The organism is Candidatus Nitrosotenuis chungbukensis (assembly GCF_000685395.1).
Taxonomy (GTDB): Archaea; Thermoproteota; Nitrososphaeria; order Nitrososphaerales; family Nitrosopumilaceae; genus Nitrosotenuis; species Nitrosotenuis chungbukensis.
In genome coordinates this window covers 57,672-109,641 of record NZ_AVSQ01000021.1, presented here as the reverse complement: position 1 = coordinate 109,641, position 51,970 = coordinate 57,672, and the positions used below count along the sequence as shown (strand labels likewise).

Here is a 51,970-nt window from a genome sequence, read left to right as displayed (position 1 = left end):
CCGGGTACCTGTTGTTCAAAAAATACTTTCCATTTGAGACTGTAAACGAGTTGGATAATGATGTTATAGTAGTGACGCTTGGGACTGCAAGGCCTGACAGGGATGAGGGCGAGGTCGGGTATAGGCAAAACCTGTGGCTGGAAAGAACCATGAAAAAGTACGAGAACAAGATCAAGATTTTGGCAATGCACCACCACCTGGTTGGAATTCCCGACACCGGCTCTGCACGTGTCGAGGTAATTGATGCAGGAGACGTGCTAAGAACCATACTTGCAACCAAGGTGAACCTTGTGTTGTGCGGCCACAAGCACAGGCCGTGGATTTGGAACTTTAAGGACTTGTCAGTTGTGAATGCCGGGACCACGGCGTCAGAGCGAGTCAGAGGTCTCTTTGAGAACACTTACAATATCATCACGATAAAAAACAAGAAAATCCAAGTGGACCTCAAAATTGTCGGCGGAAAAAGAATGCCGCTTGAGAACATTGTGAAAAACTACGCTCGATCCGAATAAGAGTGAATTTATTTACAGACCAGAACTTAGCACCCTTGAGCGGGGGTCGCCTAGCCTGGTAGGGCGTGGGATTGCTAATCCCATGTCCGCAAGGACCCGTGGGTTCAAATCCCATCCCCCGCGCCATTTTGTTTTGTATAATAGTTGAATGGTGAGATTTTGCACTTTTAGGCTTTAATTATGGTCACGTCCAAAAAAATACTCGAAATAATAGTGATTTTTTTATTATTTACATTTGATTAATTTTCGAGCAGAAAAGAAAATCAACAGACCTGCAACTATTACAATTACTCCTAATCCTATCCAGTCGTCTCCTAATTTATCAAACAGAAGGGTTTTTTCTAGCACGATATGTCTAAAAAAAGATATTTTGATATTTTACACTAGTGCCTGTCTTTTCCTTTCTAATTATGGTGGTTAGGCAGAATCTTTCATTTAATTAGAAAGATAATGGAAATGGTAAGGAAATAGAAATGTGCATTTTATTATAATTAAATGTAAACCTGATTTTGTGCTCATTTAATTAAATGAATTACAAATATTTTTTATGTTATAATTAAAGGCACAACACAATTACGGACATTTTACCAGAGTGTTGTTTTCTCCTAGATTGATGTACAAGCATGCATTTTTGATCCACGCTTTATTCGGATCTTCACATTGTACCTTTTCATATGCATTATTGTGAGCATATGTAACACAGCCATGATTTTCGTCTAATTCTATTCCGTCAGGTCTGCTACATTGAGGATTATGCAGATAATTTAGTAAAGAATTGTTTGCAAATGAACAATCTATTCCTACATAAGACATTGGAGTTGAATCTTGAAAATAAATAAAGACAGAAACAGACGTAATTGCAATAAAACCAATTATTGATGCAATCACAATAACGATCTGATTCATAGAATTAGACTTATTTTGATATCTAAAAGTCGTTCTTATGATTAATTCTGGTTATTTTTTCGGCGTAAATTTGGTTTTTGGATATGATGGAAAAATCCAGTTTGGCCTTTTTAGAATGGGTTTCTGGATAATAATGAAATAGTATGGATGTCTAATTTGAGCGACATGGCAGTTATGAAAGAGACTCCTCTGGCCCAAGTCTACCGTGTGATCGAGCCCGGCCCTGTTGTACTGCTGACGACTGCATACAAGGGTCGGCCCAACGTTATGACGATGAGCTGGCACATGGCAATGGAGTTTGAGCCACCGCTGATCGGGTGTGTAGTCCACTCTTTGGATTACAGCTTCAATGCATTGCGGGTAACAAAGGAGTGCGTGATCTCCATACCGACAGTAGACCTTGCATCCAAGGTAGTCGAAATCGGTAACTGCTCAGGTAGGGATGTTGACAAATTCGGCACCTTTGGCCTGACGCCAATACCTGCCAAAAAAGTAAAAGCGCCGCTCATCGCCGAATGTCTAACTAATCTCGAATGTCAGGTAGTGAACACCAGTCTGGTAAAAAAATACAATCTCTTTATTCTAAAAGTCATCAAAGCGTGGACAGATCCGAAACGCAAGGAACGCCGCACGATCCATCACAACGGGGACGGCACATTCGTAGTTGACGGCAGGACTATCGACCTCAAGAAAAAAATGACAAAATGGCAATAATCCTTAATTTTAGAAGTGATAATCTGCACTGCTGTTTATTATGCTGGTTGAGATAGCAAATACGATAATGCAAACCCGATCCAAGACAAATAGACAATTAACAGATGATGAGAAAAGAGTCGAAAACAGGCTCGAAAAAAGATCTTATCAGGAACATCCTCCGGCAAAAGGAATCCAAAAGAAAGGCAAACCAATCAAGAAAACAAAAGTGAATAAATCGCACAAAGCCATTCACTGATATCAAATCAAAATCGTTTCTACCACAAGCCAGAGTAAAGTTGCAAATTCCAAGCCGCGCAAGTATCGATAGGTAGTGGCTACAAGTCAGATAAGTTGCGACTTGTTAAATAGTAAAATTGGCTAAAGTATTTGGATGTCAGAGAGTATGGAAAAGACCCAAGTAATTGTGAGAAACATGACCCCTGCAGACATTCCGGAAATAGTCGAATTGCAAAAAGTAGCATTTCCTTACATGGCAGCAGAAGGTGTAATTTGGAAGCCAGAACACCTGGAGGCGCACATCAAGATATTCCCAGAAGGCCAGTTTTGTGCCGAATACAAAGGCGTCATAATCGGATCATGCAGCAGCTTGATCATCACCCTTACCCCAGAATACAAGGAGCACACGTGGAAGGAGGCTTGTGGGGATAGTTTTTTTAAAAATCATGATCCAAATGGCGATACCCTTTATGCTGCAGACGTTTCTGTGCACCCAGACTACAGGCGGCTTGGCGTAGCGTCAAGGCTGTATGATGCAAGAAAATCCCTGGCCATTGCAAAGAACCTCAGGAGAATAATTGGCGGCGGAAGACTGTTCAATTATTGGGATTATGCAAAAACAATCACCCCGTACGATTACGTGATGAAGGTAAAAAAGGGTGAGATCCAAGATCCTGTCTTGATGTTCCAGCTCAATAACGGATTTAATTTTATCAAAATACTTCCGAACTATCTAAAAGACGCCAGATCCTTAAACAATGCAACTTTTATTGAATTGAAAAACCCGCAATACAGGAGAAACAGTTGATCATAGACTGCCATGTGCACATCAATCAGTACGAGTTGATGCAAAATGTGCCCACCCTTGAGGGGCGACTTGAAGCGCTTCAGACTGAAATGACAAAGAATGATGTAGACTATGCCCTAATACTTTCATCATACAAGACAGACGAGTACAGGCCTTCTGCGCGCCAGATAATCGAGGCGACAAAAAAATACGACAATTTAGGAATAGTTGCAGGGTTTTCAATTGACAGCCACACCAAAGAGGATCTAAACGACTATCGGGGGTGGATCAAGGATGGACGCGTAAAAGGACTCAAGATCTATTCTGGATACGAGCACTACTATCCATACGACGAGAGGTACCAAAAAGTCTACGACACGTGCATTGAGTTTGGCGTTCCAGTCATGATTCACACTGGAGATACGCTTAGCAAAAAAAGCAAGCTTCGTTACGCACAGCCGCTCAATCTTGACGACGTGGCAGTAGACAATCCCGAGTTAAAAATAATCATGTGTCATGTAGGAAACCCGTGGATTGAGGACGCGCAAGAAGTAATTTATAAAAACAAAAACGTCTACGGGGACATCTCAGGATTTGTAGTTGGAGATTTTGATCATTATTTTGAGAAAATGATGAGTGAAAAAGTATCGGAGTTGATAAACTATGCAGGAGAGCCAAGATATCTCCTGTATGGGACTGATTGGCCAATTAGCACCATGGACTCGTATCTTGATTTTGTCACAAAATTGAAAATAAAAAAAGAATTCCGGGATCTGCTGATGTACAAAAACGCAAAAGATCTATTCAAGATCTAAATCAAGTCCCTTTCTGAATCAATGCAAATGAAGATATCTTTGCAAGGAACCAAAATCTATTTCTAATTTGAAAACACCCAAATCGCATGGCAAGGTTCGTTTTTCTGCTTATTTTCCTGACTGCCTTTTTATTTTATGGTTATGACGATGCGTTTTCTGAAAAAACGGTGACCATTCCTTTTGGGGCGTACAATCCTGAACTCAATACCCCTGCAAAGACGTGGTACGAGCCAGCTCTGATTTCAGTTAAGACGGGTGAGAAAATAACGTGGGTCAATGCAGACATAGAGTCCCACACTGTAACAAGCGGGAAGGGATCCGGGAGGTTTGGGTGGATGAGCAACGAGTTTGGAGAACCAGACGGCTATTTTGACAGCGGATTGTTTGCACCAAACGAGTTGTGGTCGTTTACATTTGACAGAAAGGGAATGTTTGCGTATTACTGCACGATTCACCCGTGGATGGAGGGTGCCATTCTGGTGCAGCAAGAAATCCCAGAGTATTCAACTAACGGGCTTGGGAACAAAATAGAAAAGTTTCCAGTCATACAGGTTACTGCCGACGGGGTAATCGAAGCGGATCTCACGTGGGAACCAAATGTGATCAAGACCCATGAGAAAACGAAATTCATCTACCAGTTCTATGACGTTGCCACCGAGAGGAACCTGGCAAAGATGAGCTACGATTTTGTTCTAATCCAAAATGGAAACGAGATATACCGGGATTCTGGGAAGACTGAGATTGGCGGCGACTTTCGGGATTATGCCTTTGACTCAAGCGGTCCTGTTCTGATAAGGTTTGAGAAAATACAGGGAGATGCCCGTGAGAGCGCGGAGGGAAGAACGCTTGGCGGCGACATTCAAAGGCCTGAGCAGAGAACAGTTGAATTCTCAACAATCATTCACGACAATCCAGACATGGCATCCCATGAAAAAATCCAGACAAAGCCGGCGCAGAGACTTGAGCTGTACTATGACCTAATGATTGCAATAATTTCGATTCCGGCAGTACTTTTTGTTTCCCTTATTTTCTGGATGAAGAAAAAGTCAAAATCCACCAGCACGAGATCGTCCTCGCCGATATAATTGGAACATGTTTTAGATGGAAAAGTCGCCAATTAGTGCAAAATCTCATTTTGATATAAAAAAGGCTAAAAATAAAAAATTAGGAGGACAGACGCGGGGGCACAGATAGAGTGGTCCCATTTGGCCTTTTTAGAATAGGATTTCGAAATTACCCTGATGTGCATCTTGAATCAAATCACATCGTCAAGATGTGTCTGTCACAGTCAAAGCAGCAATAATCCTTAATTTTAGAAGTGATAATCTGCACTGCTGTTTATTATGCTGGTTGAGATAACAATCATACGATAATGCAAACCCGATCCAAGACAAATAAACAACTAACAGATGATGAGAAAAGAGTCGAAAACAGGCTCGAAAAAAGATCTTATCAGGAACATCCTCCTGCAAAAGGAATCCAAAAGAAAAGCAAACCAATCAAGAAAACAAAAGTGAATAAATCGCACAAAGCCATCAATTGATGTAAAATTCATCGCGTATTGTACTGGGTTTAACCATAGTTGGTTTGCCTTTTTTATTTGGTGCTTTTGGACATTTTTCATTCCTAGTTTTAAAGAACAGAACTGCCCACTCATTTGATTTTAGCATTTACCGGTATGTTGTGGGACATGCTGTACATTGCAGGGCACCGCTCAAGTGCCATGTTTAACATCTGTTCAAGTTTTTTCCTGTCCGCATTGTCCGCTTGCGCATCTATGTCAAATTCTATTCCGTTCATGATTGGCTCGTCTGCAACATCCAAAGTCTTTGCAAAGTTTACGTTGCACTGCGCGTTTACGCTCAGTTTTGTAAGTTTTATCCCCTGGGACGCGGCAACGGCTGCAAACGTGCCGATGAAACAAGATGTAATTCCGGCTATGCAGTAAGCCATGGGACCAAGCCTGTTTCCATTACCACCAAGAAACGATGGCGAATCAACTTCAATTACCTGTTTTCCTTTTTCATATGACAGCTCGGTCCTGAACTGATAGTCTTTTGCCGCGTCTAAAACCCACTCTCCTTGGAGTTTCACTGGTTTTAGAAGCGATTGCTTGTCCTTTTTCCCAGCCTCGACTGTTTTGGATATTTTATCCAAATCGACATTATTTAGTATCATGACAATATGTGTTCGAAGTCATTTAAAAGATGCCGTGAAAAATACCAACTTTGATTCCAACTGGCGCAAAATCTTTACCGCTAAACTATCGTGGTATCTTTTGATTATAAATCAGAAATATGATTTTCAGAAATGATAATGTTTTTTGAGATCATTTAGAGGTCGCAAAAGTCGAATGTCGAGTATAGATCTAAAGTATGGATCATGATTCTAAATGTTATCTGGACTGCATATAACAAATCATGCGTCAACATTAAATCCTAGTTTCTTGCGCCAGATCATATTGGACCATAAGATTAGTGTCAGTTTTACCGTGTTTGTTTTGCTTTTGGGCCTGAGCGGTTATTCTATCTCAAATGCATCTAGTATCAATAATGTCGACCCACTTTACGGATCTCATACTATGAAACTCGCTTTTGCTGAATCTCATAATTCAGACGGGGAATCTGAGGATGAAGACCATGATGAACAGGAAAGCGAATCAGAAGGGGAAGACACGGAGGATGAAGAATCGGAAGAAATAGACGAAGAAACAGAATCTGAAGACTCTGATGAGCGTGACTCTGAGGAAGATGCAAACAAAGCAATCTCTGACGCTGAAGATGAGATCAAGAAATCTCAAGAAAAAATAGCAGAGGCAAAAGAGAAAGGTAAAATCACATCTGCCTCCGAAGCTGTGTTAGAAGAAGCTCAAGGTAAACTGGAAGAAGCAAAGCAAAATCTCGAATCCGGGTTTTTCCAAATGGCTGAAGAACTTGCTGACGAGGCAGAAGACTTGGCATCAGATGCACGAATGAATGTTCTTGGAAAGAATATCGAAGATGAAATAGAAGGAGCAGACGAGGAAGAAATCGAGGAACAAGAAACAGAAATTGAAGTAGAAATCAAAAATGGAAAGACCAAAGTCACCATAGAGTTTGAAGATGAAAAATCAAAATTCTTACTTGATACAACCGATGAAAGCGTCATAATCTCTGCAATTATTGATAAGACCGGACTTGACGAATCTGAAATTAGAGACATCTGGGACTTTGAAATTGAAGATGAAGACTCTGATACTGACGATTCCACCCAAACGGCACGAGTGGAAAATGCAAAACAGGATGCGCAGGATCGAGTATCTGAATTGGAGCAAAAAATCGACCAGTTAGAACAAAGAATACAATCATTGCTTCAAAGACTCGAAACAGGAGCGTATTTTGGGCGTATGGGTGACCCTGAGTCTATTACAGAGTCATTTAACATCTCTTTTGATGGCTCGGCAACCTCGATAGGTGATACTACGGCAGCTGACTTTTCTGGCGAGATCTTTGTTGAAAGCCTCTCCACCAGCAATAATGTTTCGACATTTCGCGTAACTGGAGGGGAACTGTTTGTGGGCGATGAACTATATGATGTTGTGTTTGGAAAGATGAGGATAATTTCACATGGCGATCCAAATACAAACGATACGATTCTTTTGATTAGTGAGGTAATTGACGAGCAAGATCATATTACAACCCTTAGGCTTTCTTTGACATCTGAGGTATCCCTTGATGGTGATCTCGTAGAGCCAGTTAATTTGAAGATGTTGTCGCCGCAAAGTAAAATTGCCGGCCAGTGGTTTTTGGACGCATCTGCGCAGATGACGCCCCTTAACTCTTGATGGTGCAAGCCAAACCCTGTGTCAAAAACGAGCTTCGATGTTTCATTTTTCTGTAATAAGTTGAAACCTTGAATTGTTTCTGAGCCAAGCGGTCTAAAAAAATAGATAATATCTCACAGCATCACCATGTATCATGAATGCAAGTCTAAAGATGGTGCCTTCTTCGCTTTTGTTCTTTCTTCTTGCAGGCCTCTGTGAGATTGGAGGCGGATATCTGGTGTGGCTGTGGCTTAGACACGACATGAGCTGGCTTTTAGGTGCAGCCGGTGGCCTTGTCTTATTTTTGTACGGTATAGTTCCAACATTTCAGAAGACGCACTTTCATCGGGTCTATGCCGCATATGGCGGCGTCTTTATTGTGATGTCAATTCTGTGGGGCTGGTGGATTGACGGGACCACACCTGACACGTATGATGTTGTAGGAACAGTAATTGCGGTGATCGGAGTTTTGATAATTTTTTATGTTCCAAGAACAGGTGAGTCGTCTTGGAAGTAATACTTGCGACACTTGGCATTTTCGTTTTAGCTGCATTATTGGAAATAGGGGGAGGATACCTTGTGTGGAAGTGGCTGCGGGATCACAGGGGAAAGATATTTGGGCTGATTGGCGGCCTTGCTCTGTTCCTGTATGGAATAGTGCCGACGTTTCAGCCAGCCGAATTCGGACGGGTCTATGCGACGTACGGCGGAATATTTGTCGTCATGTCAATAGTCTGGGGATACTGGATAGACAAGAAAAAGCCAGACCGATTTGAGATTCTCGGATCACTAGTCGTGGTAGTTGGAGTGGCCGTGATGTTTTACTTTCCCCGATAATTTTTATCATTGTGCAAGCCGGATGTTTTTTTATTATAGTCTATAACTTTGGAACATCCTACCGGACTTAAATAACGACGCAAAAAAAACTTGCCATGAACAAACTCTACGCCATAATTCCAATAATTTTAGCAGCTGGAATAGGTATAGGGTATGGAATATTTGTAACAACAGATAGCACAAACGCAGCGCAAGAGACTCCGGTCGTGACACTTGCAATTCAGCCAACAGCCCAGGCAAGCGACATCGAGTCCCAGGCAAACGAGCTTGAGCAATACCTAGAACAAAAAACAGGTTATGACATACAGATTTACGTCCCGACCTCATATGCGGGGGTCGTGGAGGCCTTGCGGTTTGGCAAGGCAGACATGGCGTTTATGAGCGCATGGCCGTCATACCTTGCAGTCCAAAAGGCGGGGGCAACACTTGAGCTTGCAGAGGTGCGAGAGGTCGTCATAGGCGATACACTGACAGCTGAGACATACTACTACTCTTACTGGGTGGTACCAAAAGACTCGCCGTACAACACACTTGAAGATCTGAGGGGCAAACGCGCAGCATTCCCCAACCCACTGTCAACATCAGGATACGTGACACCGATGAAGACGCTAGTCGAGACAGGACTGATAACTGTAGAGGAAGGCAAGGAGGTTGATCCAAAATCGTACTTTTCAGACGTGGTATTTGCAGGCGGCTACGGTCAATCGTGGGAAGCGCTGAGAAACGGTCGAGTAGATGTCAGCATAATTGCAGGTGACGTAAGCGAGAAACTCTACCGCGAAGTAAGAGAGGGTACCAAGTCAGTCCACGAGCAGGGACCAATCCCATCACACGGAGTGGTGTTTAGCAAAGAGATGGACCCTGAGGCAAAGGCCAGGGTGAAGGCAGCACTACTTGAAATGGGACATGATGACAGCACAAAACAGATAATGCGAAAACTAGTCTCCGCAATATTTGTGGGCTTTGAGGAAACCACTGCAGACGAACACCTTGGTAACCTAAAGAGCGCACTTGAAATGACTGGTTTGAAATATACAGAGAAGGTCTAGCCAGAAACCCATGGATGCACTCAGCATGAACGCAGTTCATCTGACCATCAATAATAGAAAAATACTCAGCAACCTTTCCATGAATGTCCCTCAGGGCGATGCGGTCACCATAATGGGGCCAAACGGGGCAGGGAAGACCACTCTCTTGAAAGTAGCACTCGGCCTTGTCAAGCCGACATCCGGCGAATTGTATTTTTTCGGAAAAAAAGGCCTAAGCAAAGAAAGCCAAAAACTTCTCGGATACATCCCACAGAACCTGGGACTGGTAAACGAGCTCAGCGTTTATTCAAACGTGATGATGGGTGCACTGAGGAGGATGCCACGCTGGCGCTCAATTACCGGCATGTATCCAAAGGATCTCGTAGACGACACGTATTCCCTGATGTATGATCTAAAGATTTCCCACCTAAAGGACATCAAGATAAAAAAGCTGAGCGGCGGTGAAAAGCAAAGGGTGGCAATAGCAAGGACGCTAATCCAAAAGCCGTTGATAATTCTGGCAGACGAGATGACTGCAAGTCTTGACTTCAAGGCAGCCGTGACAGTAATGGAAATTTTTTCAGAAATAAAAAAGAAAATGAAGATCACGTTGTTGATGACGCACCACAATCCTGACATTGCAAGACTGTACAGTGACAACGTGCTGATAATGATGAATGGAAGAATTGAGAAGAACATTCCTGCAAACGAAATAACCGCTGATACCATTGGAGGCCTCTATGAACCCTAGCCGCTTTCAGTATACCTGGATTGCCATACTGCTGATAATAATTGGAAGCTCAGTGCACCTTGGCTTTAACCCTCTTTCAATAATTGATGATGCTGACAATTCCGCAGTGATCCTAGGCGAGCTGCTGGAGTTTGACTTTAGCGTGTGGGACAAGGTGCTGTTTTCCCTCATCGAGACGCTTGAGATGGCACTGATTGGCTCAAGCATCGGCTTTGTACTGTCTATTCCGGCAGCACTGCTTGCTGCAAGAAACATCTCCCCGTCGTATGTCAGCGTGATTTTCAGAAGCCTGCTTGGTTTACTGTGGTCGATGCCGCCATTACTGTGGGCAATTTTGCTTGTGGTAGTAGTTGGGCTAGGCCCGACTGCTGGAATATTTGCAATATCGCTATACATCATGGGACTGAGCGGGAAATACCTGTACGAGATCTACGAGTCGCAAAACGTATCTGCGTATGATGCAATGCATGTTCTTGGCGCAACAAGGATGCAGATTGCCAAGTTTGTGACAATCCCGGAGGCGCTGCCGCACATGGGAAACCAGTATCTGTTCCTGCTGTCGTACAGTGTGCGAGAGTCATCAATTCTCGGATTGGTCGGCGCAGGAGGAATAGGATTTTACATAATACACCACCTTGAGAGCCTCAATTATGGGAAGGCAGCCCCGTTCATACTGGCAATACTTGCTGTGACACTTGGCATGGATTATGCAAGCACAAGGCTGCGAAAAAGACTGGTTCATAACTAAATTCTGGATTGGAGTCTAAAACATGCGAATTGATTTTATCTGATGATGACGTAGCAGTATCATGGTTATTGTGTGGATTGGAATAGGCATAGGAGTTTTGCTTGCAATTATTTTGATTAAAAAGATATCCCGTACATCCAAGAACGCCTCGTTCAAGTTTGGCGTCTACTGCAAAAAATGCGGCTACAAGACAAACGGCCTCAAATGCCCAAGGTGTGAAAGCGCCTCTAACCGCCAGAGCTGGAAGTAAGCAACTTGTTATGATTCGAATCTGATTTCTATGCAATAAAAATGATTGAAATAATGTGCGCTGATTGTGGGTGTATACCTTCTGAGTGCAGAGAATCAAAATCACCAAAAGAATGTCCCAACTGCACTCGTGATGAATGCTGCTGTTGGAATACAATTAATCGATAAACCCATTGACTATATCTGAGCATTGATCTTGCTCGTGTGTCATACTTGGACATCTGGGCAGCGTTCTTCTGCCATTTTTACACCGTGTTCCGTTAATTGATCAAATTACTTTACAAAAAATAACCAAATGATCTGCCATCTCACCTGATAATATTACAACATTCTGATGGAAAGCAACCACATCTATGCCTGAAATTTTCACAGGATTAGAATGAGATCAAATAAATGAATTTTCTCAATGTCTATTTCGTTATTTGATTTATCTAACTATTAAAACAGGGCAGGCAGCTAACTCTGAAACCTTTCTGCTAATGCTCCCAAGTGCCTTTATCTTATGAATTCCTGAAAGTCCTTGGCTGCCCATGACTATCAGATCTATTTTCTTCTTTTTGGCAAATTCCAATATGGTGTCTCCTGGAGATCCTGTCATTATTTCATAATCCGCACGAGTGCCTTGTTCTTTGCATCTGGACACCTCATTGCGGAGCATGAGATCGGTTTTTGAAGTAGCGGCCAGGTAATATTTCTCAAATTTTTTTATATCAAATATTGCCCCCGGTATCGCGTAAAAGGTTGGAGGTGCCACTGTTAAAGCGTCCATTACCGTAAGTAGATACAAGTCGGAATCAAATTTTTTTGCCATCTCGATTGCTTCATCAAGCGCTTTCTTTGAAAATTTTGAGCCGTCATGAGGAACAAGTATTCGCCGATATTTTTCGTTCATAAAACAAAGACCGCATTTTAGTATAAATCATGCTGGGAAATTATCATATTTGATTTCAGCACTTGACGCAAAAACAACACTAGGCGACTCATTTCTCACACGTCTCCTACACAGAAAAGTAAACTATGATAAATTTTGAAACCCAGTCAAATATCCTTTCCACAGTGCGGGCATTTCTTTTGATGTCCGACTCTGAGTGGCTCCCTCAAATTTTCGGACAACAAAGTAAGGCATACATCCCACGGGCTGACTAAAATGTCCTTATACATTACATAAGGATGCCCCATTTTCTCCATTATTGAGCAAAGACTGTCAAGTGTGAGATCTTCGGTGACTGTCTTTACATATTCAAATTTAAGTTGACTGGCTGGAATGTCTAGAAAATACTCTACACTCGTTTGAAATTTTAGTATTCTTGAAATTTCGCCAAGTATCAATCTGTCACTTATGAATTGGTTTGAATTTTTTAGTACGAGTTTTCGAGTTTTATGCTCAAACATCAAATCAATTATCTTGCCAAGTGTGTCATCTGGCTGAAAAGTGACAATTTTCTTTTTTGCCATTGAGGAAACAGAGATGTCTGTTTTGCATTTTGCTCCGATCTCAAGCATTTTTCTTGCCGAAATAGGGGAATAGCCGTCAAGTTCGTTAGGGATGATGGCAAATGCTCTTCGAGTATCTTTCCACTTTTCTATCAAATCCTCAAGTTTTGTCTTCTTTTCAACTTCTGGGACCACTTTGAACATGATCTCTTCTACTTTGGTCTCGTACTGAAAGTCACGCGTGGGATTTTTTCGTAAATTATCCAGTAGATCATAACCACCAACTATTCCCAGTGGTACATGATTGTCATCTACAACTACGATCGAGTCAACTACGGACTCTAAGTATTGGGCGCACATTTCAGTAGCAACCCATACCTCCCTCCCTTTATCGATATAAACACACGAGGTATCAGTTAGCGTGTTTGGAAATAATTCTTCTAATGTTAATCTGGAAACGCTTCTTTTGTCAAATGCTTTCATAACTATGTCCTAAACGTTAGTGCGTTTTGTTGCTTTTAAAATACCTCAAAGATTATCAAACATGAAATTCAGCGCATATCTGTGTCGCAATCCCCGACTGTTTCCAGTAGATCAATAATGAATGTAATACAAAGCACTGACAGAAAACTACTGGAATTTCCAACAGGCCGTGTTGGACTATGTTAGTACAAAGACACACGAACAATTATGACCGGAGGTTGGAAATGGCTTGCTAAACGTTCTTAGATTATTTTTTGCATCATTAACCCTTTAGATTGGTCAAATGATATTTATCAGAAAAAGGTCAGATGGAAAGCCCTTTGATAAAGTGCAAGTGCCGAAATCCAATTGTTATTTGACTATCAGGACCGGCTGTCGTGCTTGTTGAACGACACCGTTGCTGACACTTCCAAGCAACATTTTCTTAAAGCCTGTTCTACCATGAGATCCCATGACTATGAGATCAACCTTTTTTGAATCTGCAAAATCTGTTATTCCTTTAACTAATGATTTTGCTTCGATTACGTTGCTTGTGACATTTACACCTTTTTTCCTGATGCTTTCTTCAATCTTTGACATAGATTGTTTTGCAAATTCCTTTGCCTTTATCATAACGTCTTTGTTAATTTTTGGGTCGGAATAGTACCATGCCCCAACATCTTCTTTTCTCATACAAGTCAATATCATGATTTCTGATTCATTCTTTTGCGCCATTTCAGTGGCGACTCTAAGGGCTTTAGCGGAGTAAGTCGAACCATCGATTGGAGCCAAAATTCGTTTTACTTTCATCAGCAACCAGTACAGTATTTGACTATTTTAATAGAAATCATTATTCTCAGTGATGAAATCCATCTAAAATATGTGTAATAATCCGTCGTTTTCAATTCTGAAATTTAACTACTTTTCAATTTTTTCAACAACTGAACCAGCGTGAACACCTTTCCTTCTTCTGATGATTTGCTTTCCTCTGTCTGTCTTTTTTCTACGTATTGCCGTGTATGCTGTTCGTTGCAGAAATGCTTTCCAAACCTTTTGATTGCTGTTTCTTTCTTTATCTCCACCCTACAAATCAGTCAGTATTTTTCGAACATGAATACGACTGTAATTCATCATAATGATTTTCAGAGGCAGTTCTCAGATGACTTGACAAGTGTATCCTCTCTGAAAATCAGTCTTGGTAATGCATATCTAACTTATAATAAATAAAAACCCAAAATGAAGCATGGCAAAAGATCCTGTCTGTGGAATGATAGTGGATGAAAAAAAGTCACTGCATTCTGAGGTGGGCTCTAGAGACTTTTACTTTTGCAGTCCCATATGTCAAAAAACCTTTGTAAATCCCGAAAAGGAGCTTGCCAAAATGAAAAAGAGGATGTATGTTGCAGCATCTGGCGCACTCGCACTTGCAATAATCCGAGCTGCACTGTACATCAGTGTTGCAGCTGGCGCCATGGTAGTGTCATGGGTGCCGTTTCCAGAGATACCGTTTCTTTCTTACGGAATGTTGCTCTTCATCATAGTAACCCCGGTACAGTTTATCGGCGGCTGGACATTTTATGTTGGTGGATACCATGCAATCCAAAGCAGAACTGCCAACATGGATCTTTTGATTTCAATTGGAACTCTTACTGCTTACTTGTATAGTGTCGTGGTTCTGTTCTTTCCCCAAGCAATACCTGGTGAAGAAAAATTCGTCTACTTTGAGGTATCTGCAGTCATAATTGCATTTGTTCTTTTAGGAAAATACATGGAAGAGGCAATCAAGAAAAAGAGCTCGGCTGCGGTAAGAAAGCTGTTAGATCTTAGTCCTGCAATGGCAAGGGTGATCCGCGATGGTTCAGAAACTGAGATTCCATTAAACCAGATAATCCAAGACGACATCCTGATTGTAAAACCTGGTGAAAAGATTCCCACTGATGGCATAATCATAGATGGGGAGTCGTCCGTAGATGAGAAAATGATTACTGGCGAGAGTCTACCTGTTGGCAAAAAACTAGGAGATCAGGTGATTGGTGCAACTCTAAACAAGCAAGGATTGCTCAAAATCCAGGCAACCAAAGTAGGGCAAGATACTGCACTTTCACAAATAATCCATGTTGTAGAGCAAGCGCAGTCATCTACTGCCAAAGTCCAAAGAATGGCGGACTCCATAGCTGCAAAGTTTGTCCCGTCTGTGGTATCTGCATCCATTGTAACATTTTTGGTCTGGTATTTTGTGATGGGGGATTTTGTTTCCGGTCTGCTTGCATTTGTAGCTGTTATGATTATAGCCTGTCCTTGTGCTCTTGGTGTAGCTACTCCAGCTGCATTGATGGTGGGAGTTGGTAAAGGTGCAGAGTCTGGCATATTGATAAGAGGCGCAGAATACTTGGAGCGTTCCCAAAAGATCACCACTATAATATTTGACAAAACTGGAACCTTGACAAAAGGCGAACCCGAGGTCACAGATATCATACCGTTGGGGACTTTGTCAGGCAAACAACTAATTGAATTTGGAGGCACTGCTGAATTTGGATCCGAGCATCCGATAGCTCAGGCCATTGTAAACAAGGCAAAACAGATGGAAATTCCATTTGTGAACTTGAAAGATTTTGAATCACTAAATGGTCTGGGTGTCAAGGCGCTGGTCAATGGAAGACTAGTTTATGGAGGAAATCGAAAGCTAATGAAAAAATTTGAAATCTCGACAGAAAACGCAGAGCAAGAAATGACTCTACTGGAATCTGAAGGAAAGACCGCAATAATGGTATCAGTCGATAACAAAATTGAAGGAATTATTGCAGTAGCCGACTCACTTAAGGAATCTTCTCCAATGGCAATTGCCGCATTAAAAGATCTTGGAATTGAATGCATCATGATAACGGGTGATAATGAAAAGGCTGCCAAAGAAATTGCAAGACAGGTTGGAATCCAAAAAGTAATCGCGAATGTTTTACCGTCAGAGAAGGCAGCTGAAATAAAGAAACTCCAATCAGAAGGAAAAGTGGTCGCAATGGTGGGCGATGGCATCAATGATGCGCCTGCCTTGGCACAAGCAGACATTGGAATAGCGATAGGCAGCGGATCTGACATTGCAAAGGAGACTGGAGGTATTATTTTGATTAAAGACGACATAATGGATGTTCCGCGGGCAATACGGCTCAGCAGGGCAACCATGAAAAAAATAAAACAAAATCTGTTCTGGGCATTTGCTTACAACACTGGGGCAATCCCAATTGCGGCAGTTGGATTGTTGAATCCGATTCTGGCGGCAGCTGCCATGGCACTTAGCTCGATTTCAGTAATCGCGAACTCTTCTATGCTGAGACGATACAATATTACAAGCGGAGAAGAAAAACTTGGGATGAAAAACTGGGCAAATCAACGGCTGAAATAACCGAAATCATATTGTCTATCTTTGAGATAAAAAACATCACTCAAAATCTCGGCGCAATTCAATTTGAGATTTCAAGGGATGATTTCAAGCCAAAATTCGTAAGACTCGTTCAGATACGAGTCAAAAAATCTTGTTGCAGTACAAGTCTATTGATGAAGTTCTGTCTGCTCTGGAGGTATATGTGACGTAAGAATGCATACATGTTTTGTCATGATCATGGAATGAATATCAAATTTTCATCTTCGAGAATTGTCGTATCTTCTAATATATCTAAAAAAATCAGCCAAGACTGGCTTGAAGACATTCCCAGTACATATCAAAAACATCCTCGTTCCTCATGCTGGAACTCTTTTGGGCGACAAGGCGCTAAGCTATGCCATAAAAATTGCCAAACTTAGCGGCGCCACTGTCAACATCTTGCATTCAGTCGAACCAATTCCGGGCCCGCCGCCGCTGATACTTGCAAAAAAGCAAGACTCCAAGATGCGAAAAGTGGTGGAGCAGGCGGCAGTCCGAGGGATCAGAGAAGAGCTGCAAAAACGCGCAGACTATTGCAGGTCAAAGGGGATCAATGCAAATTGCATCGTGGTGGATGGCAGGCCTGAAGACGAGATTTTAAAATATTCCAAAATCCATCACATCGACCTAATAATTATGGCAAAGAGGCGAAAAATCCCTGGAATCCGAGGAATGCTAAAGCTTGGAAGCGTTTCAAGAAAAATCCTGGAAGTCTCTGACAAGCCTGTTTTGATTTTGGAATGACTGTTGCAAAAATTATCTGAACTAAACATGCCTTGTCTTATCCGCTGGGTGTCAGGTCCACCTGTGGGACAGTCGTCTGCGCCTGCGGGGTTGCCTCGTATGTCGGATACTGATTTGCGCCCCAAGGACTCATTCCAAGAAAGCCGCCCTCGTTAAACATGTTATTTGGGAAGGTCCTGATGTTGGTGTTAAAGTCTCTGACCCCGTCATTATAGTAAGTTCTTGCAACCGCTATCCTGTTTTCAGTTCCGGCGATTTCGTCCATCAGTCTGGTGACTGTCTGATCAGCTTTCAACTCTGGATATGCCTCGTATGTGAGAATGATCTTGCTTAGCGCCTCCTCGATTTGATTGCTCAGCTCAACCCTGCCTTCGGTGCTAGTTGAGGTCTGCCACTGGGAGCGAAGTCTTGTTACGTCTTCAAGTGTCTGCTTTTCAAACTGCATGTATCCCCTCACCGATTCCACCAGGTTTGGAATTAGGTCGTATCGTCGCTGCAGCTGCGCATCGACGTCTGCTGCCAGTCGTTTTACGTTTTCGTCTTTTACTTGGACTGCGTTAAATCCTGAAAAGTACATTCCGTATAGCGCTGCAATTATTATTGCAATTATGGCCGCTGCGGCAATTGCTGCGATAACTGCTTTACTTACCATATTGTTCTCTGCCTGCTTCAGTCAAATAACCGTATTGACTACCGTCCGGCTCCCCCTCCGCCGGATCTGCCGCCACCGCCTCCAAAGCCACCGCCTCCGCCCCTGCCGTATCCTCCGTATCCTCCGGCAAAAAACCCGCCAGATCTCCTGCGACGGCGATTCAAAATGGAAAATGCCAGTGGAAATGCTATGAACATTAGAATCAGCGCAATCTGCTCGTAATCAATCTCGTCCTGCGGAGGCCTTGACTGTTGGTACTGGGGATCATCGCTGGTGTAGCCGATTCTATTTCCCAAGGCAATCACCGTATCCAGGAATGCCTGATCAAATACATTTGCGTTTCCCGAGGTCTCATAGGAGTCCCTTGCGGGAACCAAATACGAGTCCAAAATTGCGCCAGCCGTCCCGTCAGTAATGTCGCCTTCCAGCCCCTTGCCGACTTCGATCCTCATGGAGCCGCTTGCCGCATCACGCTCAAGTGAAAATAAAATCAGCACCCCGTTGTCTTTTCCTTTCTTGCCGATTCCAGTTGTGCCGTCAAGGGGGACCTCGTTGAAAAGATAGTTTGCAAGCGTGTCCCTGTCGTTGAGCTCCTGTCCGTCCTTTTTTATTCCGTGCCCCAAAAAGCTTGGAATGGTGTAAATGATTATTTCTGCAGATGTAGAGTCGTCGATTTTTCTCAAGTAGTTGTCTATTGACGATTCATATTCTGGGCTGATTATGCCTGCCCTATCGTATACGTATGTGGAGCGCGACCCCTTGGCCTGTGAAAATGCCGGTGCCGTGACCGATGTAACAAGTATCAAAATAGCAAGCGAAATTGCAAGTGTGCGCACGATGTACAGTTACGATTTAATCACATAAACTTTGGTCTGAGCTTCAAGTTATGTGTGTGAAATAAGCGCCTGCCAATCCAAGTGAGCTGTCTTTATCTTGCAAATTGTCCAAAACAAACCTAGTTTGGATTGGTTGTCAGTTTTTCATCAAGTAGCGCCTGAAACACAGAATACGGCTGCGCTCCTGTCAACTGAGTGCCCTCCCCCTTACCAATCACGATAAATGTCGGAGTGGAGCTTGCGCCGTTTCTCATGGCAATGTTTTTGTTTTCCCTGACCCTGTCTTCGTATTTTCCAGAGTCCAGGCATTTGCCAAACTCGCCCGCATCAAGCCCTTCTAGTTTTGATGCCAGAGACTTGATGTTTTCTGCACTTGCCCAGCCGTCGTTTTCATGCCCCTGGTTTGCATATATGAAATCGTGATACTTCCAGTACATTCCCTGCTCGTCTGCGCAGTAGCTTCCGGCATGCGCCTTAATCGAGTCAGGCCCGAGGAACGCAAAGTCCATGTAGATGAGCTTTACCTTGCCTGCATCGATGTAGTTTTTCTCAATTAGCGGCTTTGTGTCCAGGTTCCATCTCTGGCAGAACGGGCACTGGTAATCGCCAAACTCTATGATTGTTACAGGTGCAGACTTGGAGCCAAGCACCGGGGATCCCTTTGTCGTGTCAATAGAGCCATCTCTTGCCTTAAAATCAGCACCGCTTGTCACTGCCGCTGCAACGCCTATGATTACTATTGCAATAATTCCTAAAATGATAAACTTGGCCTTGCCTGACTTTTTCCTGGGGCTGTTTTTTGCATTACCCGCCTTGTTTTTTCCCACGAATTTGGTTTTTTTGCTAGTCTAAAAAACATTGTCACGTTCTGTCTTTCTTTTTTCAGTTCAAACCAAATTTAATCAAAAGTTATAATCAAAACTATTCCAGTAATGCTGTTAACAATGGAACAGTCAAAAAAATTCATCATGATGGTAATAGGTGTGGCCGCAGTGGCACTGATTGTGTATTTTGCACCAGTGCAAAAAGACGTAACGATAATTCCAACAACGCCTCAAGACCATGAAATGTATGACGCACTTGGCGTGGCTCAGAGATTTGTCCCATCAAGCCCGACATTTGCATTTGATGGGGACATCAACACGCTAAAGACCGAATATGTTGGTGCGACCAAGTCGATACCGCCGCAGCACATGATCCGGGCAACGTTTGAGTCATCACATGGGGGGTTTGGCAACAGGGAAGGCCAGATGATAACGCAGGTAGTCACCCCGCACGAAATGAACATTCTGGTATCCGAGGGAAGCGTAATCTCTGCAGTGACTGACGATACATGGGATGAGCTCAACCACCAGTTTGTCCTAAAGGGGCCCACTGAGGAAATCCCAAACGCAAATCCAAAGCAGATGGCAAACCCTGCATCGACACACTGCTTTGAAAACGGCGGCACCATAGAAATCCGTGGGAACGGCGAGTCCGCACAAAGCATCTGCATGTTTTCAGATGGCTCTGAATGTGAAGAGTGGCAGTACTTTAGGGGGGAGTGCAGTCCAAAGGAAACACACCCCGACTGAGAAATTTTTTATTTATTTTTTAAACTGTCTTTTGGCCCTTTTGATCCGCGGCTTGTCTGCCAATTCTTGATTTTGTATCTGCAGTATTGCGTGTTTTCCAGATGATGAATGTCTACTATTTGTCACTTTTTTAGACTTGGAAAATGAGGAGCGATGAATCTTCCAACTTCCTCTAGTACTTCGTCTGCAGGTCTTTTGCCGTATTTTAGATTCAGAAAGACGTGGTTTACCCCTATGTCCTGCAGGGTTTTCAAGTGTTTCAACAGGTAGTTTCTTCCAAGCCTGTATCCTAGATGGATGCCCTGGGGGAGATGGTCTGGGTCGCCTGTGAGGTCAATGTATAGTGACTGCGAAAAAGGCTTGAATCTGTTGCCCGTTAGTTCTAGCGCGCTTTTCCATCCGTCGACAACGCGTTTTTGAAAACTCGGATCTCTTGGATACATTAGCCATCCGTCTGCGTTTTTTGCAATCCATTCTATGACTGCCCACTGTGACCTGTCACAAACAAAGGAATTTTTCCAGAAAATGGTTTTGGGATTAGGTCTCCGCCATCCATGATGCCAAAGACTGACTCGTATCTTGGAAAGTCTGCGTATAATCTCCGAAAATCACTTACTGACGCTTGGAACAACGTTTCCCTGTCCTCGTAGCTGCGGCCGTATGCCGGATATTCAATTGGCCTGTCGCCTGCCGCAATCCCTAGGACTAGACGCCCCCCGCTTAGCTGATCAATTGATGCTGCTGCCTTTGCCACATCAATTGGATGCCTTAGCGGAAAAATAATTGCGCCAGTAGCCAATGAAATGGTTCTGGTGTGGGCCGTAATGTATCCAAGATATGCCCACGGATCGTAAACTTGGCCGACGTCCCCAAAATTAGGATCACGTAGCGGCACGTCTCGAAACCACAGTGCGGAAAATCCAAGTTCCTCGGCACGTTTGGCAAGCTCGACTTGGTTTTTCATGGTCGGAACATCTCCGTCATATGCCTCAATTGCAAAAACTGTGCCGATAGTAAGGTGGCCTGGATGAAACATTTGCTTATATCCAATGCCAAAGTCGGACACGAAATCAATGTGGTGACTGGCTATATAACTAATGAACGGTGTAGTTTTAAAAAACTCACGCGTGTTTATCATTAAATGTTTTTAGTTTTCGGTTGCTGATCATAATGGTTGGAAAAAACTTGGGCTGATCTGGGTCACGTCGACTCGCTAAAGGATCCTCCGCTGAGAGAAGTAACTCTTGGTACTGCCGTAATTGCAGTGTCATACAGTGAAGGCAAGTTTGGGGCAGTCTCTAATTTTTGCAATCATGCCGGCGGACCGCTTGGGAGTGGCAAACTGGATGATGACTATATCATATGCCCATGGCACAATTGGAAATTTCACAGGATTACTGGATTTGGTGAACCTGGGTTTGATGAAGACAGGGTGCCGCAATTTGAATTAAAAATTGAAAACGATCACCTCTATGTCAACATCAATCCCGTAACTCCGCGGCAAAAGGCCCCTCATCCTCCCCATCCGTTGGCGCGTCCAGTAAAGCGTGAGGACGGACCACTGCGAGTGGTGGGTATCTCTACTACCGTAATGGATGCAAAAAACCCGCGATATTCAACATCTGAGAAACTGCTCCAGGTCGCAGTTGATCACGCAAAGGATCTTGGCGCACAAACAATGTTTATCCGACTAAACGATCTGAAGTTTAGGGCCTGCGAGGGGTATTATTCAAAGAGCGCATTTGCGTGCACTTGGCCGTGCTCAATTACACAAATGGACGAGACAGACCAGCTTGCCCAGGTGTATGAGGCGCTAATTCACTGGGCTGACGTGGTGATAGTTTCAACGCCGATTCGCTGGGGCGCTGCAAGCTCGCTGTACCACAAGATGATTGAAAGGATGAACTGCGTTCAGAACCAAATCACCATAAACAACAAGGCATTGATCCAAAACAAGGTTGCAAGCTTTATCATAACTGGAGGTCAGGACAACGTCCAAGACGTGGCAGGACACCTGCTTGGGTTTTTTGCAGAGCTGGGATTTGTGTTTCCACCATTCCCGTTTATAGCTCACACCATGGGATGGGATGCGGAGGACATGGAACGCAATATCTCATATGTTGAAAAAAGCGACGGCCTAAAGTCAGGCGCAAGGGATCTTGTCAAAAGGAGCATGGATACTGCAAAAATAATTCTTCAACACATTCCAGAAGAGAAAATAGTGCGTCCTGGACGCAAGGCGCAACATCTGACAGTTGACAAAGAAGAATAGTTTTGGAACAAAAATCAACCCTGTCTCTGTTCATGTAAAAAGAAAAAAAAAGAGTATTCCGTTATTGGAACGGATCAATGAATGGACAGTTCACTATGTGGTCTTTGTCCATTGGCCTTGCCAGACTCACATCGATTTTTCCTTCACTTCTCAGCGCATTGATGTCGTCTAGATTCTCAAGAATCATTGCCGATGGCTGGTCTTTCCACCCAATCATGAATATTCTCCACATCGGTGAATAATTTGCGTCGCCTGGCGCTGCCGCTGCAATTCCTGCTTGGAATCCCATCGGGCCTGAGCCTTTTACACCATTCATGAACTGGTATAGGTCAACTGCTGCAGAATTTGCAATTAGTCTGGCTGATGTTGGTGAGGTTACAACCCCCATCATCTCAGCTGGCATCTCTGGCGTGGCATCAGTTACAATATAGTAAATGGTTCTACCATCTGGACCCCAGCCCCTGTGGGCAACAAATGTCACCGTCATCTTCTCTGTATTGATGTCGGTGATCTGTCCTCCGACATATGGTGTCTCATCGGAGATGTTCTTGTTTTCTCTTACCTGTAGATGTCCTTCCGGCCACATTATCTGAGGCATGTTGATCACTACTGGCAGATCTGTTAGTGTTATCTTGTCTGCTTTTTCTGCTGCCATGATCTTCTCTTCAGAATCTAGGGTCTCTGCTTTTACTCCGTCATTCCATGTTACATGAGTGTGCGATGTCAGCGCGCTGTAGGTTTCTGGCTGTGCGGGAGTGCTTGTAAAGATCTCGTCTTGGAATCCGTGAATTCCATCACCTTTGACTCCGTTAGTAAAGATGTATGTCTTTGATAGTGCATCTGTCGGTGTGGTTGCCAGCAGTGGCGCAAGTTCTACCCTCCATCCCTGTTTCTCAGTTATGATGTCGGCGTGCTTTTGCTCACTTGAATCAGTTATGATGTAGTACACTGATTGTCCGTTGTACCAACCCTTGTGAAGAGGTATGGTAGCTGGAACATTTGTTCTTGAAAGTTTTAGTGCATGCTCTGACGATTTTACCATCTCATCTGACATCATTTTGTCAGACATTTTCTTGTCCGATATCATTTTGTCAGACATTTTCTTGTCCGATATCATTTTGTCAGACATTTTCTTGTTCGATATCATTTTATCAGACATGATAGATGACTTTGCCTTTGCAGAACATAGCTCATCACCGCAGATTTTAACTGCGTTTTTTGAGCCAAAACTCTTCGGGCCCACATAGCCTACTGAACCCTGAGCCCTTTCGGCATCAGCTTCCTGATAGGCATGTGTAGTCAATGCAGCCGTGAACAATGGTAGCATCAATAGCAATGAAGCTAGCCGTAGTTTTTGATTCATTGAGTTTGTTTCGCCGTGTAATTGCATAAAAAGAGTTTTCCAGATTACATCCGAATTCAAAAAACAATTTGGAAAAATATTTTTTAATAGATGCTTTCACTTGTATGGTAAATTACCGATGTCTTATTTTTTCTCGTTTATTTTGGACAGCGCCTGAGAAAAGACCTTGCCGTAATAATCTAGGGCCTGGTGAATGTACTGGTCGCACATGTCTATCATTTTTTCACGCGTATCGATGTTGGACTTTTGGGCGTTTGTGATCATGTCGATTTGCGTACAGTACAAGTCTGTTACTGTATTCCAGTAATCGTTGATGGCGTTGAGCGCTTTACTGTCAAGTCCTAGTCTGTCAAAATACTGCTTTTGCCACAGATAACACGTCCCAAAATAGTCGTCTAGCAGGTGAAGGTAGTGGGTGTACAGGTCAGAGTACGCCTGAATGTTTTGTGGAATCTGGGATTCGAGCTTTCTGATTACCTTAGTCGTATTGTCTTTTAAAATATCGCAAACGGAAATTCCATTTTCAGCTGATTTTTTTGCCAATTACATCCTGCCTCTTACATACGTCGTCTTTACTAGTAAGTATTGCTGTACTTTGTTCCTCCATGATGACACATGCGTTCATTGGATGGTCATTTGGGCGCAAACGTCAATAAACTAGCTTACCTGTCATCAAACCAGCTGACTAAGCTCTATCTGCATGGATATTGAACTATGATCATGAATCAAAAACAAGCTCACTGGAACTATCAGGTTCGAGCACCATTTAGAAAAGTCATGGCCTGGGACGCATTGTTCTTTGTCCTAGGAATTGGCGTGGGTGCTGGAATAGGTGCATTCCTAGCAACACTCTAGGAATCGCTTTATTTTTTTAGATTTAATAGTCATAAACCATGTAAATTCATAGGACATGGCAGAATTTTTAAGAATCGAGTCATCGTATTCGTCAAAGGATGCCTGCCGCCTTGTCTGGAAGGGAACAGACGAAGATGAGGAGCATGTGGTGTTTATGAGCAAGGACGAAATCGATCGCCTCTACGACATACTTTCAAAAAACACCACCGGCCAAGTAGAACTAGAAGACGAATTTAGCGCCATACTGGTAAATTCTGACATCACACAGTTTCGATTACAGGACAGTAAGATATTTGAGGTGCCGACCCAAGTCATAAAAAAACATCTGGAGGAGATTAGGAAATGAAAACCAGCAAGACCTACCCAAAGGAATACGTGCCGTCTGATGCCTCAACCAAGGACGTGGAGGTGCGACAAAATCTCCTAAATGCAATTCTCACATCACAGCCAAAAAAAACAGTCCAGGACAAGGATCTGTTCAAGGTCATGGCCTCAAGGCGATCTACTAGAAAGTTTGACAACACGAGAATGGTGGAGGAGTGGAAAATCGACAAGATACTTGCAGCAGCAGACACTGCGCCTACTGCCGGAAACTTTCAGGGCTTTGAAATTTTTTATATCAGGGATCCAAAAACAAAAGAAAAACTAGTCGAGGCGGCAAACAACCAGCCGCACGTCAACACGCCAGTCGTGCTTGTCTTTTGCAAAAACCCGTCGCGAGTAAAGCTCAACTTTCCGCCTGAAATCCTGGCAAAGTTTGCAATCCAGGACGCGACACTTGCCGCAGCATACTCACAGCTGGCAGCACACGCTCTGGGCCTGAGCTCAATTTGGATAGGGATGTTTGACGAGGAAAAAGTAATGGATGCAATCGGGACTGATCTCAAGCCGTCGTCGCTTCTCTGCATCGGGTATCCTGCGCAAAAGCGCGGCCCGCGCTCAAGACGAAAGCTAAAAGACCTGATTCATATCGTATGATGATACCGAATCCTTAAATTTAATAGACCATGCATGATTTGCTTCACTATGGGACGCCGAAAGACTCAGAAAATAATCAGGACAGCCCCGAAAAATGTCACAACTGGCATGTGTCCGAAATGTCAAACGGTTGGTCGAATCTTCCTAATAGGTCAGGTCGGCGCCGAGCACGCAAAGTGTGCCTCTTGCAACCAAGAGTTTGATTTGTAACAAAAAACTGACCAAGATACACAAAAATTCACCCATAAATTTTTAAGCTCTTTTTCTGACTGTCATATCATGAGTTCAGAAGGAGAAACAATCTATGAACGCGTCGCCAAGCTAGAGGACGAAATTGCCGCCCTGAGAAACGAAGTGGACGTCCTAAAAAAGGCACTGCGTAACAAGCTTGCAAGACACGAAATTTCCCAAGTCAAAAGTGGCAAAGACATCACATCGATTATTGATTAATCTTATCTCTCACATTTCTTATCATTTCTAAAATATAGTCCACGTCTGGCGCCTCTGGCGCAATCTCAAGATACCTGTTTAGGTATACGAGCGCCTTTTCGTAGTTTAGCAGCCTCTCTTCTAGTATTCCCTTGTCGCGGATCTCATCTGGGGAGTCTGGCTCTACTGCTAGGATCATGTTTGTGCACCTCATCGCCTTGTCATACGCGTATGACTGGGCGTACGAGCTCTTCAGGTTTCGCAGTATTCTGATTAGCGCCTTGTCGTCTGGCAACTCGTCTAGCATTTCAGGCGAGAACTCGATCTCTTCCTCAAAGTTTTGATATAAAATTTCATTTAGGTCCTCAACGTCTAGCAGCCTGCCGCCACCAAACGGGTCTAGCACCATCTCCTCGTTATACTTTACAACAACGTGGCTTGGAAATCCCGCAATGGTAAGGTTCAAGCCGATTCTTTTTGCGACCTCGACGTAAATTATTGAAAGCGTAATCGGTATGCCGCTTTTTTTGTCCAGCACCTCGTTTAGGAAATTGTTTTTTGGATCATAATAGTCGTCTATGTCCCCTTTGAATCCAAGTGTCTCAAAGAGGTACTCGTTTAGCATTGATATCAAATACGTGGGGTTCTTCACATCTGATAGCAAAACCTTTAGCGACTTTGCAATCTGGTTGATCTTTTCTATCTGCTCCTGTATGTTCAGGTTTGGGTATTCCAGTATCTGCGCAAGCTTGAGGCATTTTTCCACCAGGTTGTACCTTGGGTCTGAGGAAAACGAAATCCACTCTGCAACAAACGGATCGAACTTGTCGCTCATCTGAAATGACTATGGCGCTCTTTTCAGGTACAGCTGCGGGTCTTTGAGCTCCCTTGTGGTGGGAGGGTTTCTTATCAAAATCTGAAAAGTTTCCTTGCCGTGTTTGGCAAATACTGCCTCGGTAAAGTCCTTTCCCATGTTCTTTCTGACCTGGTATGACGAGATGTCAGTTCCCATAAACGTCATCAGATACTGGTGAAAGTCCTCGTCGTCTTTGAGGATGTTCTGGACTGAGAACTCTGCCATTCCCTCCATTGTGGAAAACGCCGCATGATGCCTTTGGATGGGGAGGAGCCACCTCTGATATATTTCCAAAATCTGCGGGACCATCTGCTGGATTGTCGGGTCTATCTCGACTTTGGTAAACGTCATCACGTCTGGCCCCAGGACGTTTACGATAAAGTTATCCGGGTTTAGCATGAAAAACAGGTTTGCCCTCTTTGCGATTGGAAACTCGTCTGGGACTGCGGGCAGCTGCAGGTAGTCTGAAAGCCTTGTAACTGTTGTATCGTCTAGGGCGAGAATTATTTTTGCCAGGTCCTCGTTTATCCTGTTTACCTCGATTACCGCCTTTTTGTTTTCCTCGTACAGGTTGTTCTGGATGGAGTGGACCAACTCCTCCAGTATGGTCATCTTTAGGGCGCCCACATACCCTGACTTTATCATCTCGTACCTTGACTCATACGGGGGGCCCTGCTTGTGCAGGACTATCTGAGGATAGCTTGACAGGACAAAATTGTTTATGTATATTTTTGAATCCAAATAGTCGCCATATGTAGTGGAAATTTTTGAAATGTATGATTTTGCATATGTCGAGTATGCCAGAAATTTTGCAGTGTCCTGCTTTACCAAGTCTGCAATCCCCTGCCTGTTTTGCTTTGCAACTGCCAAAAACAGCCTGTCTACAAACTCCCTTGCGTCTGGCGTCGCAAAGACCTTCTTCCCCTTTATCTCCTTTAGCTCGTCTAGGCCTGGAAACTCTATTGTCACATCTGGCGATACGCCGATCCCTGTAAACTCGGCGACTTTCTGCTTTAGCCCCGGCGCTATCTGGTCTGAAATCTGCTTGGGCGAGTCAAATCTTACCTTAAAGTCGGGATCCTCCCTTATTCTTGAGGATAATGTGGCAATGTCGTGCTCCTCGTTTGTCTCGACTGAAATCTGGTCAAGCAGCGCGTCTGCAAACTCTTCTTGCTCAGTCATCGATAGTGACTTTGGGTAGTTCCCATTTAACATTAACTGGATTTTCAAAATAAGTATTAATCCAAAATCCGTTTTGAGTAAAACTGGTTTGCATGAATCGAGTCTAAAGCACATCCGCTGCATGAGGTGCGGAAAAAAACTCTCACTCGAAGTCCTAAAAAAAGACGGCGAAATCAGAGAAGGGTTTTTGCTCTGTACTGGATGTGATCTGCGTTTTCCAATCATTGACAAAATCCCGATCCTATGGGATGATTTTGCTACTTATCTCTCAAACAGGCCTAGGTTGGGCGGAACGTTGTACGCGAAGGCTTCCACCCAAAGGCTAAAGATCTACATCAAGGAAAAGCTTGGTTCCATACCAAAGAACCGCACAGACGTGTCCTTGGTGGAAAAAAGATGGTCTTCAATATACGAGAAAAACAAAAAATCCAAGTTTTATGACGTGGTAAAAAAATCCCTAGATAAAATCCCGTCTTCCGGAATTGTTCTGGAGCATGGGTGCTCCATAGGAATAATGGTCCGACATATGGCAAAATTGCACAATGTTTTTGGAATTGACAAGTCGTATCATGCAATTGAGATTGCAAAAAAGTCCGACTCTGAAAACGTGGATTATTTTGTGGCAGACTCACTATCCCACCCGTTTGGAAAGGCAAAGTTTGACTCCGTGATTGGGCTGAATTTATTTGAAATAATAGAGCCGAAACTTTTCCTAAGGTCTCTCTCAAAACAGGTGAAGAAAGACGGATTTTTGGTTCTTTCCGACCCGTATGATTTTGAGCGTGGGGAAAAGTCAGTCAGAGAGCCGCTGTACGAAGAGTCGGTGCGAATCGAACTTGGGCGGCTTGGGTTCTCAATATCAAAGGAAACAAAAAATCCTGCGTATCTCCCGTGGAATCTCAAATTGCACCAGAGGGCGGCACTCCGATACAAGGTGGATTTGATTATAGGAAAAAAGCGGTAAATAAGAAAAGGGGATTTTTGGGATTTATTTTTTCCACATTTTTTGCCATGTCTCGGCAAAGGTGTTCATCAGGTCCCCGTATACTTTCATCTGGTCGATTCCCGGCTGGTTTGTTATTTTTTGCCAGTTCTGCCCAAACTGCTTGGTGGCATTCAGGCTTGCCTCGTTCATTGTCTTTTGCCAGTTTTCATAGAACTCTTTGAGTGTCTTTTCGCTGGACTCGTTTAGTGCCTTGGCGGACACTTCGTTGTACTTTGCTTGCACCTCTGCACTGATTTTCTGTAATGTCTGAAATGACTGCGTCCATTTTTTTAGCAGTTCCATGTATTCGCCCCACAAGTTATCCCAATCTTTTGCTTTGGTATCTTTTGACATGATCTTACTTGGCGTAGTCGGATAAAAGATCATCCTTTTTGGCACAAATGTAGTGCAAAACCAAACTTATCGTAAGTACTGGTATGAAAGAGATTAATTGGAAAAAACATCATGATATCTGATTGTCAGACGAATCTACGGATCGTGCCACCTCAGAGCAACTGGCGCAGCTTTACAAGATAGGATATGTCGGCGCCAGGCCTGCAACAAAGCAGGAGGCATCTGATCTCATAACAAAGCTGTTAAAGTCAAAACGGGTCAAGCCATACCTGTTTTCAACTGAGAATGGTTCAGAGCCATACTTGGTTCCAATGGACAAGTGGCCAGATCCGTACAAGAACGAAAGTGAGTTTAGGGCAGAAATGCTAAAGGACTGGGAAAACAGCGAAAAGAGAAAGGAACGACTAAGCAAGCTGCGGGACCTCTGAAGCCACAAGCCTCACAACTCTTAACTGGAATCGATAAATCAAACACCATGAGCCCATTTTACACCAGAAAGAAAAACCCCGGAGTAAAAGAGGAAGAGCATGTGGACAGGCTGATTGCCAAGGGAAGGGAGTCGCTCAACCTTGGGAACTTCAAGGTGGCGCTAAAGTTTTTCAACAAGGCACTCGAATTGGAGCCAGACAACGCCGATGCGCTACTTCACAAGGCAGATGCAATATCCCAGCTAAAGAAAGACAGCTAGCTTCTGCATAGCTATACTTCAATGAGTTCGATTTTATCGAAAGTATTCCATATGATTTCCGTGTCTTTCTCATGTGTTGCGTGCAAACTCGAGTTTTCTGCTGGTCTGAGCGCTCACATGGAAATCTCATGATAAGGGGCAGCTGAGTGTTCGTTTAGTAGCCATGTGCACGATGACGTCTGTCCAAAAAAAGTTATTCTTGGCTTGTCTGTTTGGAGTCTTTGGGAATCTCTTCTTCCATGCACCTTGTGCAGAGTCGCTTTCCCTGCAGCGGAAACCATGTAAAAACATGAATGTATCCTGACTTGCAACTCATACGCAAATAATTTCAATAATGCATTAGAGTAATCTTGTCAGATAATACCTGTTTTCAGCTAAAACAAATTCTCGATCAGAATAAAACATTCTTGATCTAATTTTCTAGATAAATTGCCGTCACTCACACGTGATATGTAACAAACGATCACACATATCCATTTTACAATATTTGGCCTTGGAATCACATGGGCGTCACAAAAATCAACGCTACTGACAAAATATCTGCCTTGAGAATTCTGCGACGGATGTCAAACTATTTCGTATACGCTATATGCTGAGTTTTGGAATCTATTTTGTTTCAAGCCTGTTTGTAGATGTCTTGGCTAACAACAGGTGTGTGTCCACTGTTTGCATGCCCGGCTAGCTGTCCAAAAGTTCGTCAATTGATTTTTCCTCATCAGAAGGCTCATTGCGAGAATGTTTTTTCATTCGTTTTTTGAGCAAAATTATGGCTCCTGCGCCTGCTCCCGCACCACCAATTAGGAACAACAGCATAAAATCGTCTTGGTAGATTGGCCTTGTCTCTACATCAAAATCTGCTTCAAATGTCACGGTTGCCTCCGCATATGGGAGATTCTCCCATCCGACCAATTTCTTCTTGATTATGACCATGTCGTTTATTATTGGCGCTGCGCTTATGGTGACGTTGCTTCCCTCCGCATACGTGCCTGAGCCTTCCCCGTTTTCAACTATTATCTCGTATGTAAAGACAGTCGGCTTTTGCTCAACAGCCTGTTGAATTTGTTCTTGTGTTTGTTGTGGGGTGGAACCTGACACCGTAATGGTGGATTCTACCGGGACTGTGTTTTTCTCATAGAATATTATTCCATGTGTGCCTGACTGGTTGAGAAAAACCAGATCCCCTATGACATTCATGGTCGCTCCAGACGATATCCTTAGCTCTGCCTTTCTCAAGGGGTTGTCATCAAGATCTGTTATGTAATTGATAATTGGAAATGGTTCTTCTGCAAACACTGTACTTGGGTGCATTGACTCTATTTTGTTACGAAACGGATTGTACACAGATAGCGTTTCTGTAGCGGTAAACGCATTTGATGCGATGTGGACCACTGGATCGTCTTCTAGAAGATCGTTTATTGTTCCTCGCACAGTTATGACTGATTTGCCATCCTGGATTATCTCATAATCAAATGATGGTGTGGATGTTATGCTGATTAGGTTTCCATTCTTTGTGGAATTGGGATTTGTTACTATCCTGTCCTGTGATGAGCTAATCAGGAAAAGATCCTGTTTTACTCCAAAAATTATCGGTAACGGAATCACGGTGATGTCTGGATTCTTTACGAACTTTGTTTTAATTTCGACAGTCTCCTCGCTTCCCTTTACCTCATTTCTTTGAGCAAAAATTTCCGTAGTTCCCAAGCCTGTGACCTTTGCCGTTATGATTCCGTAATTCTCATTTGTCTTGATCTTCCCCGTAGCTGGAATTACCTCAATTTTGTTGTCTGGGAATACGACAAAATCCTCTTCCATCCCCTCAAGTACTGGTCCGCTGTCTGACTCGCTTGATACTATGATTTCCACTTTATCAAGTGCGGGATCTGGGAATGCGAAAACCTTGGTGCTAGTTGCCCTCTCGTTGGTAGATTTTTCGGTAGCAACTGTAACTGTATTTACTGACTTGACTGTCTCCTCGTTTTTTGGCGGATTGGCACTTTCTGCTATGCCGCTGATACTAATTTCACCTGCTCCGTCAAAACTTGCATAAACTGTGGCCCTTCCATAATAATTCCCTTTTTCAAGCACAAATTCCTTGGTTGAATCCCTGTCTAGTTGCGCGTTTGAACGCGTTATTACCTTCTTTGCATCTGGATCGACTGTCTGTCTATCTACCGTAGATTCTGATAGAACTATTGCCCCCTTGATTACTGCGTCAAAAGAAAGATTTGCACTCTTGTCTATTTTTAGAGTTATTTTGATATTGTGTGATGGAACGTATGGTTTGTCATCTCTTTCAAGCCAAAAATAAACCTCGGCACTTGAGCTTGTCGGAATTGGATTTGGAGCTGGCTCTATGTGCAGCTCAATCTGACTTGGATCAGAAATACTGACGCTTGCCTCATCGGGCTCTATGTTTTGTGCGGTAGCGGTAACTGACCCTTCTCCTTTAGCTTCAAAACTAAATCTGGCGTAATGACTCCCGGGATTTATTGTCACTGTATTTTTCTGCAGTGTAATGTCTCCATTGCTTGTCAAAGTTATCGCAATTGGTTCTTCCGCAATTACTGGGTTTCCAAAATCATTTAACAAAAATACGTATCCGACATGTCTGTTATTGTCAACTAGTACGTCAACTAGGGTGGAAGGAAAAATCAAATCCAATTCAGTTGGTGTGTTTCCAGACTCTACTACCTGAACATTTTGTTCAAGCAGTGTGTCTTTGTATACTGCATAAATTTTTGCGTTACCCGTTCCCTTTGTCTCAAATTTGATTAATCCGTGATGTTTTCCTTTTTGCACCTGGACAGTCTCTGTAATGATTTTGATCACTTCCTCGTTGTCAGTTATCACATTAAACACAACATCGTCTTCTGGATTGCTGCTGATAACTATCAGTCCGTGGTATTCCTGTTTTGAGATGACCTTTGATGGCATCCACATTGATGCGTCAAGTGGAATGGTTTGAGCGTAAATTGGAAGAATACTTGCAAAGATCAATGCACTGATTGCTGGTATCATGACCTTTCTCAACATATTCTAAAATCAACTCCTATCGGGACTAGGCATTTTTTGCCAAGATCTGTAACGAAAATTACGTGTTTATCTGCACCGTTTGGTACTAGGTTAATGTCAAATTGAAATGATCTTCCGGCCGTAACGTTTTTTCCATCAAGATATTTTGCCTGACGTATATCTGTGGAGTTTATCAAAAGATAGGCATCGAAAAATATTGTCTGACTCGAGGTATTGTTTACTCCAACTGTATATGATGAGCCGCTGTCTGTTATTGTAAAATTTAACCTCTGGTTGTTTTTATCCAAAATTACCTTGTTTACATTAATGGATGAAGCAACAAAGCTCTGTTGAGTGGCGTTTATCTGAAGAAACGCTGCAGATGCAATTCCAAATACGATAACTAGTCCAATCATTGAAATTAACCCGCCGACTCCACGATGTTTCATATCTGATTTCTCCATTTTTTACTTAAAAGACAAATTTCCAAGGAAAGAATCAAAGTTGACGCTGGCAATTCCGTCAAGATACATTATTGATACTAGTGATATGATTCCAATTGCAACGACACGCCATGTGTTGTAGAATGTAAAGTCGATCGCCTTTGTAATTACAAACGCACCAAGAATGCTGCTAGTCACAATCAATGTCTTTATCATGGATATGAATTCGGGAGTGATCGTTACCAGATTGACAAAATTAGTGTTTTGACCAAGTGACGATTCTGCCGCGTCTTTAATTGTGGAACCTATGTTGGTGTCGATGGAGCCGGTGATGTTTTGAATCATGCTGGCAGTAAACACCATGATAACTGGTGCGGCAAACACTATGATTGCAAGCGCAGATATGGCAGACGTCCCCTCCTTTACAGTATTTTTTGCATTTGTTATGAACGCGTTAACCGTTTCAAGGTTCTTTGGGTTCCCACCACCAAATTCCGCAATATATGCAAGCAAGTAAAATGACATCTTTGTAAAGTGGGACCTAAAGTCTGTCGCCTTTACGCTTTCAGTGGGTGAAATCCCATTATCTAAAAGCAAGCCTACCTCGCTTAGTTTTTTTGCAAATACTGAGTTGTACGTGTTGTCTTTTGACAAGTTGATGATTGCCAGCAATACGTCGTAGCCGATTTTCTTGTACTCTGTTATGTCACGAAGAAAGTTTGGAAGATCACGCTCTAGCTTTACTATCTCGTTTATGTGACGACCTGTCAATACTGCGCTAATTGAGCAGGGGATCAGAAACCCCGCCAGTATTGACAGCCAGACCTCGTGATAAACCATGTATGCTCCAAGGCCAGAAACCATCCCTATCCCAAATAAAATGGACAGCATTTTCTGATCAAGTCCTACCGAGTTAAAGCTGGCTGGCTGAATTGATGATATGATTACTCCCATTATTATGGCAAATAACGGCAGACCAACACTTGCTAGCAATCCAACTTGCTCAATTGAGCCGCCTGGCAACACAAATGATACTACCATTATGAGAATTGGTAGAATTATCAGTAGCGTTACAAGGGCCTCGATTACCGTAGATACGTTATTTGTGTAAACCTGGTATCTTTGTTTTAGCTGCGTGAAGAACTCCTCGGCTCTTGTTTCCAGATACAGAGAAAGGTCGCCCCCACTTCTCCAGATACTAGTGTATCCTAAGATGAGATTTTTTAAAAGACTGCTTCTGTGGGTCCTTCCTAGCTCCTCTAGTGCCTCCATTTGCGAGAGGCCAAAAAATTCCACGTTTCTTTTCAATAACTGGGCCTCGTTTTTTACCGCAGTAAAGATCATGGTTTCCTTGAATAACTGAAAGCTGTCATACAGGCTGACGCCTACGCTTTGCATGACTGATCCAAATATGACAAAGTATGGGAGTTCTTCCTCGACTTTCTTTTTCCGTGCCTGGCTTAGCTGTGATTGCTGAATTTTTGGATACGCGATTATGAAAATCCAAATCAGATTAGTTACAATGAAGATTGGAGACACATAGACAAACATGAAAATGCTAAGCGGGAAGATCACAAATGCCGATATGATCATATATTTCCGAATCTGATTCAAGAGTTTGATTGTGTCAAGCGGCTTTCCTGAGAAAAGCACGTCATTGTTGATGTCTTCTATTATGGTATTCCACGTGCTGCGGAATGTGATCTGTGAAACAATCTTTTGCAAGGTGTTGGAATTCTTTTTCATCCAATATGTAGAGTCTTAAATCGCGTTATAAGCCAAAATTTAGAATTATTATGCAAGGACAAAAATGACTCCACAAAACAAAAAAATGTTTGGAAATCGACGAGCAGTCAGTCCAATCCTTGCAACTGTGCTTCTATTGGGAATCACAGTCGTAGGCGGCGGATTGGCATACTCTCTTATGGCACAGGGATCAAATACTGCGTCCTCACAAAACATCATCACCTTGGAAAACGCACAGGCAATCAAGGGAACATCCCATTCTGATTTGACTGCCACCATCAAAAACGGTGGAAGCGTACCATGGAAAAAAGTAGAAATGACTGTTGCAAAAAGCGACCTAAGTGAGCCCATTTTGTACGAGGCACTTCATGAAAACGCAATGGGCTGTGTAGCCGGAACTTGTAATGGTGGCACACCGTCTTCTACTGCGGCACCAGCTAAGGCACTAGATAATCCACTGCGTTCACAGTGGCTTGCACATCTGGATACAACCGGTGGCAAAGCTGGCGTTCCTGACAAAGGTGAAGGAATATCCGCAGGCAGAAAGTTTGTCATCTCAACTAGCGAGTCTTCGTACCGAGATACATTGGTCTTGAACGGAACTGCACTAGCTAAGATACTAACTGCTACTGACTCAACCAACAACATAGACAATGCGCTGGAAGGCCTAGTTACTGGCACTACTTATGTAAACGTTGGTCCGTTATTCACCGCACTGGATTCGGCAAATGCTGGTGATGTGTGGTGTAAAAGGACTGCGGACACACAGTTTGATATAACATGTAAAGTGTACACACACCAAAAGTTAGCTAGCCCAATACAATCTGGTCAATCAGTACAGATCTATGCAGATGCCTTTACAAAGTCAGTCACAGGCCTGAACAATCAATTCGTTCAGAACGGTGATGGACTCGTTGTAAATGTTGTGACAGAGGGAGAAAACGGTTCTACAGCACGATACCAAACAGTAATCAAAGTAGTAGGAATTTAATCCTCCCTTTTTTATTTTTATTACGTCTTATTCCAAAACCATATCTCAAAACTGGCTTTAAAGGAAACACAACACCATAAATTATGAAATTCAAATTATTTGGGATTCTAATCGTTTTAGTATTGATTCCACAGTATGCGTTTGGCTCTGGTGATGTCACATATGGTCTTGGTACAATAAATGATCTTGCATCCGACGGAGCAAACGTGTATTACTTTGAATCTGACAAAGATGCAAAATCTGCTACGTGGATGCCAGATACCGCCCTCAAAGCAAATGATGGAATGAATGCAAAAAATCTGTCAGAAAAACGGTTCATCTATCCGACAGGCATCGAGCAGGACAGAAAGCATCTATATTTTGTCGCCCTTTCTGAGAACTGTATCGGGCAGATGCTGTGTGATTATCAGGACCTGTTTAAAATGTCCAAAAAAGATGGAAACATAACCGTTTTGGCAAAAGATCTGAGAGCGTTATCTCACCTATCGCTTGACAACGATATGCTATATGTTTCCGAATCAAACGGGAAAATCTGGAGGATCAGTCCAGATGGGACAAAAAGTCTTGTTTTTCAAACAAACAACATCATAATGGATACTGTCTCAAAAGACGGCGTCACGTACTGGATTGAAGAGGTTTCTGACCAAAACAGCACCGTTTTACGCATAGATGACAACATATCACCAAAAATTATAGCCAAAGACCTCAAGATTCCGTACGATCTTGCCATTCATGAAAAAACCGTATACTGGAATGAAATATACGTAAAACTAGTAGGTGGCACATTTTCTGAATTTACCATGATAAAATCTGGCAAAAACGACAAAGAAGCCCAAACTCTAATGGAATTTCAAAACACATCTCCGATATCAAAAGGACTCGGAACCCCACATTACGGTCCGTATCTGATAGCACAGGATTACCTCATTCTGGTTAACAATACAAATTCCCCTTCCGTCCTACAAATGGTAAATCTTCACAACAAGACTGCCTATGATGTTTCTGCATCTTTGAACTATGATGTCAAGTACCTGCGAAGCGATGATAATTTCGTATATGTCATTGGTACAAACCCTGACGGCTTTGTAATTGGAAAATACGCGCTTCCAGTAACTGTTCCAGAATTCCCATCGGGGATTATAATTATGTCAGTAGCACTATCCTCGATTGTTATTTTGCAGAGATTTTGGCGTAGTTAAACTCGACAAGCGATGTTGTATTCAAAATGGACATGGAGCGCTGAAGCGGATCATAGTAGAATCTTGCCAATCCCTTTGTAACTGTCTCAAAGTCAGTCTCGTTTCTTGCAATCATTGTAGACAGAAAGCACATTCTTGTTACCAGCTGATTGACTACCTCGTCTTCACTCCAGCCGTTTATTGTCGCAATTTCTTTTAGTCTTACCGAATTATCTATCAGTTCTTTGACATCCGGCGGATTAAACCTGTCATCTGATATGTCCCACCCCATGACTGTCTTTAGTTTGATCTTGTTTTGCTCTGGTATGACTTCGGTTATCTCAGTCACCCTTCTTACAACATTGCCGCTGGGATCTACAAGCCTGTTCTGACGCAGTATCACTGAAATGAGCATCTGTCCGCTCAAGTGCACATTCATCGGAGGGCTTTCCATTCTGACCAGGGTAGAATTTGAATCAGAAGCATGAAAGCTAGTCAGGCCCCCGTGCCCCGTGGATACTGCCTGAATCAAAGAGGATATCTCTTTGCCCCTTACCTCGCCTACCACTATAAAGTCAGGCCTTGAACGCAAGGACAATCTTATCAAGTCATCCATTGTCACCTCGTACTTGTCCTCAAACATGCTGGTACTCTTTCGTGTGATTAATCTCTGCCAGTGGGTGTGGCCAAACCTAAGCTCAGGCGTGTCCTCTATTGTGATTATTTTCATCTGTGGATTGATCAGTGAACTGATTGCCCCGATGGTGGTGGTTTTTCCAGCAGCAGTCGAGCCAATCACCAATATGAACGCCTTTGAGTCAAGCAAAATCCAAAGGTATGCTGCCATCATAGGACTTAGTGTCCCCATCTGGATTAGCTTTGTAATGGTATATGGCTCATCGCTGAACTTTCGAATCGTAAAGTTTGCACCAGGCAATGATACCTCGCTGCCAAAGGTAGCTGCTATTCGGTGTCCGTCCTTTGTCATGCTGTCGATATATGGAACTGCTGCAGTGAGACTCTTGCCAGTTCTTTGGACAAGCTTTTGGACAAAAGAGTTTGCAGCTTCAGTAGAGTTGAACTTTATGTTGGTATCTAAAATCCCATACTCACCAAATTTTTTATGCACCACGCCGACTGGCTTGGTAAAGTTTTCTTCCAAAATGTCTTCCAAGTTCGGATCAGCCATTGGAACGTTGATTATCCCATATCCAAACGAGTCCCGCATCACATAATACAAAAGGCTGTCAATTATCTTTGTGGCGTGTCGGTAAATTCCGATCTCCTTGCTCAGCTCAAAAATCTTTTTCTTGATGATTTCCTTGGCATCTGATTTTTCCTTTAAATCCGAAGAAAGTGAAATGTACAGATAGCGCATCAGTTTTGCATATACTGCTTTACCGACATTGTCAATTGGCGGCTCCGAAATGAGGTAAAAGACCTTTCCCTCCGCATTCTTTGTGATAAATACCCTGGAATCACCGACATTGTACTGGGACAAAATTTCATAAGATTCTAGGTCGTCGACTGTAAGGTTTTTTAGATCAAAGAGCAGTCTTGATTTTTTGTTTTGCGGCTTTGTCGCAAAAATCTTTTTGAGTTTGTGGGCAAACGTGAACTCTGATCTGTTTTTTGGTATCTTGGGCTTGTCGATAACTTTGGTATTTGGCATCTTTGGTTTGTCGATGACTTTGTCTGGTACCTTGGATTTTGGCGCAATTTTGTTTTTTATCGACCTTATCACACCTATCTCTGTCTGTTTTTGCTTATATTCAGAATTTTGAGCTTAAATTGTGAATGAAACATCGAAGGGGAGTAAGTCCGATTCTTGCCGTGATCATCCTAATTGGGATTGCCATTGTTGGGGGGGTGTTTCTGAGCAGCACTCAAAATCAGATTCTTTCTGCCACGCTGAGTGAAATTGAGTACAAGGTAACGGATCTACGAATGGAAAAGGACTCTAGTGGGACGTGTTATTTTTCTGCAACCCTTCACAATACTGGGACGGAGCAAATTCTATCTACCAAAATAAACACCACATCTGATGGCGGCTTTGACTGGTTCCCAAAATCTCCGCCAACTGAAGTTTCCCCCAGCCAGACCATCTCGATGTTTGAGTTTTTTTCGGGTAATCCATGCGGGAACTTTACTGCATCCAAAACATACAGCGTGGGGTTTGAAGCAAGCTCCCAGTCTTCCTCTTCTAAGATTATCTATCCAATGACAGTCACAGGCGTGATAAATAGATGAGAAGAAGAAGGGGCGTAAGCGAGATAGTAAGCGCTCTAGTAGTTGTCGCAGTGACTGTATCTGGACTGGGATTATACGTGGCGCTCTCTGAGCAGAGAATTCTTGGCGATGTGAGAAGCGTACATGACGCGATACGCACGTCCGAAGATCAGATAAACGAACTAGTCGAGTTCATTGACATGTTCAGAGAAGATGATAAAATCAGAGTATTTGTTCATAATTACGGCTTCAAAAACGTCACGATATCGAATGTCTTTGTTAATGGCACCAAAGATGCAACCAGCGACCTGACTCTCAAGGATCTAAACGGACTGACGATTAGTTCCATTCCTGTGGGAAAGACTGCTGAGATATTTCTTAATTTCACAGGAGATGTCGACATTCCAAAAACCGTAAAAACCATAGTGGTCAGAACCGATTCAAACAAGCTCATCGAAATAAGAAACGACACCAATTGACTGAAGTTCAGGGAATTTGTTCCTCTAGTCTTTGCTTGGAAGTGCATGCAATTGGGTTTCGTTTGCTCAAAACATGATATCATGTATTTAGATGAACTTGAAAAGTGGCACCAAATCGACAGTGTTTTCTAAAGCCCACAACGAAAGAGCGGAAAAAATGGTGCCAAGCTTTGACGCATTGGTGCTAAACGCCTTGTGCATGGTCTCGATTTCATTCTGGGTTTTTTCTAGTATTTTCTTTATTTGCTGCTGGTCTACTTTGTCGTCGGTTTTGATTCTTGCCGTTATTTTTCCTAGATCCGTTATGACGTAGTATCTGGGATTGAACCGCCTTCCGCGTGAATTCAGATGGTATATCTTGGAGTTGTAACTGTAGATGAGGCTTTTCTCCTCCAACCTCTGCATGACTGCATAGATGTTCCGTGGAGACTCGTTTAGGGTGTCGGCAAGAAACTGGAGCGATGATTTTTTGATTTTTGACAATATGAAGAGAACTGATTTTGCAGTCTTGCCAAGTTTTATGAATTCTTCAAGATTTTGTAAATTATCAAGTATTTCTTCTTCGATTTGAATGTCGACTAGAATGCCTTGGGTCTCTTTGGCAACCACTTGATTTTCATCATCAATTAGACCTTTGATCCTAACTGACTGCAAAATCTTTGATGTGTCGCGCTTTTTGTTTGTAAAAAATAGATAAAGCAATTGGAGGTTTTTCTCAGTTAACGTCGGGTATTTTTTTAGCAGTGAGAGAACTATTCTCTCATCGTTGCCAATTCTCATAGTACTCTCTTTGCGATACTAGTATCTTCAGCTCGGTGTTATCGTAGAATCTGTCGATGATCTCGTGCATTTTCTTTTTGCTGTATGATTTAGATGAGAATGACGGAAGGGGGTTTTCTATACTGACCTCCTTTCTTAATATGACGTTGTCCTGCTCGAGAAACTCGTACACCGTATGTGATTTTGCATCTACATCGTATTTTGCCCCGCACTTGCATGTGAATGGGATCTCTTTGTTGTGATTTTTTTCTGATTTCTTGTATCGCTTTTTTTCTTTTTCGTTTTGAACCTTGGTGATTTCGTTGATTATCTCGTAAATACTAGGTATCGATACGAGCGATTCATCTGCAGGTCCATACATTATGTCATGGAATATCCAGTCTACAACCTCGACTTGTTTTTGTGGCGAAATCTCTGCAAGGCTTGAGAGATGGGCAGGACTAATCTGCTCTAGCAGGAATTGGTACTTTTTCCTTGCAACGTTCATTATTTTTTGGATTACTGCCTTTGTATCGTCGTGTAGATTTTTGATCTGAACTAGGGATGAAATGTATTCTTCATTTACTCCATAAATGTCAGCAACATTTCTCATGTTGTGAAGAATTTGCATGTCTTCGTTTATCATGTCTGATAGCACCAGAGGATTAGAGTATCCCTGCCTGTTTAGGCGAAATGACCATACTCGTAGGTCCTGATAATTGATTACCCCATCTGCAAGTCCGCATTTGATTTCTCTAACTTGGGCGTTTGTTGCAGCGCTAATTCTGGCATGGCCATCCACAATGTAGTATTTTTTGTTGATCTTTGCAATAATTGGCTGCGGAATGGTCTCAAACCCGTTAGCACGTATGCTGTTTTGTAGGCTTTCAAAGTCCTTTTCTGGCATCATCCTAAACTGCCATGGATTTGCTTCGAGATCTTTGATTTGGATTAGGATCGTCTTCATGATATCACGCAAGAACCTGCTTTACCTTTGACTGGAGTATGCTGCTCGTGCATGCCAAAATTGCTTTTCTTGCAGCCGTACTTGGGTCTGCTTTTGTCATACTGAGATTGCGGACAGAGCGGGTTCTGATTAACTCAAAGTATCTGGAATTGGTCTCTTTTACTATGATGTCCTGAATTTTTGCAAGATATGCTTGCAGATAATACTCCTTGTCTGGGGGCTGAATCGAGATGTATGTATCGGTTTTCTTTGCAATTCTGTTGAGCATCTTAAAGAGTGACTGTTCTGACTTTTGCGTAGTTTTTCCAGTCGATTTCTCCAACTCGTAAAAAATTTCAGATAACAGTCTTGGTATTTTATGAATCCTGCATGCATGCGTTGTTGCAAAAAATATTGCCTTTTTCTTTGTTATTCCATGTTTTACAAGTTTTAGGGAAATTCGCATAATGGTCTGCGTCGCATATTGCGGTAAGTTGAGATTGTCTGCCAGCTTTAGTATGATCCAACTCATTCCATTTTTGTTAAAATTGCCAACATCATGCGTCTGCCAGGCATTGACGCTCTGTACCTCTGAGTAGCCGAGCACTTCCCCGCAGTCGATGCAAACATGTTCTCCGTCAACATCTGTTGGTGAATGAATACATGTTATTGTTACTGTGCTCACAATTAGGCTTGACTAAGTGTTGATCTATTAAACCATCAAATCGTTTTGCTTTCTTGTTATCTGTTCTGATTCTAAAGTCTCATTTCATCAATATGTGATATGGAGTATTGTTTGTAGACTGACCTCGCTGTTTTCATTTCTTTTTTAACTCATACAGTATGACTGCAACCGTAATCACGATATATGCAATTTGTGCCGACTCGACTAGTATTGCGTTCTGGCTAATGGAGCCGCCCCTCCCTGTTATTGGGTTGCCGGGAATTCTTGTGATTGCCCAAATTGCAAAAAAGACCGCGTTTCCTCCAATCCCTACTCCGTACCACGGAATGCCCCATCTGCGCACCATTGGAACGACCCAAAACACCTGGGCAATGCCGCCGACCAAGAACAGTATCCTGACATTGACGTTGTTTCCTAGCGAGTTTGGGCCATGGTTAGGTGTATTATTCCGCCAATTGCCGTTGCCGCAGCAGCTGCTATGTATAGCGCAAAAACTTTTCTCATTTCAGGCTTGCCTCAAAAAAGCCAAGTGTCTTCTCCCAGGCGTCCTTTGATTCCTCAGGTGCATACCTGTCACCTGATGGGTTTGCAAACGCGTGCTTTACTCCAGGATAAATGATGATTTCGTTTTCAATGCCAAGGTCATTTAGGACCGATTCAAATTCCCTGACTGTTTCTTCCGGAATTCCAGTGTCCAGTCCTGCAAATATTCCCAAAACCGGCCATGTTATCTTTGATAGTGCGGAAGGATCAGTCACAAGCCGGCCGTAATAGATTACAGTTGCATCCATGCCTGAATTGTTCAGGGCAAGGTTGAGTGACTGGCCTCCTCCAAAGCACCACCCGATTGACCCTATGGACTCGACGTCAAATCTTTCCTCAAGGTATCTGACTGCAGAATTCATGTTGTCAGTCCACTGCTGCTGCTCAAAGGTGCCAAGTATGACTCGCGCCTCGTCTGTGGTTGTTGCAACCTTGCCGTCATACAGGTCAACTGCCAATACAATGTATCCGTGCGATGCAAGCTTTTTGGCCATCTCTTTGATGTTGTCGGTTATGCCGAGATTCTCATGGATCATCACGACTGCCGGAAATTCTCCGTCTGCGGTGGGCCTAGCCAGGTATCCTTGAGCGTTTTGAAAATAGTTTACTGATTCTGTTTGAACCGTGTATTCTCCTACCGAAAATGCGACAGAGTTGTTGTTTTCATCTTTTACATAATCTGGCAAGACGTGGATTGCCCAGCCTCGCTCGATTAATTTTGCGACACTTGACGGCTTGACGCAAGCTGGCTGGCCGTTTGATTGTTTTAAGACAAGCTCCTGTCCCTCAGTGCATGTCACATCTGTTGCTTTTACCCCGTTTCTGATTTGCTGGAGCGGGGGAGGAAAATACGCAATGCTGTGCCCGTGCGTCTCCGTAGTCTCTTTTCCCTCAATGTCAAAGCTTTCTTCTAGCTCTGCCACTGGGTTTTGTGACTCTGCATCGACTAGCGTGATCATGCTGGTATGGTCATGGTGTCCGTTTTCATAGACTATTTCACGTGGCGAGGTATTTTGTTGGGTGACCGACTCTAAATATTCTGATTGAACTTGAATCGATGTTGATATTAGCAAAAATCCGGCAATCAGGCTGATTGTAAGAATGTGATTTTTTTGAATCATACTGTCTCTCGTTAAATGTTTGAACAAGAGTTTGCCTGCAACGTGACTCATGGATGCAGCTTTGAGCATTCGTGAACAATTGTAACTAAAAGAAAGAACCAGTCCATATGGAAAGTATGCCTAAATCACTATTAAATATGATGTATCTTTTGCTTTGCATTTAGGACAATTTTCATTTTAATGGTTGTGAGATATCGTGTCACGATGATCAGTCATATTTTTTGTATTTTCAAACTACGGAATCAATTTTGGTACAAACATGTAGAGCAACAATATGATCTCAATTCTACCCAAAATCATCAAAAATGAAAACATCGTAATTGTGAAAGAGTCCAAGCTTGCAGTCACCGTGCCAGTCCCCAGTCCTGTGGTAGTAAGGGCGGAAACCGCATCAAAATACGAGTCTTCAAAATCATATCCCAAAGATTGCATGTGGTTTGCAACAAACAATGGGATTGTGGGAAACGAAATGGCAAGTATCAACGCGGTAATTATCTCGTTTTTGTCTGACCGCGTTAGATTCTTTCTAAATAGATTTCTTATGCCTGCAAGGTTGATCAGCCTGAAAACTTTCAGGCCTCCGGCAGTTGAGAATCCGCACCCGCCAATCAACATCGCAACAGTAATTATGATTCCAGCTACGGGATTGAGGTTTTGTAGATTGATTGTCTGAAAACCAGTAGTCGTGCTGGCTGAAATAATATTGAATATGCTATCCATTGAACCGACATTCATCGAAAGCAAAAAGATAGTCGTTGCAGCCACCATGATTGCAAAGTATAGTGCAACCTCTTTGCTTATGTTAATCGACATGAATTTAGTTCTGACAAACGCATAGTGAAATCCAAACGGAAGTGCGCCAAGAATCATTCCTGCTATGATTACGGTGTGTTCTGGAATGGTCAGTCCTGCCAAAATTTGCGAATTGGGAATCCAGCCTCCTGTGGATACTGCGCTCATCGCCAAGGCAAAATTATCGATCAAGTTTCTCTCTCCCAGATAAAACAGCGCAACGGCTATGATTGTGATGTAAATTGAGAACAGAATCGTGATTGTGATTAATAGCTCGCGCAACTGGGGAACTCTGCCCGAAATAAAACTGCGCATCGTGCGTATCTTGTGCTCTGGAAAAAACGTCGTAACTATCAGGTAAACGAAGCTTAGCCCTCCCACGAACTGAGTGTAGCTTCGATAGAAAGTAAAGCTCTGCGGAAGATCTTCTGGTGTAGTGATCAGCGACAGTCCTCCTGTGGTAAAGCCAGCTGCGCTCTCAAAGAAGCTGTTCGCAAAGTGTTCTAGCGGCTTTGCAGCGTCATGTGGGACTACTAGCAAGTGGGGTATGGTGCCAAACAGTACAAGCAGCATAAAGCTCACAAAAACCAAAATTGCCACGTCTCTTAGTTTTAGGGGCCGCCTCTCTCCGTACGTGTTCATGAAAAACCCTGTCATGAATAGCAATGTGGACATTAGGTAGATTCCAGTAGCCGGAACGGTCTCCCACAGTATGGTGGCAATCACTGCTGGAATAAACATCAGGACTCCTGCAAACTGCAGCACTATCCCTAGATTCCAAATTATGGTCCAAAACGAGGAGTGTTTTTCGTGCTTTGCCGCCAGATGATTCTTCATAAGACTGATGATGGTATTTTTGTACAACATGCCGACAATCATGTTTTCGCCTGACACCACAACAAGCTTTCTTACCTTGTATTGATGCATCTGCTCCAAGGCATCTGAAAGAGTCTTGTTTTGATTTATGGTGATTACTGGAAACGTCATAATGTCTCCCAAGGTGGTTTTTGCAGGGTTGATAAATGCCTCTGATGTCTTTTTTAGGACATCCTCATCTGTTACTAGACCAATCGGATTTTCGTTTTTGTCAATTACTATGATTTCGTCTATGTTTGCCTTGACCATTTGCTTGCATGCAACTGGGATGATGGCTGACTCTGCAAGCTTTACCACATCTGGATTTGCATAGGATTTGACTACCTGATTGAGATGGGTGGAGAGATCTGGAGATTTTGGCAACTAGATCAACTCAACGCCAATATTGGTCACTGATTAATGTTATGTGCAGCTTTATCTTCAGTGGAAATTATGGTTTTAAATAATGCGTGGGCACGCGCTTCGCATTTGGAATAATTCCATTTGTATGAAAAACTATCCTGATGAAAAATATTCGTACTGTGAAAAGGGTCCGTTCAATTCATAGAAGATAATGCTCTTATGACATCGGTTTTGCTGATCATGCCTGTAACACCACCATTTCCATCAATAACTGCAAGACCGCTCACGTTGTTGTTTAGCATTATTTTACAAGCATTCTCGAGATCATCGCTGAATTTTACAGTAAGGATTTCTTTAGACATTACGTCTTTTGCCAATGATATACTTCCAAAGCCCTTTTCTGACAAAAATCCTCTCCTTATCTGATCTGACAACGTGAATCCTTCATCGTCTTCTTCATTGCCCAGTTCCAGGGATATTCTGAATAGATCTTTAAACGAGAGTATGCCTGCAGGTTGCTCATTTTGGCTTTTAGTAATTATTCTTGAGATTCTGTGCTCAAGCATTTTTCTTACCACCTTGAAAAGTGGAGTTGCGTTATGAGTCGATATGTAGTCATGGGTCATAAAATCGACTACTTTGTGTTTTTTCGAATAGTTTTTTGAGTAATACGTTGCAAGATCAGTCTTTGTAAAAATGCCCAGTTGGCTGTTTTCCTTGACGCATAATGAGCTGATTTTTTTATCAATGAGTGTTTTTGCGCATTTTTCAACTGTTGTGCTTCCATCAACGTATTCTATGTCGTTCATGATGCTAGAAAGTGGTATCTTGTCAAGGCCGTATTTTGTAGAGTCGTTGAACAAGAAAAATCCGACATCTTTTTGAGAAATTATTCCAACAGGATTTCCAGAGTCAAGAACAACTAGCCTGCTTATGTGATTTTCGAGTAATTTTTTGATGACATCTGACATTGTAGAATGTTTTAGGATCCCAATCGGTTTTTTCGCTAATTCCTTTACCTGCATACGAATCAGTGTGATTTTGTGTTAATAAGAAACTTGATGATTTTCTTGTTTGATTTTCGTAAATCGAGCAAAATTTTCCTGTGTTGGTTTTTTCAAATTGAAATTATGCAGTTTTTAACTTGAAAAATAACCAATTATTTTCTCGAGGCTTAAAATGCAATAAGCAGTATTTTCCTTGGAGTTTTTCGCCCTTTATGTTCAGGACCAACTTTTTTGGTTCATTTTCTACTGTCTCAAACGTCCCCCTATCCCAAATTTTCACTGATCCTGCGCCATAATTCCCCTCTGGAATTTGCCCTTCAAACAAGGCGTATTGTACTGGGTGATCAGGGACAGACACTGCCAGTCTTTTTTCTCCCTCTTTTGTTGGGGGTGTTTTTGGTAAAGCCCAACTTTTCAATACTCCGTCAAACTCGAATCTCAAATCCCAGTGCAATCTTGATGCATGATGTTCTTGTATTACGTAGACCGGTCTTACCATCTTTCTAGAATCATATTGTTTTACTATGTCATTGCAAAAGCTTTCAGTAATTTCCGACATTAACTGGTCCCTGCGCTCACCTCATTTGGTACTCGTAGTTACGGATATCATTTCCCCTGAGACGAGTTTTTGGCTCAACACTCCTCTACTGCGTCTGTGTGGACTAAAAAAGAATGTCTACCGGGGTGAGTTATGTGCGAAAAGCGCGAAACCCTACATTTTGTCATCCCAAGCAAAGCATTTTGACAAAAGTTCAAATCTTTCAAAAGTATACAACATTACTTACTTTCAAGTGAGTCTAGAAGAATTTGGATCCAAAATAAGACCCAAATCGTATCGGGTCTAGGTGGGACCGATACTAATCTGTAGTGTGCTAAGAAAGCCCAAATTAGGATTTTAATATCTGCAATCAAAAATGAACCTATACTTCAAAATTTCACTAAACGCCAGTCATGCGCTCTTATACTTTTTGACTATTTCTTCAAGTATTTCTGGGGCAAACGGCTTGAAAACCACTTCTGTTGGCTTCAGTGCCGACAGTTTCATCTCGATATCGCTTCTCAAGTCTGCTGTCACGACTATCACCTTTGCATCGGGATTGATTTTTCTGATTCGTTCCAGTGCGTAAAACCCATCATAATCTGCCATCATAAGATCCAAAAATACCATGTCTGGTCTATGTCTCTCATACAGTTCGACTGCGTCTTTTCCGCAGTAACCTCTTGTCAAGACATTTACGTTTAATATTTTCAAATAGTCGACAAAAACCTCGACGGTATCTCGGTCATCATCAATCACGATTGCACTAGTCATCCATCAAATGTAAAAAAATTAGTTAATAACATACCAACTTCGATGAATTGAAGTTGAAATAGATAAGAGCTAACGACTCTAATGATTCCAATTTGATACCAGAAAAGTTTTCATGGTTTTAAAATTTTCATTGTCTGTGATCACTGTAAACATACTAGACATTATTATCAAACGATAAAATACCCTGTCATGAACCTGACACAAATGCATGTAAAATTAGGATTCTTTCAAATCATTTACGATTCACCTACAATAAAAAAATTGTCGAGAGGATAGCTGATGAGTGTAGTTTCACAAGAAAAGAAATCCTAGTAGTCGATGATGCCTCCTTTATGAGAACCGTCTTAAAGGATATTGTCAAAGGAAATGGCCTTGCTACCGAGGTAATCGAGGCAGCAGATGGCATTGAAGGAGTAAAGGCATATCAGGCACACAAACCAGATCTTGTAACTATGGATGTGAACATGCCAAGAGCTGACGGCATTCAAGCGTTACGCGCTATTATGAAAATTGATCTCGTTGCAAAGGTGATAATGGTCACATCTATTGAGCAAAAGCAAATTGTTCAGGATGCAATGAAGATTGGGGCACGAGATTATATCGTAAAGCCATTTGACAGAAGCAATGTCGGATTGGTAATCAACAAGGTTTTGCGACAACGATAAGATCTGTAATTAATGCCAGACGGGTTTGTTTGCAGGTTTTTAGTCTAGATTCTATCTAGGCAGAATAAAACTAATCTTTTACCCATACAATGAAAGATTCCGTGGTGCGTTTTAAGCATCCCAAATCAAGATTTCCAGTCTCAATAACCAAAAACAAGTTTTCTATCATGCGTTAATTTTTGCAATTCTGATATTTTTTGCCAGTAACCCATCTAATATCTGCAAGATTCTTTTAATGTCAAAAGGCTTGTACACGATAGCGGAAGCGCATAGCTGCCTCAATCTGTCTTCTGTCTGCTCTGTAAGATCCGCCGTGATCATGATTACTATGGCATCTGGGTTTGTTTTTCTAATGTTTTCGAGCGCATAAAACCCGTCGTATGGTTTGGGCATCATTACATCCAGAAAAACCACGCTTGGCCGCAGTTTCTCGTACATCTTTACGGCGTCTCTTCCTGTGGACCCAGTCCCTACCACCCTTATTCCATTAAACTGGAGAAAATCAGTAAAAGTTACGACCGTGTTATAGTCATCATCCACAATAATTGCAGTCAAATTTGCGTTTTTTATCATTTCATGCACACCGTTTTGTCCATTGCCACCCCATCATACAGCTGAGAAACTGCGTCTGTATCGCATTCAGAAATGTATGGAATCTGCATGTTTATTGTAGGTGCCATTAAGTCCTCAGGGGCTGTCGAATGACCAAGACCAATCGCATGACCGAACTCATGCCTTACTATTGCCGCTAGTCCCTCATCAGAAATACCATCTGCATCATAGATGATAATCTGCGACTTGAGGATTTCATTCCCATCGACTGTTGACTTTGTAAATCCCGAATAGCCGTCCTGGTCTTTTAGCGTAGATAGTTTTATGATTATGTTTCCTATTTCAGACTCAGATTCAATTATTTTGAACTTGATCGGTATCGCGTATTCTGTTTTTATCATCGAAGATTCCTCCAGTGCTCCCCTCCACCCGGCAAAGTAAGTTGAGCTGGTGCCTAGTCCCTTGTGAGTGATAGAATCGTCTATGATTATTTTGTCCGTTGAAAGAATGGCGTCTTTTATCGACTTTATTTTGCGCTCGTCAACAATGCCCGAGTTTACAATATTTACAACCAGCGTGGACTCTGCATCGATTTTCCAAAATTTCCACGTGTCTACGGTATCCCCATTAAGATTTTCTACCATGTATCTTGTCTTGAATGGTGTTACAACTTCATCTGACTTTAACTGAGTAATTGCGATAACGGATCCAGACGCCATAATTGTACATATGGCTATACAGCAAATGGTTCTGAGATTGATTCGTTTTTTTAATGTCTTTGTGCCTGACTCGGATGCGATTTTTGCAGCTAGTGCGTATGATGCGATGTTTCTCTGGTTTTCAAGTACTTCGATTCTGTTTTTCATTATTTTGGTTATGTGTGCAAATATGATCTTTTGCTGCTCAAGATCTATCATTCTCTCTTGTTCCAAGTTTAATATCTCACCAATTCTTCAGATCCTAAAAATACTGCATCTGTAAATTTGTGTGAATTCTTAATTGTCATATAGGTAATTGACGGTGTGTTTATTGCAATGCTTTCTTTTTTGCAGTTTACATTTTTTTTAACAACAAAAAACTTGATCATGCATATTATGTTCGTTCAACACATAACAGCAGTTATCTGTCTAAACTGGATAGGCAAAACTTTATAGCCTTCCGCAATTTTCTTCGCAAAAATGTACTAAACTACGCCTATCATTATTTCGTGGTTTCATACAGTATTACCTTCTTATCATTTTTAGAAAGATCATGAAACAAGTAGGGTGACTTACCGTTTAATCACTTTCTAAAAATACCAAAATAGCGACATTCTGTAGCACACCTTGAGAAGACTCAATCATAAAACACGTGAAACGCGGTTTTGTAATTCTGATACTGGATATTTTCTAGTTCTTTTTGGGTTTTCCTTTTTTATTTCGTTTGTAAGTGATTGGTTTGGCAAGACAGATTCTTCGACCATGCGCTCAATAGAGGGATTTTACTATGTTGTTTTTGTCATAGGCAGATTCGACTTCATAACGGGAATAATCGTCCAAATTGCTGGTGGGGTAGTTTTGCTTGTGGATAGAAAAAGAAAGAATCCATAATGCTCAGAATCCAAAATCCATCCATTTTACGCATAATCTGGGTCTAAAATTAGTCCAAAATGGTTACTGGTTCTCACTAGATTCGAGATTAATTCCAACCTAGTGGATTTACTATCCGTTCAAACCCTGCAAATGATCAAAACCTGCAGGGGATATTAAAAAAAGAGTGTCTGCCGGGGGTGGGTTTTGAACCCACGACCTCCAGATTATGAGTAATGCCCTTTGCTGGAGACTGGCACTCTAACCAGGCTGAGCT

General features: G+C 42.5%; 58 protein-coding genes, 2 tRNA genes and 1 pseudogene (1 of these 61 running past the window's edge). 30 read left to right on the top strand and 31 right to left on the bottom strand.

Annotated features, from left to right (window positions below):
- The 6 genes from NKMY2_RS09625 to NKMY2_RS09590 form a co-directional block, all read left to right on the top strand.
- Positions 1-512 (top strand): metallophosphoesterase family protein (locus NKMY2_RS09625; protein WP_042687790.1); only part of this gene is annotated, 512 nt, incomplete at its 5' end.
- 39 nt (positions 513-551) lie between these two features.
- Positions 552-638, top strand: a tRNA-Ser gene (locus NKMY2_RS09620).
- A 954-nt stretch (positions 639-1,592) separates the two neighbouring features.
- Positions 1,593-2,132, top strand: coding sequence for a flavin reductase family protein (locus NKMY2_RS09610; protein ID WP_042687788.1), 540 nt, complete (start codon positions 1,593-1,595; stop codon positions 2,130-2,132).
- A gap of 415 nt (positions 2,133-2,547) precedes the next feature.
- Entirely contained in the window at positions 2,548-3,159 is a 612-nt protein-coding gene (locus NKMY2_RS09600; protein ID WP_042687785.1) for a GNAT family N-acetyltransferase, read from the top strand.
- Positions 3,156-3,953 (top strand): amidohydrolase family protein, encoded by a 798-nt coding sequence (locus NKMY2_RS09595; RefSeq protein WP_042687685.1) that lies wholly within the window; start codon positions 3,156-3,158, stop codon positions 3,951-3,953. Before NKMY2_RS09600 ends, NKMY2_RS09595 begins: the two co-directional genes overlap by 4 nt.
- An 86-nt stretch (positions 3,954-4,039) precedes the next feature.
- Complete coding sequence (locus NKMY2_RS09590) at positions 4,040-5,038, top strand: cupredoxin domain-containing protein (RefSeq protein ID WP_042687682.1); 999 nt, start codon at positions 4,040-4,042, stop codon at positions 5,036-5,038.
- Positions 5,039-5,606: 568 nt separating this feature from the next.
- Here the strand turns inward: NKMY2_RS09590 and NKMY2_RS09585 are convergent.
- Complete coding sequence (locus NKMY2_RS09585; RefSeq protein WP_042687680.1) at positions 5,607-6,131, bottom strand: OsmC family protein; 525 nt, start codon at positions 6,129-6,131, stop codon at positions 5,607-5,609.
- 283 nt (positions 6,132-6,414) lie between these two features.
- Between NKMY2_RS09585 and NKMY2_RS09580 the strand changes: the two genes are divergently transcribed.
- From NKMY2_RS09580 to NKMY2_RS09550, 7 genes are all read left to right on the top strand, one after another.
- On the top strand, positions 6,415-7,776 hold the full coding sequence (locus NKMY2_RS09580) for a hypothetical protein (RefSeq protein WP_157832532.1): 1,362 nt from the start codon (positions 6,415-6,417) through the stop codon (positions 7,774-7,776).
- Positions 7,777-7,909: 133 nt separating this feature from the next.
- The gene (locus NKMY2_RS09575) at positions 7,910-8,272 is read left to right on the top strand and encodes a YnfA family protein (RefSeq protein ID WP_042687674.1); all 363 of its coding nucleotides are present in this window, start codon (positions 7,910-7,912) and stop codon (positions 8,270-8,272) included.
- Positions 8,263-8,592, top strand: a complete 330-nt coding sequence (locus NKMY2_RS09570) for a YnfA family protein (protein ID WP_042687671.1) — start codon at positions 8,263-8,265, stop codon at positions 8,590-8,592. The genes NKMY2_RS09575 and NKMY2_RS09570 overlap by 10 nt, the downstream gene beginning before the upstream one ends.
- 95 nt (positions 8,593-8,687) lie before the next feature.
- On the top strand, positions 8,688-9,641 hold the full coding sequence (locus tag NKMY2_RS09565) for a phosphate/phosphite/phosphonate ABC transporter substrate-binding protein (RefSeq protein WP_052347777.1): 954 nt from the start codon (positions 8,688-8,690) through the stop codon (positions 9,639-9,641).
- A gap of 10 nt (positions 9,642-9,651) precedes the next feature.
- The gene (locus tag NKMY2_RS09560) at positions 9,652-10,371 is read left to right on the top strand and encodes a phosphonate ABC transporter ATP-binding protein (protein ID WP_052347775.1); all 720 of its coding nucleotides are present in this window, start codon (positions 9,652-9,654) and stop codon (positions 10,369-10,371) included.
- On the top strand, positions 10,361-11,119 hold the full coding sequence (locus NKMY2_RS09555; protein ID WP_042687668.1) for a PhnE/PtxC family ABC transporter permease: 759 nt from the start codon (positions 10,361-10,363) through the stop codon (positions 11,117-11,119). Before NKMY2_RS09560 ends, NKMY2_RS09555 begins: the two co-directional genes overlap by 11 nt.
- Positions 11,120-11,180: 61 nt before the next feature.
- Positions 11,181-11,369 carry a membrane protein gene (locus NKMY2_RS09550; RefSeq protein WP_042687664.1) on the top strand — a complete coding sequence of 63 codons (189 nt, stop codon included), beginning with the start codon at positions 11,181-11,183 and terminating at the stop codon, positions 11,367-11,369.
- Positions 11,370-11,795: 426 nt separating this feature from the next.
- Here NKMY2_RS09550 and NKMY2_RS09545 read toward each other — a convergent pair whose 3' ends face one another.
- From NKMY2_RS09545 to NKMY2_RS09535, 3 genes are all read right to left on the bottom strand, one after another.
- A complete protein-coding gene (locus NKMY2_RS09545) occupies positions 11,796-12,260 on the bottom strand; it encodes a universal stress protein (protein ID WP_042687661.1) in 465 nt (154 codons plus the stop codon).
- Between the two features lie 146 nt (positions 12,261-12,406).
- Complete coding sequence (locus NKMY2_RS09540; protein ID WP_052347773.1) at positions 12,407-13,285, bottom strand: CBS domain-containing protein; 879 nt, start codon at positions 13,283-13,285, stop codon at positions 12,407-12,409.
- Positions 13,286-13,636: 351 nt separating this feature from the next.
- Positions 13,637-14,074 carry a universal stress protein gene (locus NKMY2_RS09535; protein ID WP_042687774.1) on the bottom strand — a complete coding sequence of 146 codons (438 nt, stop codon included), beginning with the start codon at positions 14,072-14,074 and terminating at the stop codon, positions 13,637-13,639.
- A gap of 433 nt (positions 14,075-14,507) precedes the next feature.
- Between NKMY2_RS09535 and NKMY2_RS09530 the strand changes: the two genes are divergently transcribed.
- Together NKMY2_RS09530 and NKMY2_RS09525 are read left to right on the top strand one after the other, a co-directional pair.
- Complete coding sequence (locus tag NKMY2_RS09530) at positions 14,508-16,661, top strand: heavy metal translocating P-type ATPase (protein WP_042687657.1); 2,154 nt, start codon at positions 14,508-14,510, stop codon at positions 16,659-16,661.
- Between the two features lie 249 nt (positions 16,662-16,910).
- Positions 16,911-17,423 (top strand): universal stress protein, encoded by a 513-nt coding sequence (locus NKMY2_RS09525; protein ID WP_052347770.1) that lies wholly within the window; start codon positions 16,911-16,913, stop codon positions 17,421-17,423.
- Positions 17,424-17,460: 37 nt separating this feature from the next.
- Here NKMY2_RS09525 and NKMY2_RS09520 read toward each other — a convergent pair whose 3' ends face one another.
- From NKMY2_RS09520 to NKMY2_RS09510, 3 genes are all read right to left on the bottom strand, one after another.
- Entirely contained in the window at positions 17,461-18,075 is a 615-nt protein-coding gene (locus NKMY2_RS09520; RefSeq protein ID WP_076613428.1) for a LemA family protein, read from the bottom strand.
- 38 nt (positions 18,076-18,113) lie between these two features.
- Positions 18,114-18,911, bottom strand: a complete 798-nt coding sequence (locus NKMY2_RS10820) for a TPM domain-containing protein (RefSeq protein ID WP_052347768.1) — start codon at positions 18,909-18,911, stop codon at positions 18,114-18,116.
- 119 nt (positions 18,912-19,030) lie between these two features.
- Entirely contained in the window at positions 19,031-19,738 is a 708-nt protein-coding gene (locus NKMY2_RS09510; RefSeq protein WP_052347766.1) for a DsbA family protein, read from the bottom strand.
- Positions 19,739-19,855: 117 nt separating this feature from the next.
- Between NKMY2_RS09510 and NKMY2_RS10630 the strand changes: the two genes are divergently transcribed.
- Positions 19,856-20,485, top strand: a complete 630-nt coding sequence (locus tag NKMY2_RS10630) for a putative hemolysin (RefSeq protein ID WP_157832531.1) — start codon at positions 19,856-19,858, stop codon at positions 20,483-20,485.
- 122 nt (positions 20,486-20,607) lie between these two features.
- On the opposite strand, the pseudogene NKMY2_RS09500 reads toward NKMY2_RS10630, so the two are convergent.
- A pseudogene (locus NKMY2_RS09500) lies at positions 20,608-21,521 on the bottom strand (LLM class oxidoreductase).
- A 138-nt stretch (positions 21,522-21,659) separates the two neighbouring features.
- Between NKMY2_RS09500 and NKMY2_RS09495 the strand changes: the two are divergent.
- A complete protein-coding gene (locus tag NKMY2_RS09495; protein WP_042687653.1) occupies positions 21,660-22,757 on the top strand; it encodes an NAD(P)H-dependent oxidoreductase in 1,098 nt (365 codons plus the stop codon).
- Between the two features lie 61 nt (positions 22,758-22,818).
- On the opposite strand, the gene NKMY2_RS09490 is transcribed toward NKMY2_RS09495, so the two are convergent.
- Both NKMY2_RS09490 and NKMY2_RS09485 read right to left on the bottom strand, forming a co-directional pair.
- Entirely contained in the window at positions 22,819-24,120 is a 1,302-nt protein-coding gene (locus NKMY2_RS09490) for a DUF7482 domain-containing protein (RefSeq protein ID WP_042687758.1), read from the bottom strand.
- Positions 24,121-24,243: 123 nt separating this feature from the next.
- Entirely contained in the window at positions 24,244-24,663 is a 420-nt protein-coding gene (locus tag NKMY2_RS09485) for a hypothetical protein (RefSeq protein WP_042687649.1), read from the bottom strand.
- A 177-nt stretch (positions 24,664-24,840) separates the two neighbouring features.
- On the opposite strand from NKMY2_RS09485, the gene NKMY2_RS11050 reads away from it, so the two are divergent.
- From NKMY2_RS11050 to NKMY2_RS10925, 4 genes are all read left to right on the top strand, one after another.
- Complete coding sequence (locus NKMY2_RS11050) at positions 24,841-24,975, top strand: hypothetical protein (protein ID WP_255347584.1); 135 nt, start codon at positions 24,841-24,843, stop codon at positions 24,973-24,975.
- Between the two features lie 55 nt (positions 24,976-25,030).
- On the top strand, positions 25,031-25,321 hold the full coding sequence (locus NKMY2_RS09480) for a hypothetical protein (protein ID WP_042687645.1): 291 nt from the start codon (positions 25,031-25,033) through the stop codon (positions 25,319-25,321).
- Positions 25,318-25,953: a nitroreductase family protein gene (locus tag NKMY2_RS09475; protein WP_042687642.1), complete on the top strand. Its 636-nt coding sequence runs from the start codon at positions 25,318-25,320 to the stop codon at positions 25,951-25,953. Before NKMY2_RS09480 ends, NKMY2_RS09475 begins: the two co-directional genes overlap by 4 nt.
- A gap of 279 nt (positions 25,954-26,232) precedes the next feature.
- A complete protein-coding gene (locus NKMY2_RS10925; RefSeq protein WP_177316549.1) occupies positions 26,233-26,403 on the top strand; it encodes a hypothetical protein in 171 nt (56 codons plus the stop codon).
- On the opposite strand, the gene NKMY2_RS09470 is transcribed toward NKMY2_RS10925, so the two are convergent.
- Positions 26,393-27,217, bottom strand: coding sequence for a SirB1 family protein (locus tag NKMY2_RS09470; RefSeq protein ID WP_042687638.1), 825 nt, complete (start codon positions 27,215-27,217; stop codon positions 26,393-26,395). The two genes, NKMY2_RS10925 and NKMY2_RS09470, sit on opposite strands and share 11 nt — an antisense overlap.
- 9 nt (positions 27,218-27,226) lie before the next feature.
- Positions 27,227-28,420: a hypothetical protein gene (locus NKMY2_RS09465; RefSeq protein ID WP_042687756.1), complete on the bottom strand. Its 1,194-nt coding sequence runs from the start codon at positions 28,418-28,420 to the stop codon at positions 27,227-27,229.
- Positions 28,421-28,508: 88 nt separating this feature from the next.
- Between NKMY2_RS09465 and NKMY2_RS09460 the strand changes: the two genes are divergently transcribed.
- On the top strand, positions 28,509-29,384 hold the full coding sequence (locus NKMY2_RS09460; protein ID WP_042687754.1) for a methyltransferase domain-containing protein: 876 nt from the start codon (positions 28,509-28,511) through the stop codon (positions 29,382-29,384).
- A 24-nt stretch (positions 29,385-29,408) separates the two neighbouring features.
- Here NKMY2_RS09460 and NKMY2_RS09455 read toward each other — a convergent pair whose 3' ends face one another.
- Positions 29,409-29,759 (bottom strand): hypothetical protein, encoded by a 351-nt coding sequence (locus NKMY2_RS09455; protein WP_042687751.1) that lies wholly within the window; start codon positions 29,757-29,759, stop codon positions 29,409-29,411.
- A 122-nt stretch (positions 29,760-29,881) separates the two neighbouring features.
- On the opposite strand from NKMY2_RS09455, the gene NKMY2_RS09450 reads away from it, so the two are divergent.
- On the top strand, positions 29,882-30,187 hold the full coding sequence (locus tag NKMY2_RS09450; protein ID WP_042687635.1) for a hypothetical protein: 306 nt from the start codon (positions 29,882-29,884) through the stop codon (positions 30,185-30,187).
- A gap of 47 nt (positions 30,188-30,234) precedes the next feature.
- Positions 30,235-30,447: a tetratricopeptide repeat protein gene (locus NKMY2_RS09445; protein ID WP_042687632.1), complete on the top strand. Its 213-nt coding sequence runs from the start codon at positions 30,235-30,237 to the stop codon at positions 30,445-30,447.
- A 193-nt stretch (positions 30,448-30,640) separates the two neighbouring features.
- On the opposite strand, the gene NKMY2_RS11045 is transcribed toward NKMY2_RS09445, so the two are convergent.
- The 4 genes from NKMY2_RS11045 to NKMY2_RS09425 form a co-directional block, all read right to left on the bottom strand.
- Positions 30,641-30,763, bottom strand: a complete 123-nt coding sequence (locus NKMY2_RS11045) for a hypothetical protein (protein ID WP_255347583.1) — start codon at positions 30,761-30,763, stop codon at positions 30,641-30,643.
- A 362-nt stretch (positions 30,764-31,125) separates the two neighbouring features.
- A complete protein-coding gene (locus tag NKMY2_RS09435) occupies positions 31,126-33,465 on the bottom strand; it encodes a hypothetical protein (RefSeq protein WP_177316548.1) in 2,340 nt (779 codons plus the stop codon).
- An 8-nt stretch (positions 33,466-33,473) separates the two neighbouring features.
- A complete protein-coding gene (locus NKMY2_RS09430; protein ID WP_157832530.1) occupies positions 33,474-33,908 on the bottom strand; it encodes a hypothetical protein in 435 nt (144 codons plus the stop codon).
- An 18-nt stretch (positions 33,909-33,926) separates the two neighbouring features.
- A complete protein-coding gene (locus tag NKMY2_RS09425) occupies positions 33,927-35,648 on the bottom strand; it encodes a type II secretion system F family protein (RefSeq protein WP_052347760.1) in 1,722 nt (573 codons plus the stop codon).
- 64 nt (positions 35,649-35,712) lie between these two features.
- On the opposite strand from NKMY2_RS09425, the gene NKMY2_RS09420 reads away from it, so the two are divergent.
- Positions 35,713-36,639 carry an archaellin/type IV pilin N-terminal domain-containing protein gene (locus NKMY2_RS09420; protein ID WP_042687622.1) on the top strand — a complete coding sequence of 309 codons (927 nt, stop codon included), beginning with the start codon at positions 35,713-35,715 and terminating at the stop codon, positions 36,637-36,639.
- Positions 36,640-36,722: 83 nt separating this feature from the next.
- Entirely contained in the window at positions 36,723-37,838 is a 1,116-nt protein-coding gene (locus tag NKMY2_RS09415; RefSeq protein ID WP_157832529.1) for a hypothetical protein, read from the top strand.
- Here NKMY2_RS09415 and NKMY2_RS09410 read toward each other — a convergent pair.
- The gene (locus NKMY2_RS09410) at positions 37,810-39,561 is read right to left on the bottom strand and encodes a type II/IV secretion system ATPase subunit (RefSeq protein ID WP_052347758.1); all 1,752 of its coding nucleotides are present in this window, start codon (positions 39,559-39,561) and stop codon (positions 37,810-37,812) included. The two genes, NKMY2_RS09415 and NKMY2_RS09410, sit on opposite strands and share 29 nt — an antisense overlap.
- 53 nt (positions 39,562-39,614) lie before the next feature.
- Here NKMY2_RS09410 and NKMY2_RS09405 point away from each other — a divergent pair, with 53 nt between their 5' ends.
- On the top strand, positions 39,615-40,067 hold the full coding sequence (locus NKMY2_RS09405; RefSeq protein WP_052347756.1) for an archaellin/type IV pilin N-terminal domain-containing protein: 453 nt from the start codon (positions 39,615-39,617) through the stop codon (positions 40,065-40,067).
- Complete coding sequence (locus NKMY2_RS09400) at positions 40,064-40,525, top strand: archaellin/type IV pilin N-terminal domain-containing protein (protein WP_042687615.1); 462 nt, start codon at positions 40,064-40,066, stop codon at positions 40,523-40,525. The genes NKMY2_RS09405 and NKMY2_RS09400 overlap by 4 nt, the downstream gene beginning before the upstream one ends.
- Before the next feature lie 87 nt (positions 40,526-40,612).
- Here NKMY2_RS09400 and NKMY2_RS09395 read toward each other — a convergent pair whose 3' ends face one another.
- From NKMY2_RS09395 to NKMY2_RS09355, 9 genes are all read right to left on the bottom strand, one after another.
- On the bottom strand, positions 40,613-41,305 hold the full coding sequence (locus NKMY2_RS09395) for a hypothetical protein (RefSeq protein WP_042687612.1): 693 nt from the start codon (positions 41,303-41,305) through the stop codon (positions 40,613-40,615).
- Entirely contained in the window at positions 41,286-42,251 is a 966-nt protein-coding gene (locus tag NKMY2_RS09390; RefSeq protein ID WP_042687608.1) for a ParB/RepB/Spo0J family partition protein, read from the bottom strand. Before NKMY2_RS09390 ends, NKMY2_RS09395 begins: the two co-directional genes overlap by 20 nt.
- A gap of 4 nt (positions 42,252-42,255) precedes the next feature.
- Positions 42,256-42,915 carry a cyclin family protein gene (locus tag NKMY2_RS09385; protein WP_042687605.1) on the bottom strand — a complete coding sequence of 220 codons (660 nt, stop codon included), beginning with the start codon at positions 42,913-42,915 and terminating at the stop codon, positions 42,256-42,258.
- Between the two features lie 133 nt (positions 42,916-43,048).
- Entirely contained in the window at positions 43,049-43,300 is a 252-nt protein-coding gene (locus tag NKMY2_RS09380; RefSeq protein WP_042687602.1) for a hypothetical protein, read from the bottom strand.
- Between the two features lie 115 nt (positions 43,301-43,415).
- Positions 43,416-44,579 carry a dienelactone hydrolase family protein gene (locus NKMY2_RS09375; RefSeq protein WP_052347754.1) on the bottom strand — a complete coding sequence of 388 codons (1,164 nt, stop codon included), beginning with the start codon at positions 44,577-44,579 and terminating at the stop codon, positions 43,416-43,418.
- A gap of 234 nt (positions 44,580-44,813) precedes the next feature.
- Entirely contained in the window at positions 44,814-46,610 is a 1,797-nt protein-coding gene (locus NKMY2_RS09370) for a potassium transporter TrkG (protein WP_042687599.1), read from the bottom strand.
- A 173-nt stretch (positions 46,611-46,783) separates the two neighbouring features.
- Positions 46,784-47,614 carry a CBS domain-containing protein gene (locus NKMY2_RS09365; protein ID WP_042687597.1) on the bottom strand — a complete coding sequence of 277 codons (831 nt, stop codon included), beginning with the start codon at positions 47,612-47,614 and terminating at the stop codon, positions 46,784-46,786.
- 103 nt (positions 47,615-47,717) lie between these two features.
- Positions 47,718-48,155 carry a DNA polymerase ligase N-terminal domain-containing protein gene (locus NKMY2_RS09360; protein WP_042687594.1) on the bottom strand — a complete coding sequence of 146 codons (438 nt, stop codon included), beginning with the start codon at positions 48,153-48,155 and terminating at the stop codon, positions 47,718-47,720.
- Positions 48,156-48,545: 390 nt separating this feature from the next.
- Positions 48,546-48,908, bottom strand: a complete 363-nt coding sequence (locus NKMY2_RS09355; protein ID WP_042687591.1) for a response regulator — start codon at positions 48,906-48,908, stop codon at positions 48,546-48,548.
- Positions 48,909-49,180: 272 nt separating this feature from the next.
- On the opposite strand from NKMY2_RS09355, the gene NKMY2_RS09350 reads away from it, so the two are divergent.
- Positions 49,181-49,573 carry a response regulator gene (locus NKMY2_RS09350; protein WP_042687588.1) on the top strand — a complete coding sequence of 131 codons (393 nt, stop codon included), beginning with the start codon at positions 49,181-49,183 and terminating at the stop codon, positions 49,571-49,573.
- 165 nt (positions 49,574-49,738) lie between these two features.
- Here NKMY2_RS09350 and NKMY2_RS09345 read toward each other — a convergent pair whose 3' ends face one another.
- From NKMY2_RS09345 to NKMY2_RS11040, 3 genes are all read right to left on the bottom strand, one after another.
- On the bottom strand, positions 49,739-50,146 hold the full coding sequence (locus tag NKMY2_RS09345; protein WP_042687583.1) for a response regulator: 408 nt from the start codon (positions 50,144-50,146) through the stop codon (positions 49,739-49,741).
- Positions 50,143-51,057 carry a matrixin family metalloprotease gene (locus NKMY2_RS09340; protein WP_052347750.1) on the bottom strand — a complete coding sequence of 305 codons (915 nt, stop codon included), beginning with the start codon at positions 51,055-51,057 and terminating at the stop codon, positions 50,143-50,145. The genes NKMY2_RS09345 and NKMY2_RS09340 overlap by 4 nt, the downstream gene beginning before the upstream one ends.
- Positions 51,058-51,464: 407 nt before the next feature.
- A complete protein-coding gene (locus NKMY2_RS11040; protein WP_255347582.1) occupies positions 51,465-51,587 on the bottom strand; it encodes a hypothetical protein in 123 nt (40 codons plus the stop codon).
- On the opposite strand from NKMY2_RS11040, the gene NKMY2_RS11035 reads away from it, so the two are divergent.
- Positions 51,586-51,714, top strand: coding sequence for a hypothetical protein (locus NKMY2_RS11035; protein ID WP_255347580.1), 129 nt, complete (start codon positions 51,586-51,588; stop codon positions 51,712-51,714). The two genes, NKMY2_RS11040 and NKMY2_RS11035, sit on opposite strands and share 2 nt — an antisense overlap.
- A gap of 171 nt (positions 51,715-51,885) precedes the next feature.
- Here NKMY2_RS11035 and NKMY2_RS09335 read toward each other — a convergent pair.
- Positions 51,886-51,970, bottom strand: a tRNA-Met gene (locus NKMY2_RS09335); it runs 8 nt beyond the window's last position.

Coding starts and splice junctions, on each gene's coding strand:
- NKMY2_RS09355 (WP_042687591.1), bottom strand. CDS start 48,908: ATGACTAGTGCAATCGTGATTGATGATGACCGAGATACCGTCGAGGTT.
- NKMY2_RS09610 (WP_042687788.1), top strand. CDS start 1,593: ATGAAAGAGACTCCTCTGGCCCAAGTCTACCGTGTGATCGAGCCCGGC.
- NKMY2_RS09455 (WP_042687751.1), bottom strand. CDS start 29,759: ATGTCAAAAGATACCAAAGCAAAAGATTGGGATAACTTGTGGGGCGAA.
- NKMY2_RS09585 (WP_042687680.1), bottom strand. CDS start 6,131: ATGATACTAAATAATGTCGATTTGGATAAAATATCCAAAACAGTCGAG.
- NKMY2_RS09550 (WP_042687664.1), top strand. CDS start 11,181: ATGGTTATTGTGTGGATTGGAATAGGCATAGGAGTTTTGCTTGCAATT.
- NKMY2_RS09420 (WP_042687622.1), top strand. CDS start 35,713: ATGACTCCACAAAACAAAAAAATGTTTGGAAATCGACGAGCAGTCAGT.
- NKMY2_RS09365 (WP_042687597.1), bottom strand. CDS start 47,614: ATGCAGGTAAAGGAATTAGCGAAAAAACCGATTGGGATCCTAAAACAT.
- NKMY2_RS09465 (WP_042687756.1), bottom strand. CDS start 28,420: ATGACTGAGCAAGAAGAGTTTGCAGACGCGCTGCTTGACCAGATTTCA.
- NKMY2_RS09520 (WP_076613428.1), bottom strand. CDS start 18,075: ATGGTAAGTAAAGCAGTTATCGCAGCAATTGCCGCAGCGGCCATAATT.
- NKMY2_RS09470 (WP_042687638.1), bottom strand. CDS start 27,217: ATGAGCGACAAGTTCGATCCGTTTGTTGCAGAGTGGATTTCGTTTTCC.
- NKMY2_RS09590 (WP_042687682.1), top strand. CDS start 4,040: ATGGCAAGGTTCGTTTTTCTGCTTATTTTCCTGACTGCCTTTTTATTT.
- NKMY2_RS09560 (WP_052347775.1), top strand. CDS start 9,652: ATGGATGCACTCAGCATGAACGCAGTTCATCTGACCATCAATAATAGA.
- NKMY2_RS10630 (WP_157832531.1), top strand. CDS start 19,856: ATGGAACAGTCAAAAAAATTCATCATGATGGTAATAGGTGTGGCCGCA.
- NKMY2_RS11045 (WP_255347583.1), bottom strand. CDS start 30,763: ATGAGTTGCAAGTCAGGATACATTCATGTTTTTACATGGTTTCCGCTG.
- NKMY2_RS09600 (WP_042687785.1), top strand. CDS start 2,548: ATGACCCCTGCAGACATTCCGGAAATAGTCGAATTGCAAAAAGTAGCA.
- NKMY2_RS09395 (WP_042687612.1), bottom strand. CDS start 41,305: ATGAGAATTGGCAACGATGAGAGAATAGTTCTCTCACTGCTAAAAAAA.
- NKMY2_RS09490 (WP_042687758.1), bottom strand. CDS start 24,120: ATGAATCAAAAACTACGGCTAGCTTCATTGCTATTGATGCTACCATTG.
- NKMY2_RS09565 (WP_052347777.1), top strand. CDS start 8,688: ATGAACAAACTCTACGCCATAATTCCAATAATTTTAGCAGCTGGAATA.
- NKMY2_RS09530 (WP_042687657.1), top strand. CDS start 14,508: ATGGCAAAAGATCCTGTCTGTGGAATGATAGTGGATGAAAAAAAGTCA.
- NKMY2_RS11040 (WP_255347582.1), bottom strand. CDS start 51,587: ATGGTCGAAGAATCTGTCTTGCCAAACCAATCACTTACAAACGAAATA.
- NKMY2_RS09480 (WP_042687645.1), top strand. CDS start 25,031: ATGGCAGAATTTTTAAGAATCGAGTCATCGTATTCGTCAAAGGATGCC.
- NKMY2_RS09360 (WP_042687594.1), bottom strand. CDS start 48,155: ATGTCGGAAATTACTGAAAGCTTTTGCAATGACATAGTAAAACAATAT.
- NKMY2_RS09430 (WP_157832530.1), bottom strand. CDS start 33,908: ATGAAACATCGTGGAGTCGGCGGGTTAATTTCAATGATTGGACTAGTT.
- NKMY2_RS09390 (WP_042687608.1), bottom strand. CDS start 42,251: ATGAAGACGATCCTAATCCAAATCAAAGATCTCGAAGCAAATCCATGG.
- NKMY2_RS09400 (WP_042687615.1), top strand. CDS start 40,064: ATGAGAAGAAGAAGGGGCGTAAGCGAGATAGTAAGCGCTCTAGTAGTT.
- NKMY2_RS09435 (WP_177316548.1), bottom strand. CDS start 33,465: ATGATACCAGCAATCAGTGCATTGATCTTTGCAAGTATTCTTCCAATT.
- NKMY2_RS09540 (WP_052347773.1), bottom strand. CDS start 13,285: ATGAAAGCATTTGACAAAAGAAGCGTTTCCAGATTAACATTAGAAGAA.
- NKMY2_RS10925 (WP_177316549.1), top strand. CDS start 26,233: ATGAGTTCAGAAGGAGAAACAATCTATGAACGCGTCGCCAAGCTAGAG.
- NKMY2_RS11035 (WP_255347580.1), top strand. CDS start 51,586: ATGCGCTCAATAGAGGGATTTTACTATGTTGTTTTTGTCATAGGCAGA.
- NKMY2_RS11050 (WP_255347584.1), top strand. CDS start 24,841: ATGAATCAAAAACAAGCTCACTGGAACTATCAGGTTCGAGCACCATTT.
- NKMY2_RS09425 (WP_052347760.1), bottom strand. CDS start 35,648: ATGAAAAAGAATTCCAACACCTTGCAAAAGATTGTTTCACAGATCACA.
- NKMY2_RS09545 (WP_042687661.1), bottom strand. CDS start 12,260: ATGAACGAAAAATATCGGCGAATACTTGTTCCTCATGACGGCTCAAAA.
- NKMY2_RS09575 (WP_042687674.1), top strand. CDS start 7,910: ATGAATGCAAGTCTAAAGATGGTGCCTTCTTCGCTTTTGTTCTTTCTT.
- NKMY2_RS09445 (WP_042687632.1), top strand. CDS start 30,235: ATGAGCCCATTTTACACCAGAAAGAAAAACCCCGGAGTAAAAGAGGAA.
- NKMY2_RS09375 (WP_052347754.1), bottom strand. CDS start 44,579: ATGATTCAAAAAAATCACATTCTTACAATCAGCCTGATTGCCGGATTT.
- NKMY2_RS09475 (WP_042687642.1), top strand. CDS start 25,318: ATGAAAACCAGCAAGACCTACCCAAAGGAATACGTGCCGTCTGATGCC.
- NKMY2_RS09345 (WP_042687583.1), bottom strand. CDS start 50,146: ATGATAAAAAACGCAAATTTGACTGCAATTATTGTGGATGATGACTAT.
- NKMY2_RS09535 (WP_042687774.1), bottom strand. CDS start 14,074: ATGAAAGTAAAACGAATTTTGGCTCCAATCGATGGTTCGACTTACTCC.
- NKMY2_RS09555 (WP_042687668.1), top strand. CDS start 10,361: ATGAACCCTAGCCGCTTTCAGTATACCTGGATTGCCATACTGCTGATA.
- NKMY2_RS09405 (WP_052347756.1), top strand. CDS start 39,615: ATGAAACATCGAAGGGGAGTAAGTCCGATTCTTGCCGTGATCATCCTA.
- NKMY2_RS09415 (WP_157832529.1), top strand. CDS start 36,723: ATGAAATTCAAATTATTTGGGATTCTAATCGTTTTAGTATTGATTCCA.